This window comes from Streptomyces sp. AM25, from assembly GCF_058146165.1.
Genome location: NZ_JBKIWN010000029.1, coordinates 1 through 57671 on the forward strand (window position 1 = coordinate 1; position 57671 = coordinate 57671).

46 protein-coding genes (1 of these 46 running past the window's edge) are annotated in these 57671 nt (G+C 73.4%); 17 read left to right on the plus strand and 29 right to left on the minus strand.

Features of this window, described 5'->3' with window-relative positions; genetic code table 11:
• The 6 genes from ACLHRZ_RS30040 to ACLHRZ_RS30065 all read right to left on the minus strand — a co-directional run.
• The coding region (locus tag ACLHRZ_RS30040) for an ABC transporter permease (RefSeq protein ID WP_490421712.1) at positions 1–898 on the minus strand (898 nt) is incomplete at its 3' end.
• Positions 899–977: 79 nt separating this feature from the next.
• Positions 978–1859 (minus strand): glycosyltransferase family 2 protein, encoded by an 882-nt coding sequence (locus ACLHRZ_RS30045; RefSeq protein ID WP_490421713.1) that lies wholly within the window; start codon positions 1857–1859, stop codon positions 978–980.
• A 14-nt stretch (positions 1860–1873) separates the two neighbouring features.
• Positions 1874–2653 (minus strand): CDP-alcohol phosphatidyltransferase family protein, encoded by a 780-nt coding sequence (locus ACLHRZ_RS30050; protein ID WP_490421714.1) that lies wholly within the window; start codon positions 2651–2653, stop codon positions 1874–1876.
• Positions 2631–3692: an iron-containing alcohol dehydrogenase family protein gene (locus ACLHRZ_RS30055; protein ID WP_490421715.1), complete on the minus strand. Its 1062-nt coding sequence runs from the start codon at positions 3690–3692 to the stop codon at positions 2631–2633. The genes ACLHRZ_RS30050 and ACLHRZ_RS30055 overlap by 23 nt, the downstream gene beginning before the upstream one ends.
• Entirely contained in the window at positions 3680–4432 is a 753-nt protein-coding gene (locus ACLHRZ_RS30060) for a phosphocholine cytidylyltransferase family protein (protein ID WP_490421716.1), read from the minus strand. The genes ACLHRZ_RS30055 and ACLHRZ_RS30060 overlap by 13 nt, the downstream gene beginning before the upstream one ends.
• Positions 4429–6210 carry a DUF5941 domain-containing protein gene (locus ACLHRZ_RS30065; RefSeq protein ID WP_490421768.1) on the minus strand — a complete coding sequence of 594 codons (1782 nt, stop codon included), beginning with the start codon at positions 6208–6210 and terminating at the stop codon, positions 4429–4431. The genes ACLHRZ_RS30060 and ACLHRZ_RS30065 overlap by 4 nt, the downstream gene beginning before the upstream one ends.
• 226 nt (positions 6211–6436) lie before the next feature.
• Here ACLHRZ_RS30065 and galE point away from each other — a divergent pair, with 226 nt between their 5' ends.
• The 3 genes from galE to idi all read left to right on the plus strand — a co-directional run bounded on the left by galE (position 6437) and on the right by idi (position 9317).
• A complete protein-coding gene (galE, locus tag ACLHRZ_RS30070) occupies positions 6437–7423 on the plus strand; it encodes a UDP-glucose 4-epimerase GalE (protein WP_490421717.1) in 987 nt (328 codons plus the stop codon).
• Positions 7424–7571: 148 nt separating this feature from the next.
• Positions 7572–8516, plus strand: a complete 945-nt coding sequence (locus ACLHRZ_RS30075) for a cation diffusion facilitator family transporter (RefSeq protein ID WP_490421718.1) — start codon at positions 7572–7574, stop codon at positions 8514–8516.
• Positions 8517–8735: 219 nt separating this feature from the next.
• The gene (gene idi, locus ACLHRZ_RS30080) at positions 8736–9317 is read left to right on the plus strand and encodes an isopentenyl-diphosphate Delta-isomerase (protein WP_490421719.1); all 582 of its coding nucleotides are present in this window, start codon (positions 8736–8738) and stop codon (positions 9315–9317) included.
• Here the strand turns inward: idi and ACLHRZ_RS30085 are convergent.
• Positions 9292–9786: an ATP-binding protein gene (locus ACLHRZ_RS30085; protein ID WP_490421720.1), complete on the minus strand. Its 495-nt coding sequence runs from the start codon at positions 9784–9786 to the stop codon at positions 9292–9294. The two genes, idi and ACLHRZ_RS30085, sit on opposite strands and share 26 nt — an antisense overlap.
• A 151-nt stretch (positions 9787–9937) precedes the next feature.
• Positions 9938–10501 (minus strand): HdeD family acid-resistance protein, encoded by a 564-nt coding sequence (locus ACLHRZ_RS30090; protein WP_490421721.1) that lies wholly within the window; start codon positions 10499–10501, stop codon positions 9938–9940.
• A gap of 67 nt (positions 10502–10568) precedes the next feature.
• Here ACLHRZ_RS30090 and ACLHRZ_RS30095 point away from each other — a divergent pair, with 67 nt between their 5' ends.
• Positions 10569–11321, plus strand: a complete 753-nt coding sequence (locus tag ACLHRZ_RS30095) for an enoyl-CoA hydratase/isomerase family protein (RefSeq protein ID WP_490421722.1) — start codon at positions 10569–10571, stop codon at positions 11319–11321.
• Between the two features lie 55 nt (positions 11322–11376).
• Here ACLHRZ_RS30095 and ACLHRZ_RS30100 read toward each other — a convergent pair whose 3' ends face one another.
• Both ACLHRZ_RS30100 and ACLHRZ_RS30105 read right to left on the minus strand, forming a co-directional pair.
• Entirely contained in the window at positions 11377–12003 is a 627-nt protein-coding gene (locus ACLHRZ_RS30100) for a DJ-1/PfpI family protein (RefSeq protein WP_490421723.1), read from the minus strand.
• 10 nt (positions 12004–12013) lie between these two features.
• The gene (locus tag ACLHRZ_RS30105; protein WP_490421724.1) at positions 12014–12985 is read right to left on the minus strand and encodes a GlxA family transcriptional regulator; all 972 of its coding nucleotides are present in this window, start codon (positions 12983–12985) and stop codon (positions 12014–12016) included.
• Positions 12986–13118: 133 nt separating this feature from the next.
• Here ACLHRZ_RS30105 and ACLHRZ_RS30110 point away from each other — a divergent pair, with 133 nt between their 5' ends.
• The gene (locus ACLHRZ_RS30110) at positions 13119–13991 is read left to right on the plus strand and encodes an SCO6745 family protein (RefSeq protein ID WP_490421725.1); all 873 of its coding nucleotides are present in this window, start codon (positions 13119–13121) and stop codon (positions 13989–13991) included.
• An 85-nt stretch (positions 13992–14076) separates the two neighbouring features.
• A complete protein-coding gene (locus ACLHRZ_RS30115; protein ID WP_490421726.1) occupies positions 14077–16404 on the plus strand; it encodes a Tex family protein in 2328 nt (775 codons plus the stop codon).
• Positions 16405–16472: 68 nt separating this feature from the next.
• Here the strand turns inward: ACLHRZ_RS30115 and ACLHRZ_RS30120 are convergent, their stop codons facing one another.
• From ACLHRZ_RS30120 to ACLHRZ_RS30135, 4 genes are all read right to left on the minus strand, one after another.
• Positions 16473–17900, minus strand: coding sequence for a M1 family metallopeptidase (locus ACLHRZ_RS30120; RefSeq protein WP_490421727.1), 1428 nt, complete (start codon positions 17898–17900; stop codon positions 16473–16475).
• Positions 17901–17916: 16 nt separating this feature from the next.
• Positions 17917–21903 (minus strand): Pls/PosA family non-ribosomal peptide synthetase, encoded by a 3987-nt coding sequence (locus tag ACLHRZ_RS30125; protein WP_490421728.1) that lies wholly within the window; start codon positions 21901–21903, stop codon positions 17917–17919.
• Between the two features lie 304 nt (positions 21904–22207).
• Positions 22208–23845 carry an ABC-F family ATP-binding cassette domain-containing protein gene (locus ACLHRZ_RS30130; protein WP_490421729.1) on the minus strand — a complete coding sequence of 546 codons (1638 nt, stop codon included), beginning with the start codon at positions 23843–23845 and terminating at the stop codon, positions 22208–22210.
• 105 nt (positions 23846–23950) lie between these two features.
• Positions 23951–24964 (minus strand): oxidoreductase, encoded by a 1014-nt coding sequence (locus ACLHRZ_RS30135; RefSeq protein ID WP_490421730.1) that lies wholly within the window; start codon positions 24962–24964, stop codon positions 23951–23953.
• 69 nt (positions 24965–25033) lie between these two features.
• Here ACLHRZ_RS30135 and ACLHRZ_RS30140 point away from each other — a divergent pair, with 69 nt between their 5' ends.
• Complete coding sequence (locus ACLHRZ_RS30140) at positions 25034–25993, plus strand: FAD-dependent oxidoreductase (protein ID WP_490421731.1); 960 nt, start codon at positions 25034–25036, stop codon at positions 25991–25993.
• A gap of 3 nt (positions 25994–25996) precedes the next feature.
• On the opposite strand, the gene ACLHRZ_RS30145 is transcribed toward ACLHRZ_RS30140, so the two are convergent.
• A complete protein-coding gene (locus ACLHRZ_RS30145; protein WP_490421732.1) occupies positions 25997–27850 on the minus strand; it encodes a Xaa-Pro dipeptidyl-peptidase in 1854 nt (617 codons plus the stop codon).
• A gap of 186 nt (positions 27851–28036) precedes the next feature.
• On the opposite strand from ACLHRZ_RS30145, the gene ACLHRZ_RS30150 reads away from it, so the two are divergent.
• Together ACLHRZ_RS30150 and ACLHRZ_RS30155 are read left to right on the plus strand one after the other, a co-directional pair.
• Complete coding sequence (locus ACLHRZ_RS30150) at positions 28037–29551, plus strand: M1 family metallopeptidase (protein WP_490421733.1); 1515 nt, start codon at positions 28037–28039, stop codon at positions 29549–29551.
• An 85-nt stretch (positions 29552–29636) separates the two neighbouring features.
• Positions 29637–30311, plus strand: a complete 675-nt coding sequence (locus ACLHRZ_RS30155) for a MerR family transcriptional regulator (protein ID WP_490421734.1) — start codon at positions 29637–29639, stop codon at positions 30309–30311.
• Positions 30312–30324: 13 nt separating this feature from the next.
• Here the strand turns inward: ACLHRZ_RS30155 and ACLHRZ_RS30160 are convergent, their stop codons facing one another.
• The 7 genes from ACLHRZ_RS30160 to ACLHRZ_RS30190 form a co-directional block, all read right to left on the minus strand.
• The gene (locus ACLHRZ_RS30160) at positions 30325–32487 is read right to left on the minus strand and encodes a 3-hydroxyacyl-CoA dehydrogenase NAD-binding domain-containing protein (RefSeq protein WP_490421735.1); all 2163 of its coding nucleotides are present in this window, start codon (positions 32485–32487) and stop codon (positions 30325–30327) included.
• A 281-nt stretch (positions 32488–32768) separates the two neighbouring features.
• A complete protein-coding gene (locus ACLHRZ_RS30165; protein WP_490421736.1) occupies positions 32769–33983 on the minus strand; it encodes an acetyl-CoA C-acetyltransferase in 1215 nt (404 codons plus the stop codon).
• A gap of 44 nt (positions 33984–34027) precedes the next feature.
• Complete coding sequence (locus ACLHRZ_RS30170; RefSeq protein ID WP_490421737.1) at positions 34028–35170, minus strand: acyl-CoA dehydrogenase family protein; 1143 nt, start codon at positions 35168–35170, stop codon at positions 34028–34030.
• Positions 35160–36305 (minus strand): CaiB/BaiF CoA transferase family protein, encoded by a 1146-nt coding sequence (locus tag ACLHRZ_RS30175; RefSeq protein WP_490421738.1) that lies wholly within the window; start codon positions 36303–36305, stop codon positions 35160–35162. Before ACLHRZ_RS30175 ends, ACLHRZ_RS30170 begins: the two co-directional genes overlap by 11 nt.
• Before the next feature lie 108 nt (positions 36306–36413).
• Entirely contained in the window at positions 36414–36803 is a 390-nt protein-coding gene (locus ACLHRZ_RS30180; protein WP_490421739.1) for an MmcQ/YjbR family DNA-binding protein, read from the minus strand.
• Positions 36804–36847: 44 nt separating this feature from the next.
• A complete protein-coding gene (locus tag ACLHRZ_RS30185) occupies positions 36848–37777 on the minus strand; it encodes a dihydrodipicolinate synthase family protein (protein ID WP_490421740.1) in 930 nt (309 codons plus the stop codon).
• A gap of 124 nt (positions 37778–37901) precedes the next feature.
• A complete protein-coding gene (locus ACLHRZ_RS30190) occupies positions 37902–38594 on the minus strand; it encodes an endonuclease V (RefSeq protein WP_490421741.1) in 693 nt (230 codons plus the stop codon).
• 52 nt (positions 38595–38646) lie between these two features.
• On the opposite strand from ACLHRZ_RS30190, the gene ACLHRZ_RS30195 reads away from it, so the two are divergent.
• Entirely contained in the window at positions 38647–38946 is a 300-nt protein-coding gene (locus tag ACLHRZ_RS30195; RefSeq protein ID WP_490421742.1) for a YciI family protein, read from the plus strand.
• Here the strand turns inward: ACLHRZ_RS30195 and ACLHRZ_RS30200 are convergent.
• Entirely contained in the window at positions 38935–40011 is a 1077-nt protein-coding gene (locus ACLHRZ_RS30200) for a WD40/YVTN/BNR-like repeat-containing protein (protein WP_490421743.1), read from the minus strand. The genes ACLHRZ_RS30195 and ACLHRZ_RS30200 overlap by 12 nt on opposite strands.
• Before the next feature lie 132 nt (positions 40012–40143).
• Between ACLHRZ_RS30200 and ACLHRZ_RS30205 the strand changes: the two genes are divergently transcribed.
• Together ACLHRZ_RS30205 and ssgD are read left to right on the plus strand one after the other, a co-directional pair.
• Positions 40144–41319 carry a sensor histidine kinase gene (locus ACLHRZ_RS30205; protein WP_490421744.1) on the plus strand — a complete coding sequence of 392 codons (1176 nt, stop codon included), beginning with the start codon at positions 40144–40146 and terminating at the stop codon, positions 41317–41319.
• 107 nt (positions 41320–41426) lie between these two features.
• Complete coding sequence (gene ssgD, locus ACLHRZ_RS30210; protein WP_490421745.1) at positions 41427–41840, plus strand: spore wall synthesis regulator SsgD; 414 nt, start codon at positions 41427–41429, stop codon at positions 41838–41840.
• Positions 41841–41878: 38 nt separating this feature from the next.
• Here ssgD and ACLHRZ_RS30215 read toward each other — a convergent pair whose 3' ends face one another.
• From ACLHRZ_RS30215 to ACLHRZ_RS30225, 3 genes are all read right to left on the minus strand, one after another.
• Positions 41879–43300 carry a hypothetical protein gene (locus ACLHRZ_RS30215; RefSeq protein WP_490421746.1) on the minus strand — a complete coding sequence of 474 codons (1422 nt, stop codon included), beginning with the start codon at positions 43298–43300 and terminating at the stop codon, positions 41879–41881.
• Positions 43301–43325: 25 nt separating this feature from the next.
• Positions 43326–43817 carry an inorganic diphosphatase gene (locus tag ACLHRZ_RS30220; RefSeq protein WP_490421747.1) on the minus strand — a complete coding sequence of 164 codons (492 nt, stop codon included), beginning with the start codon at positions 43815–43817 and terminating at the stop codon, positions 43326–43328.
• A gap of 106 nt (positions 43818–43923) precedes the next feature.
• Positions 43924–44850 carry a DMT family transporter gene (locus ACLHRZ_RS30225; RefSeq protein ID WP_490421748.1) on the minus strand — a complete coding sequence of 309 codons (927 nt, stop codon included), beginning with the start codon at positions 44848–44850 and terminating at the stop codon, positions 43924–43926.
• A gap of 322 nt (positions 44851–45172) precedes the next feature.
• On the opposite strand from ACLHRZ_RS30225, the gene ACLHRZ_RS30230 reads away from it, so the two are divergent.
• From ACLHRZ_RS30230 to ACLHRZ_RS30245, 4 genes are read left to right on the plus strand one after another with little or no spacing between them, the layout of a single operon-like run.
• Positions 45173–46699 (plus strand): flavin monoamine oxidase family protein, encoded by a 1527-nt coding sequence (locus ACLHRZ_RS30230; protein ID WP_490421749.1) that lies wholly within the window; start codon positions 45173–45175, stop codon positions 46697–46699.
• Positions 46699–49989 carry a ferritin-like domain-containing protein gene (locus tag ACLHRZ_RS30235; RefSeq protein WP_490421750.1) on the plus strand — a complete coding sequence of 1097 codons (3291 nt, stop codon included), beginning with the start codon at positions 46699–46701 and terminating at the stop codon, positions 49987–49989. The genes ACLHRZ_RS30230 and ACLHRZ_RS30235 overlap by 1 nt, the downstream gene beginning before the upstream one ends.
• Positions 49990–49992: 3 nt before the next feature.
• Positions 49993–51600, plus strand: coding sequence for an FAD-dependent monooxygenase (locus ACLHRZ_RS30240; RefSeq protein WP_490421751.1), 1608 nt, complete (start codon positions 49993–49995; stop codon positions 51598–51600).
• Positions 51597–52793 carry a cytochrome P450 gene (locus ACLHRZ_RS30245; RefSeq protein WP_490421752.1) on the plus strand — a complete coding sequence of 399 codons (1197 nt, stop codon included), beginning with the start codon at positions 51597–51599 and terminating at the stop codon, positions 52791–52793. The genes ACLHRZ_RS30240 and ACLHRZ_RS30245 overlap by 4 nt, the downstream gene beginning before the upstream one ends.
• A 96-nt stretch (positions 52794–52889) precedes the next feature.
• On the opposite strand, the gene ACLHRZ_RS30250 is transcribed toward ACLHRZ_RS30245, so the two are convergent.
• On the minus strand, positions 52890–53573 hold the full coding sequence (locus tag ACLHRZ_RS30250; RefSeq protein ID WP_490421753.1) for a response regulator: 684 nt from the start codon (positions 53571–53573) through the stop codon (positions 52890–52892).
• A complete protein-coding gene (locus ACLHRZ_RS30255; RefSeq protein WP_490421754.1) occupies positions 53570–54721 on the minus strand; it encodes a sensor histidine kinase in 1152 nt (383 codons plus the stop codon). Before ACLHRZ_RS30255 ends, ACLHRZ_RS30250 begins: the two co-directional genes overlap by 4 nt.
• Before the next feature lie 219 nt (positions 54722–54940).
• Here ACLHRZ_RS30255 and ACLHRZ_RS30260 point away from each other — a divergent pair, with 219 nt between their 5' ends.
• Entirely contained in the window at positions 54941–57145 is a 2205-nt protein-coding gene (locus ACLHRZ_RS30260) for an MMPL family transporter (protein WP_490421755.1), read from the plus strand.
• On the opposite strand, the gene ACLHRZ_RS30265 is transcribed toward ACLHRZ_RS30260, so the two are convergent.
• On the minus strand, positions 57142–57671 hold the final stretch of the coding sequence (locus ACLHRZ_RS30265) for an FAD-dependent monooxygenase (protein WP_490421756.1). The gene runs 1033 nt beyond the window's last position; only the last 530 of its 1563 coding nucleotides appear in the window; its start codon lies off the right edge, out of view — the gene reads right to left on this strand; its stop codon occupies positions 57142–57144. The genes ACLHRZ_RS30260 and ACLHRZ_RS30265 overlap by 4 nt on opposite strands.

The window sequence follows — 57671 nt, forward strand, 5'->3', positions numbered from 1 at the left end:
ACACGAAACCACCGATGCCGAGCACCAGGGCCCACCCGATCGCCAGCGGCCACACATGGTGCGGCAACGGCGACGTCTTCATGTGGCCCATGAGCGAGTGACGCATCAAGTCGATGTAGACCGCGGCCGGGTTCGCGCTCATCACGTCGATCACCCACGGAGCCGCGTGCGCCCTCTTGAGGTTGTAGACCAACGGGTACATCACGCCGGACGCGTACAGCCACGTCCGCATGATGAACGGCAGCAGCTGCGCCAGGTCCGGCGTCTTGCTGCCCATCCGCGCCAGGACCAGCGCGAGGCCCGTGTTGAAGACGAACTGCAGCAGGAGCACCGGCGCCACCAGGACCCACGAGACGCGGGGCATGTGGCCGCAGCCCACCAGCACCAGGATGAGCACGAGCATCGAGTACAGCAGCTGCTGGAGCTGCTGCAGCGCGAAGGAGACCGGCAGCGCCGCCCGCGGGAAGTGCAGCGCCCGCACGAGGCCCAGGTTGCCCGAGATCGCACGCACGCCCGCCATCGCCGAGCTCTGCGTGAAGGTGAAGACGAACACACCCGTCACCAGGAACGGGATGAACGTGTTCGTCGACATCCCCCTCTTGGTGTTCATCAGGATGCCGAAGATGAAGTAGTAGACCAGGGCGTTCAGCAGGGGCGTCGCCACCTGCCAGACCTGGCCCAGCTTCGCCTGGCTGTACTGGGCGGTCAGCTTGGCGCTGGAGAAGGCGGCGATGAAGTGCCGCCGCCCCCACAACTGCCGCACGTACGCGGCGAGTCCGGGCCGGGCGCCGCTCACCGCGAGGCCGTACTTGCCGGCCAGTTCCTCGGCGGTCAGACCGTTGTCGGGGGCAGGCGGGGCACTCATGGCGACCGCGCCGTCGTGCGTTGTCTCGCTCACAGTCGGCACTCTCGTCCTCTGGATGCGCTTGCCGGAGTGACACCCCGGACCGCGCCCGGCGCTCTCGGACACGAGCCTGTCAGATCACAGGCGGACGGCCCAGTCGGGTCAGGCGCCACACGGTACGCCACTTCATGGGGCGCCGCGGGCCGCACGGCGTCGTCCAGCCCTCGCGGAAACCGCCGAACCACGCGCGCAGCGCCGGGAGCGACGGACGGCGCGCGAGGGTGAGCAGCAGCCACACGCCCACGTAGACGGGGACCAGGGGCGCGGGAAGGTTGCGGCGGGCGAGCCACACGCGGTTGCGGGCCACCATGCGGTGGTAGACCGCGTGCCGGCTGGGGGCCGTGGTCGGGTGGTGGAGCACCATGTCCGACCGATAGTCGATCATCCAGCCCGCGTCCAGCGCCCGCCAGGCGAGGTCGGTCTCCTCGTGGGCGTAGAAGAACTCGTCCGGCAGCCCGCCGACATCGGCGAACACCCGGGTGCGCGCGGCGTTGGCGCCGCCGAGGAAGGTGGTCACACGCGAGGAGCGCATCGGGTCGGAGGCCCGCAGCCGCGGCACGTGGCGGCGCTGGGTCTCGCCGGTGTCGGGGTCGGCGATGCGGAAGCTGATGATGCCGAGCTTCGGGTCGGCCGTGAAGGCGGCACGGCAGAGTTCGGCCGTGTCCTGGCCGGGCAGCAGTCCGTCGTCGTCGAGGAAGAGCAAGACGTCCACGTCCCGCCCGGCGGGCCCGAAGGCCTCGATGCCGACGTTGCGACCGGCCGGGATGCCCACGTTCTCGGGCAGTTCGACGGTGCGGACCGTCAGCCCGGGGACGGCCAGCGGGGGCAGCGGGGACCCGTTGCCCACCACGACGACCTCGACGGGGGCGCCGTCCTGCTTGGCGACGGACTCCAGCAGGGCCCGCAGCTCCTCGGGGCGGTTGCCCATGGTCAGCACGACGGCGCCGAGCTTCATGGTGTTCTCGCTCCTCATTTCAGCCTGCTGGACGCCAGGATCGACACGAGGTGCAGCAGGGTCTGCAGTATCGCGATGCCTGCCAGGACGGCGGTGCCGAGGCGGGTGAAGAACAGGTCGCCCCGGGTCGCGTCCACGATCGCGAGGACCAGGATCAGCAGGGACGCCTCGATCCCCAGGATCAGGCGGTGGAACTTCAGCGCCGCGGCAGCCTTGCGGGCCAGCGCCACGCCGGACGAACGCGGCTCGGCGGCGGACTCCTTGACCGGCGGCAGGCCGGCCTGGTGGCGGGCGACGCCGACGAGGTCGGTCTCGGACTTGACCAGGATGGCGCCGAGCGCGGCGAGCGTGCCGAGGAAGGCCCACAGCCAGTCGATCCGGCCGCCGCCCCAGAGGTCGGCGGCCCGCAGGCCCAGGCCGACCAGGACCGCGGCGTCGCACAGATAGGCGGCGACCCGGTCCAGGTAGACCCCGGAGATCGAGTACTGCTTCTTCCAGCGGGCGATCTCGCCGTCGACGCAGTCCAGCAGCAGGTAGAGCTGGACCATGACCACGCCGAGCACGGCGCCCGCGATCCCCGGCACCAGCAGGGCCGGGGCCGCGAGGACGCCCGCGACGGTCATCAGATACGTGAGCTGGTTGGGCGTGACCCTGGTGTTCACCAGGTACCGGTCCACCCGCAGCGAGATCTCCCGCATGTAGAGGCGGCCGGCCCAGTGCTCACCGCTGCGCCGGTCCTTCACACCCACGGGGTGGACGACCGGGCGCAGTTCAGCGACTGACGGTTTGTGCATAGTCGGCGAACGCGTCCCTGATCTGGTCGGTGGAGAGGTCGAGGTGCTCCAGGATGGTGTACCGCCCGGGGCGGGTCTGGGGCGCGTACTCCACCGCTCTGACGAACTCGTCGTCGGTGAAGCCGATGTCGCCCGGCAGCACGGGCAGTCGGTGCCGCCGCAGCACCTCGACCATCAGCGCGGATTCCTCGCGGGCACCGCGCAGGTGCATCGCGAAGGCGGCACCGAGGCCGCACTGCTCGCCGTGGCTGGCGGCGCGCTTGGGGTAGAGGAGGTCGAAGGCGTGGTTGATCTCGTGGCAGGCGCCGGAGGCCGGGCGGCTGTCGCCGGCCACGGACATCGAGATGCCGGTGAGCACCAGCCCCTCGGCCAGCACCTGCAGGAAGCCGTCGTCGCCCACGTCACCGGGGTGCCGGAGCACGGCCTCGCCGGCCTGGCGGGCCATGGCGGCGGCCAGTCCGTCGATCGCCTCGCCGGTCTCGCGGTTGGAGAGCTCCCAGTCCGCGACGGAGGAGATGTTGGAGATCGCGTCGCCGATGCCGGAGCGGACGTAGCGCACCGGGGCCTGACGGACGATGTCCAGGTCGATGACGACGGCGATCGGGTTGGGCACGCCGTAGGAGCCGCGGCCCGCGTCGTTGTCGAGGGTGGCGACGGGCGAACACAGGCCGTCGTGCGAGAGGTTGGTGGCCACGGCCACCAGCGGCAGGCCGATCCGCGCCGCGGCGTACTTGGCGCAGTCGATGATCTTGCCGCCGCCGAGGCCCACGACCGCGTCGTAGCGGCCGGACTTCATCGCGTCGCCGAGCCGGATCGCGTCGTCCAGCGTGCCGCCGCCGACCTCGTACCAGGAGGCGCCGGGCAGCGCGGGGGCGAGCCGCTCGCGCAGCGCCGCCCCCGAGCCGCCGCTGATGGCGACGGCCAGCTTGCCGGAGCTGGAGATGCGCTGGTCGGCGAGGACGTCGGCCAGATCGTTCAGCGCCCCGGCGCGGATGTCGACGACGACCGGCGAGGGGATGAGCCTCGTCAGTACTGGCACGCGATCTCCCGGCCCTTGGCGAGGTCGTCGTGGTTGTCGATCTCGACCCACTTCACATCGCCGATGGGGGCCGTGTCGACCTTGAAGCCGCGGTTGACGAGCTCCTGGTAGCCGTCCTCGTAGTAGAGGTCGGGGTCGCGCTCGAAGGTGGTCTTCAGCGCGTCGGCCAGCTCGGCGGCGGCCTCGGGCTCGATCAGGGTGACGCCGATGTACTCGCCGGTCGCGTCGGCCGGGTCCATCAGCTTGGTGATCTTCTGGACGCCCTTCTCGGCGTCCACGACGACCTTCATCTCCTCGTCGGCGAGGTTCTTCACCGTGTCGAGGGCGAGGATGATCTTCTGGCCGTCGCCGCGGGCGGCGAGCAGCGTCTTCTCGACGGAGACCGGGTGGACGGTGTCGCCGTTGGCCAGGATCACGCCGCGGCCGAGGACGTCACGGGCGCACCACAGGGAGTAGGCGTTGTTCCACTCCTCGGCCTTGTCGTTGTCGATGAGGGTCAGCTCGACGCCGTACTTGGCCTCGAGCGCCTCCTTGCGCTCGTACACGGCCTCCTTGCGGTAGCCGACGACGATCGCGACCTCGGTCAGGCCGACCTCGGCGAAGTTGGCCAGCGTCAGGTCGAGGACGGTCGTCGCCCCTTCCTCCCCTTCAGGGCCGACCGGCACCAGGGCCTTCGGAAGGGTGTCGGTGTAGGGGCGCAGACGCCGTCCGGCGCCGGCAGCCAGCACGAGGCCGATCATGCGGGTTCTCCTGTTTCGTCGTGGACTGCGGGTGCCCCGGAGGACACCCAGAACCGGATGCTCTCGCCGAGCACCACAAGCGCGATGGCGACGGCGAGGACCGTCAGCGCGATGGCAAAGCCCTGGCCGTGCCAGAGGGCGGCTGCGACGGTGACCGCCAGGACCCGCCCCTCGTGCCCGCCGACCGCCCGCACCAGCCAGTGCGGGGGCGCCCCGGTGCCGCCGCGGATGCGGTACACCGTGTCGTAGTGATGGTAGGCGACCGCGGCCACCAGGCCGAATGCCGCCGGGAGGGCGCCGGGGGCGCCGGACTTCGCCGCGAGGACGAGGACGATGCCGTACTCGGCGGCGCGCAGGATCGGCGGCACGAGCCAGTCGAGCGGGCCCTTGAGGGGGCGCGCGACGGCGACGCCGGCGAAGATCCCGTAGATCACGGCCTGCACCACGGCGCTCCAGGTGCCGCCGTTGCCGGCGAAGAGCGGGCCGACGAGCAGGCAGGCGGTGGCCAGCAGCGCCCAGAAGGGGGCGTTGTAGGTGCCGCCGGGGACCGTGCGGCCCAGGGTGCGGCTCGCGGCCTCGGCCAGCGGGCCGGAGTCGGCCAGGTCCGCCAGTGCCTGCGCGGCGCGGTCGGTGCGGCGGGCCTTCCGCGTGAGCGAGCGCAGGATGCGGCCCGCGGTGGTGTAGCAGGCGGCCACGGCGCAGCCGATCAGCAGTACGGTGAAGACGATGCGCGGGGTGGTGAGTGCAGTCAGCACCGCGATCAGCGCCCAGCGCTCGCCGATCGGCAGGACGATCATGCGGCGGGCCCAGACCGTCCAGCCGACGCTGTCGAGCCGGTCGGAGAGGGCGGCGGTGGGGCTGGTGTTGGCCGTCGCGTCGTGGTTCGCCTCGGTGAAGGAGAAGTCGACGACATGGCGGCAGGTCTGCAGCACCATGGCGCCCAGTGCGAGGGCCCACACGTCGTCGTGGCCGCCGCCGTGGGCGGCGCCGATCGCCAGGCCCGCGTAGTAGGCGTACTCCTTGGCGCGGTCGAAGGTCGCGTCGAGCCAGGCGCCGAGCGTGGAGTACTGCAGGGAGTAGCGGGCGAGCTGGCCGTCGGTGCAGTCCAGGACGAACGAGGCGATCAGCAGCACGCCCGCCGCGACGAAGCCCGGCCGGGTGCCGGTCGCGGCGCATGCGGCCGCGATCAGGGCGGTGAGCAGCGAGGCGGTGGTCACCTGGTTGGGGGTGAGACCGCGCCGGGCGCACCAGCGGGCGATGTAGCGGGAGTACGGGCTGATGCAGAAGGTGGTGAAGAAGCCGTCGCGGGACTTCACGGCGCTGCGCAGCCGGACGGCCTCGTCGTCGACGCCGGCGACCTCGGCCAGGGCCTTGGCCCGGGTCTCGTCGTCGGCCGGGACGGTGGCGACGAGCACGCCCAGCTCGGGGCGGTGCACCGGGACGCCTTCGGCTTCGAGACGGGGGGTGACGGCGCCCACGGCCTCGCCCTCCGCCACGGCGCGCGTCAGGGCGGCACGTGCCTCGGACTGCACCGACACCGCGCCGTCCACGGCGGCCGCCGGGAAGCGCGGATCGGTGAGTGCCAGCCGCAGGGCGTGGACGTGGCCGACGAAGGCGGGGTCGACGAGGGCGACCCGCTCCGCCGGGGGCACGGCCGCGAGCCCGTCGCGCAGCGCGGCCGCGTCCGCCGCCACGCGCACGTCGAAGCCGAGCGAGCGCAGGTCGTCCTCGAGGGACGAGCCCGCGGGCGGCGGACCGGTGAGGATGGCGGTCGACAGACGAACTCACTCCTTGGAAGCCGACGTGGCCGGCCGGGACGGCCGGCGTGGCGCGCAGGCCCGGCTGCGGGGCGGCGCGCGGCACGTCGGCAGAGGCTATCGGATCACCGGAAGTCGCCGTTCACCGCACGTGCACCGGGCGGCCTTCCTCGGTTGACAGGACGCGCGGGCGGGCCCGGGGGTTCCGCGGCGGGCCCGGCCCCCCGGCTGGATTAGGGTGCCGTGCATGACGTGGCTGATCACAGGCGGAGCCGGATATATCGGGGCGCACGTAGCGCGGGCGATGGTGGAGGCCGGGGAGAAGGTGGCCGTCCTGGACGACCTGTCCTCGGGCCGGGCCGTCCGGCTGCCCGAGGGCGTCCCGCTGGTGCAGGGCTCGGTCTCGGACCGGGAGCTGCTGGACCGCGCCCTCGCCGACCTGGACGTGGCGGGTGTGGTGCACCTCGCGGCGAAGAAGCAGGTCGGGGAGTCGGTCGAGAAGCCGCTGCTCTACTACCGGGAGAACGTGCACGGCCTGACCGTGCTGCTGGAGGCGGTGGTGGCCGCCGGGGTCGGCAGCTTCGTCTTCTCGTCCTCCGCGGCCGTGTACGGCATGCCGGATGTGGACCTCGTCACGGAGCGGACGCCGTGCCTGCCGATCAACCCCTACGGCGAGACCAAGCTCGCGGGCGAGTGGCTGGTGCGGGCGACGGGGGCCGCGTACGGGATCTCCACGGCCTGCCTGCGCTACTTCAACGTCGCGGGCGCGGCCCGGCCGGAGCTGGCCGACACCGGGATCTTCAACATCATCCCGATGATGTTCGACCGGATCACCCGCGGAGAGCGGCCGAAGATCTTCGGTGCCGACTACGACACCCCGGACGGCACCTGCGTCCGCGACTACATCCACATCGAGGACCTGGCCACCGCCCACCTGGCCGCCGCCCGCCGGCTCGCCGGGCGCACCGGCGGCGGGGACCTCACGCTCAACGTCGGCACCGGGCAGGGGGTGTCCGTGCGCGAGATGGCGGACCTGATCGGGGAGATCACCGGCCGTACGGACCTGCCGCCCGAGGTCGCGCCGCGCCGGCCGGGCGACCCGGCGCGGGTCGTGGCGTCGAACGCGACGATCGCCGAGGAGCTCGGCTGGACCGCCCGGCACGACCTCCGCAGCATGGTCTCCTCGGCCTGGGAGGGGTGGTGCCTGCACCACCCCGAGGCACGTCCTCGCTGATCACAGCGTTGGAGCATCGCCGCAGGTCAGAGGCAATGACAACGGTGTTCAATGCCGCGTTGCCAATACCCCCCACCCGTAGTTCACTGGGGTCTCGGCCGGCCCCCGCCGGCCGTTTCGGCGAGCGCTCGGGAGAGGCGGCGTTTCGATGGGTGCAGGGCATGACCACGGCCACTCGCACGGGGGACCCCCGCCGACGAGCGGCACCGCTGCCGCCGCCTACAAGGGCCGGCTGCGGATCGCTCTGGGCATCACCCTGACGGTGCTGGTCGCGGAGATCGTCGGCAGCGCCCTGACCGGGTCGCTGGCGCTGCTCGCGGACGCGGGCCACATGGCGACGGACGCGGTCGGGGTGGGCATGGCGCTGGTGGCGATCCACTTCGCCAACCGGCCGGCCGGCGGGCGGCGCACGTACGGCTATGCGCGGGCGGAGATCCTGGCGGCGCTGCTGAACTGCCTGCTGCTGCTCGGCGTCGGCGGCTTCATCCTCATCGAGGCCGTGCAGCGGCTGATGGAGCCCACCGAGGTGCCGGGCGGGACGACCGTGCTCTTCGGCCTGGTGGGCGTCGTCGCCAACCTGATCTCGCTGGCCCTGCTGATGCGCGGCCAGAAGGAGAGCCTCAATGTGCGCGGGGCGTTCCTGGAGGTCCTCTCGGACGCGCTCGGTTCGCTGGCCGTGGTGATCTCGGCCCTGGTCATCATGGCCACCGGCTGGACGCAGGCGGACCCGGTCGCCTCGCTGCTGATCGGCCTGATGATCGTGCCGCGGACGGTCAAGCTGCTGCGGGAGGCGCTGGACGTGCTCCTGGAGGCCGCGCCGAAGAACGTCGACATGGCCGAGGTGCGGGCGCACATCATGGCCCTGCCGGGCGTGGAGGACCTGCACGACCTGCACGTGTGGACGATCACCTCGGGCATGCCGGTGCTCTCCGCGCACGTGGTCGTGGACCCGCAGGCGCTGGACTCGGCCGGGCACGAGAAGATGCTGCACGACCTGCAGGGCTGCCTGGGCGAGCATTTCGACGTCGAGCACTGCACCTTCCAGCTGGAGCCCAGCGGGCACGCGGAGCACGAGGCCAGGCTGTGTCACTAGGCGCTCCGCGGGAAGTGCAGTGCGTCGGCTGCGGGCGCGTCGTGGCCGGTCGCGCCCACGCGGCGGAGCCGCATGAGTAACGGCCCCGCGCCCCTTCGGGGCGCGACCACGCACCGCACTTCACCAAGCCCGCTCAGGCCCGTGCCAACCCGTCGGACAGGCCCCGGCGCCGTTCCTGAGGCAGACTTCAGGGACGACGACCGAGAACGAGGGACGGCCATGCCGATGACGTCAGCCGCGGCTTCCGGGAGCAGCGACGAACCGATCATGCTGGAGCTGGTCGACGAGAGCGGCAGGACGATCGGCACCGCCGAGAAGCTCTCCGCCCACGTCGCACCCGGCAGGCTGCACCGCGCCTTCTCGGTCTTCCTCTTCGACGACAACGGCCGGCTGCTGCTGCAGCGCCGGGCGCTGGGCAAGTACCACTCCCCCGGCGTCTGGTCGAACACCTGCTGCGGGCACCCGTACCCGGCGGAGCCGCCGTTCGTCGCGGCGGCCCGGCGCACGGCCGAGGAGCTGGGCGTCGCGCCTGCGCTGCTGCGCGAAGCGGGAACGGTCCGCTACAACCACCCGGACCCGGCCTCGGGCCTGGTCGAGCAGGAGTACAACCACCTCTTCGCCGGGACCGTGCGGGACACCCCTCGCCCGGATCCGGCGGAGATCGTGGAGACGGCGTTCGTGACCCCCGCCGAACTGGACGCGCTGCGGGAGAAGGCCGAATTCTCCGCGTGGTTCATGACGGTGCTGGACGCCGTCCGGCCGGTGGTCCGGGAGCTCACCGGCCCCGCTGCGGGCTGGTGAGCGGCAGGGCGGCCCAGACCACCTTGCCGCCCCCGGCGGTGTGCTCCACGTCGTGGCAGCCGCCGGCCTCCTCGACGACGGCCTGCACGAGCAGCAGGCCACGGCCGCCGGTGCACTCGTCGTCGACCTCCATCGGCCGGGGCCGGTACGGGTGGCTGTCCTCGACGGCCACCCGTACCCAGGCCGGGCCGATGGAGACCTCGACGCCCACCTCCGGCGAGAGCAGGGCCGCGTGCTGGACGGCGTTGGTGACCAGCTCGGACACGATCAGCAGCAGGCCGTGCAGCAGGTCCGGGCGGATCGGCACGCCCTGACGCGCGATCAGCTCGCGGACGGCGTGCCGGGCGCCCGGGACGGAGCAGTCGAGCGACGGGACGGTCAGCCGCCAGCTGCCCTCGTAGCCGCCCGGTCTGCGGGGCTGGGCCACCGCCCGACCGGGCCCCTTGGGGGCGCTTCCGAGGATCTCCATGTCCGATACCAACCCCTCGCCGTGGCTCGACCGCACACGTCGAGTGTTGGGAATTCAACCGTCCGTACCGGGACGCTGAACGGAAGTCAGCCCCTATCGACGGTATTTGACCGGGTGCGTATGCCGCGGTCACACACACGACTGTTCCTGGCTAGTCCAGTTCACTCTTCACGGAGCGCACGGCCCGCCGGCCGCCGACGCCGAGGGCGATCAGCCCGAGCCCGTCGAAGAGCAGGGCCAGCGAGATGAACGTACCGATCACATAGAGGCTGCTGTGCGGCCAGTTCCCGAGCACCAGGATGCCCAGCAGCAGGTCGAAGGCGCCCTGCAGCAGCGTCCAGGCGCACTGCGGACCGCGCACCACCAGGCTGCCCACCAGGCGGAACACCCCGCCGGTGAGGAACAGCAGCGCCGCGAACATCGTCAGCGCCTCGGCCGCGCCCACGGGCATCTTGATGACCACGACACCGGCCGCGATGTTCAGCGCGGCGACCACCGCGCCCAGCCAGAAGTAGTTGCTCGCCCGCGACTGGACGGCGTGCAGCAGGCCCACGACGCCGCCGATCAGCAGCAGCCAGCCGAAGAGAAGCATCGTGGTGAGGGTCGCGAAGCCGGCGTAGGCGAGGCCCACCACCCCCGCGAGCACCAGGATCCCGCCGAGCAGGGCCAGCACCCCGAAACCGCGGCTCAGCCGCGTCGTGCGTCCCCTGGGCATGAGCGCCTCCTCACAGCGCCCCCTGATTTTGATCATAGGGGCGCCGGCGCCGGATAGCATCCGGCACATGGAGCCCGCAGCACTGCACCTGGACGTCATCGGTGCCACCGCGACCGTCCGCATCGACCACCCGGCCAAGCGGAACGCCATGACCACGGAGATGTGGCAGGCACTGCCGGGCCTGCTGAAGCAGTGCGCCGCCGATCCTGCCGTGCGCGTGCTGGTACTGACCGGCCAGAACGGAACGTTCTGCGCCGGGGCGGACATCTCCACGCTCACCGTCGACCACGGCGCGGGCGCGCAGGGCCTGGCGGTGGCGGCCGAGGAGGCCCTGGCCGCCTTCCCCAAGCCCACGATCGCCGCCGTGCGCGGCCACTGCGTGGGCGGCGGCTGCCAGCTCGCCGCCGCGTGCGACCTGCGGTTCGCCGCGGAGGGGGCGATGTTCGGGGTGACCCCGGCGCGGCTGGGGATCGCCTACCCGGCGGTCACCACGCGGCGGCTGGCGGAGCTCGTCGGGCCGGCGGCGGCCAAGTACCTGCTGTTCTCCGGGGAATTGATCGACACCGAACGGGCGCTGCGGATGGGCCTGGTGGACGAGGTGTGGCCGGAGGAGCAGTTGGGGCCGCGGGTGGCGGAGTTCGCGGAGGTGCTGGCGGGACGGTCGTTGCTGACCCAGGCGGCGGCGAAGGCTGCGCTGGCGACGGACGGGGACGGCGCCGAATGGTCCCTGGAGGCCCGCAGAAGCGGGGAGACGGCGGAGGGCGTGGCGGCGTTCCTGGAACGCCGCACCCCGAAATTCGGCTGGACGAGCGCCCCGTAAGGGGCGCGGGGAACTGCGCGACAAGCCACAACGAACCCGCGCCCGAAGAACAACGCTAAACCTCGGCCGCCGCCAACATCTCCGCAACCAGGTCAGCCGGAGCCGCCGCAGGCGACCCCGCATCGTACGGCGGCCGCGGATCGTACTCCATCATCAGCTGAACGGTCTGCGCCGCCCGGTCCCCGGCCAGCCGGCCCGCCAGGGTCAGGCCCATGTCGATGCCCGCCGAGACCCCGGCCGCCGTCACGTACTTGCCGTCCATGACGACCCGTTCGCGCGTCGGCTCCGCGCCGTACCCGGTCAGGTGCTCCAGTGCCGTCCAGTGCGACGTCGCCCGGCGCCCGGTGAGCAGTCCGGCACTGCCGAGGATCAGGGAACCGGTGCACACGGACGTCGTCCAGGTCGTGTGCCGGTCCGCCTCCCGGAGCCACTCGTGCAGCGGGCCCGGTTGCAGCGGCAGCTTGTGGACGGGGCCGCCGGGGACCACGACGACGTCGGGGCGGGGCACCTCGTCGAGCGCGGCGTCGGCGACGAGCGTGAGCGTGCCCGACTCGTTGCCGACCGGACCGCGCCGCTCCGCCACGAACACGGCCTCGGCGCCGGGCAGATGGGCGAGCGCGTCGTACGGCCCGACGGCGTCGAGCGCGGTGAAGTCCGGGTAGAGCAGGATGGCGAGCTGCATGAGAAGCCTTTCAGTCCTTCGTTCCGTTGGTGACGAACCGGCGCCGGTATTCGGCGGGCGCCGTGCCCAGATCCCGCACGAAGGCGCGGCGCATGGCCTCCGGGGTGCCGTAGCCGCAGGCGCGGGAGACCTCCTCCACGCCGTCGGCGGTGTCCTCCAGCAGCCGCCGGGCGGCCTCCATGCGCGCCCTCGCGGCGTAGCGGCCGGGCGGCATGCCGACCTCGTCCCGGAAGGCCCGGGCGAAGTGCCGGGGCGAGAGGTTCGCGCGGGCGGCGAGGGCCTCGACGGAGAGGTCGGCGCCGGGGTGTTCGGCGATCCAGTGCTGGAGGTCGCGCAGCGGCGGGCGCCGCGCGGTCTGGGCGGCGAGCTGGGCGCTGAACTGCCGCTGGTTTCCCGGGCGGCGCAGGAAGACCACCAGGTGCCGGGCCACGGCGAGCGCCGCCGCCCGGCCCAGCTGCTCCTCGACGACGTCGAGGGCGAGGTCGATGCCCGCGGTGACGCCCGCCGAGGTGGAGATGTGACCGTCCCTCACGAAGATGGGGTCGGGTTCCAGCAGCACCGCGGGGTACCGCTCGGCGAAGGCCTCGCAGTACGCCCAGTGCGTGGTGGCCCGGCGGCCGTCCAGCAGTCCGGCCGCGGCGAGCAGGAATGCGCCCGTGCAGACCGACAACAGCCGCTCGGCACGGGCTCCGTGGTCGCGCAGCCAGGCGGTCAGCCGGGGATCGGCCCCGCCGGTGCACTCGCCGCCGGGCACCAGGACGATGTCCGGGACACCGGCGTCCGCGAGTGCGGAGTCGGGGGCGAGCCGCAGACCGCTCCCGGTGCGGACGGGCTCGCCGTCGGCGGTGGCGGTGCGCACTTCGTAGGCACCGTGGCTCCCGCCCCGCGCCCCGGCCCCGTTGAACACTTCGAGGGGGCCGGTGACATCGAGGCTCTGGACGCCCTCGTAGAGGACGATCAGGACGGTGCGGCGGGTGGTCATGCCTCTCATGCTGGCCGGGCACCGTGGCGCCCGCAACGCCGGATTCCCCACCTTTCCTGCCACCGCCCGCACGGATGCGGAAGTGCCCGCCCCGGCCTTCCCGTTGTACCAACCAGTCGGTAACGTGCAGTACATGACCAATGCATCGGATGTGTCCGAAGACGCCGCAAGGCGCTGCAACACCGTCGTCAACCCCTTCCATGCGGCCCACTACTTCGCCCCGGACGCCACCGGGGAACTGACGGCGCTCGGCCTCGAGGAAGGCCGTGCCGCCTACTTCGCCGGGCGCAGCGCCGCCTTCGGCCGTGTCGGCGCGGGGGCCGTCACGGCCACGTTCCACAGCTTCAAGCACGAGCTGATCGCGCAGCACGTGCCGCACGTCTGGGACGTCGCCTCGCCCCAGCAGGTGCTGGACGCCCGGCTGCGGGGCGCCGACGCCTATCTGCGGCGGCTGCTCGGCGAGGAGGCCGTCGCCTCCGCCGGGATGGCCGAGGCCGCCGGGCTCGCGCTGCGCGCCACGGAGGCGTGCCAGCGGGCGGTCCGCCCGCTGTACGCGGCCCACGCCGACCTGCCCGTGCCCGACGCGCCGCACCTCGCCCTGTGGCACGCCAGCACGCTGCTGCGCGAGCACCGCGGCGACGGCCACCTGATCGCCCTCGGCCACTCCGGGCTCGACCCCGTCGAGGCGCTCGTCACGCACAGCGCCACCGGCAAGGGCATGGCGCGCAACTGGCTGATCACCATGCGCGGCTGGACCGAGGAGGAGCTGGACGCGGCCAAGGACCGGCTGCGCGAGCGCGGACTGCTGGACGCGGACGGGGGGTTGACGGCGAAGGGCGACGCGCTGCGCGAGGACATCGAGCGCGAGACGGACCGCCTGGACCGGGCCCCGTACCTGCACCTGGGCGCGACCGGCGTCGAGCGGCTGATCGAGCTGATGACGGGCTTCACCACGGCCCTGGTCAAGGGGGGCGCCTTCCCGGCGGATCTGCGCGGAAGGGCCTGAGGCACCCGGTCTCCCCGCGCCCCTTCGGGGCGCGGCACGGTTCCTGCCACAATGACAGGTCACGGCTTCCGGGAGAAAGCAGAGCGTGATCGTGATCGAAGGCAGGATCGCCGAGGAACTCGGTGTGCGGGAAGGGCAGGTCAAGGCTGCCGTCGAGCTGCTCGACGGCGGCGCGACCGTGCCCTTCGTCGCCCGCTACCGCAAGGAGGCGACCGGGGCGCTGGACGACGCGCAGCTGCGCACCCTCGAGGAGCGGCTGCGCTACCTGCGGGAGCTGGAGGAGCGGCGGGCCTCGATCCTGGAGTCCGTGCGGTCCCAGGGCAAGCTGGACGCGCAGCTGGAGGCGCGGATCCGCGAGGCCGACTCCAAGGCCCGGCTGGAGGACATCTACCTGCCCTTCAAGCCCAAGCGGCGCACCAAGGCGCAGATCGCGCGGGAGGCCGGGCTGGAGCCGCTCGCCGACGGGCTGCTGAGCGACCCCGGCGTCGAGCCGGCGGCCGCCGCGGCGGCCTTCGTCGACGCGGACAAGGGCGTTGCGGACACGGCCGCCGCGCTGGAGGGCGCGCGGGCCGTTCTGACCGAGCGGTTCGGCGAGGACGCGGACCTCATCGGCGAGCTGCGCGAGCGCATGTGGACGCGGGGCCGCCTGGCGGCGAAGGTGCGCGACGGCAAGGACGAGGCGGGCGCGAAGTTCGCCGACTACTTCTCCTTCGCCGAACCCTTCACCGCCCTGCCCTCGCACCGCGTGCTGGCCATGCTGCGCGGCGAGAAGGAGGAGGTCCTCGACCTCACGCTGGAGCCGGACGAGCCGTCCGCCGCCGCCGAGGCCGGACCGACGGCGTACGAGCAGGCGATCGCCCGGCGCTTCGGCATCGCCGACCGCGGCCGCCCCGCCGACAAGTGGCTCGGCGACACCGTGCGCTGGGCCTGGCGCACGCGCATCCTCGTCCACCTCGGCATCGACCTGCGGCTGCGGCTGCGCCAGGCCGCGGAGGACGAGGCGGTGCGCGTCTTCGCCGCCAACCTGCGGGACCTGCTGCTCGCCGCCCCCGCCGGCACGCGCGCCACGATGGGCCTCGACCCGGGCTTCCGCACGGGCGTGAAGGTGGCCGTCGTGGACGCGACGGGCAAGGTGGCCGCCACCGAGACCGTCTACCCGCACGTCCCGCAGAGCAAGTGGGACGCCTCGCTGGCCACCCTGGCCCGGCTCGCCCGCGAGCACGACGTCGAGCTCGTCGCCATCGGCAACGGCACGGCCTCCCGCGAGACGGACCGGCTGGCCGCCGATCTCCTCGCGCGGCACCCGGAGTTGAAGCTGACGAAGGTGACGGTCTCGGAGGCCGGCGCCTCCGTGTACTCCGCCTCCGCCTTCGCCTCGCAGGAACTGCCCGGCCTCGACGTGTCGCTGCGCGGCGCCGTCTCGATCGCGCGCCGGCTGCAGGACCCGCTCGCCGAACTCGTCAAGATCGACCCCAAGTCGATCGGTGTCGGCCAGTACCAGCACGACCTGTCCGAGGTGAAGCTGTCGCGCTCGCTCGACGCGGTCGTCGAGGACTGCGTCAACGGTGTCGGCGTCGACGTCAACACCGCGTCCACGCCGCTGCTTTCGCGGGTGTCGGGCATCAGCGCGGGCCTCGCGGAGAACATCGTGGCGCACCGGGACGCCAACGGGCCGTTCCACAGCCGCCGGGCGCTGAAGGACGTGTCGCGCCTCGGCCCCAAGGCGTACGAGCAGTGCGCGGGCTTCCTCCGCATCCGCGGCGGCGACGACCCGCTGGACGCGTCCAGTGTCCACCCCGAGTCGTACCCCGTGGTGCGGGCGATGGTGAAGACGGCGGGCGGCGAGGTCTCCTCGCTCATCGGCAACACCGGGGTGCTGCGCTCGCTGCGGCCGCAGGACTTCGTCAGCGATGCGGTGGGGCTGCCGACGGTCACGGACATCCTGCGCGAACTGGAGAAGCCGGGCCGCGACCCGCGGCCGGCGTTCAGGACCGCCACGTTCAAGGAGGGCGTCGAGAAGATCGGCGACCTGCAGCCGGGGATGGTGCTGGAGGGCGTCGTCACCAACGTGGCCGCGTTCGGCGCGTTCGTGGACGTCGGGGTGCACCAGGACGGCCTGGTGCACGTGTCCGCGATGTCGAAGACGTTCGTCAAGGACCCGCGGGACGTGGTGAAGCCGGGGGACATCGTGCGGGTGAAGGTGCTGGAGGTGGATGTTCCGCGCAAGCGGATCTCGCTGACGCTCAGGTTGGAGGACTCGGCGGCGCCGGCCCCCGCCGGGGGTTCGGAGCGGCGCTCCGCGCCGCGCCAGCGCAAGGGCGGCGCCCCACGCGGCGGCAAGCTCGCCGCCCCCGCGGACGGCGCGATGGCGGATGCGCTGCGCCGCGCGGGCTTGTTGGGCCCGAAGGGCTGACCGCCCTGCGCCCCGTAGGGGCGCGGGGCTGTGCTCGATATGCGGCTCCGCCGCGTGGGGCGCCCCCGTTACGGGGCCGCCGGCAACGGCGGCAACGCCTTCTCGTACAGCCACGGGTGCAGCAGGTCGCCCAGCGGGCGACCTGCGACCCGCTCCGCGTGGCGGAGAAACATCTCCGTGTCGGTGCTGCCGCCCCGATGCACTTCGTGCCATGACCGCAGCACCGTGAAGAAGCACTCGTCCCCGACCGCCAGCCGCAGCGCGTGCAGGGTGCATGCGCCCCGGACGTAGATGCGGTCGTCGAAGAGGTGCCGGTGCCCGGGGTCCGCGATGCGCAGCGTCTGGCGGCGCCCCGCGAGGTCGGCCCAGGCCTCACGCGCGAGCGTGTCCGCGTCGTCCTCGTCGATGTGCTCCGACCACAGCCACTCCGCGTATGTGGCGAAGCCCTCGTTGAGCCAGATGTGCTGCCAGTCGGACAGGCCGACGCTGTTGCCGAACCACTGGTGGGCGATCTCGTGCGCCACGAGCGTCTCCGAACCCCGTTGCCCGTCCATGTGGTTGCTGCCGAAGACGGAGAGCGTCTGGTTCTCCACCGGCTCGGCGAGCTCCGCGTCGACGACGACGGCGCCGTACGCCTCGAAGGGGTACGGACCGAAGAACTCCGTGAACGCCCGCAGCATTTCCGGCTGGCGTGCCAGGTCGTGCCGGGCCTCCTCGGCGAGGTCGGCCGGGTACGCGTTGCGCACCGGGACCGGTGCGTGCCCGTCGGGGACCGTGGCGTGGATGAAGCGCCCGGTGTAGACGGCGGCGAGGTAGGGGGCCATCGGCCCGGGGTGGTGGTAGGTCCAGCGCGCGGTGCCGTCGTCCAGTTCCCGGTGGTCCTGCAACGTGCCGTTGGCCAGGACGTGGTGGCCCTGGGGCACGGTCACCGTGAAGGTGTAGGCGGCCTTGTCGTCGGGCCGGTCGTTGCAGGGGAACCACGACGGCGCGCCGACCGGCTGGGAGGCGACGAGCGTGCCGTCGTGGTCGTCCCCGGTGCGGTCCCAGCCGATGGGGCCGAAGGAGGTGTGCACCGGGGCGGGCCGCCCGCTGTAGCGGACGTCGAGGACGAAGGGCTGGGCGGGGGCCAGCCCGCGCGGCGCGGTGACCAGGATCTTGCCGTCGCGGCGGTGGAAGGCCACCGCCTCCCCGTCCAGTTCGACGGAGCCCACCTTCAGCTTCGCCAGGTCGAGCGCGATCCGGCCGGTGTGCTCGACGGCGACCGCCTCGATGCGGGCGTGCCCGTCGAGCCAGGCCCGCTCGGGGTCGTAGGCCAGCCGCAAGTCGTAGGCGAGGGTGCGGTGGCCGTCGGAGCCGTGCCGCGGGAAGTAGCGCTCCGCGCTCGGGAGCCGCGCGGGGCCGCCGGTGTCGGCGGCCGCCGCAGCGGTGAGCGGGAGGGCCGCCGCAGCCGTGAGCACGGTGCGGCGGCTGCAGGGGAACCGCTCCCTGAGCGTCATCGCGGTGCGCCGCCCGTCATGCCGCGTACTCCGGGGTGGCGGCGGCACCGGCCGCGACGGGCACCTGCGGCTCGCCCGCGATGGGGTTGCCGGTCCAGCGCGTCCCGGCGGGCACGCTCTCGCCGCGCATCACGAGCGAGGACGGGCCGACGGAGGTGTGCGCGCCGACGGAGCTGCCGGGCAGCACGATGCCGTGCGGGCCCAGCGAGGAGCCCTCGGCGAGGTGAACGGCGTCCATGCGCATGATCCGGTCGTGGAAGAGGTGGGTCTGCAGGACGCAGCCCCGGTTGACGCTGACCCCGTCCCCGAGGGTGATGAGGTCGGTCTCGGGCAGCCAGTGCGTGTCGCACCAGACGCCCCGTCCGATGCGGACGCCCAGGCTGCGCAGCCACCAGTTGAGCACCGGGGTGCCGGTGAAGGGGCCCACGAAGAAGGGCACGGCGAGGGACTCCACGAAGACGTCGTACAGCTCGTTGCGCCAGACGAAGGAGCTCCACAGCGGCTGCTCGCCGGCCTTGAAGCGGCCCATGAGCAGCCACTTGGCGGCCGTCGCGGTGAGCGCGGCGGCGAGGCCCGCGGCCAGCAGCAGCGGCGCGCCGACGAGCGCGGCGAGTGCGGGGCCGCCCTGGTCGAAGGCGTCCTGCTCGACGAGGAACACGCCCAGGCCGATCGCGAAGCCGACCATCAGCGGCAGCAGGCGGCAGATCTCGACGGCGGCGCGGGCCAGCACGAGCCGGCGCGGCGGGTCGAAGGTGCGGCCGGCGTCGCCCTGGGTGGCCACGCGCGGCAGCGGCATCGCGGGGCGGCCGAGCCAGGAGCTGCCGGGCTCGCTGTGCTCGGGGGCGTCGGAGAGGACGCCGATCAGGCCGTTGTCGGGCACGGTGCGGCCGGGGCCGACGATGCCGGAGTTGCCGACGAAGGCGCGCCGCCCGACGTGGGCGGGGCCCAGCCGCAGCCAACCGCCGCGGAGTTCGTAGGGGGCGACGAGGGTGTCGTCGGCGAGGAAGGCGCCGTCGCCGACGGTGAGCAGCGAGGGCAGCGGCAGGACGGTGGAGACCTCCGCGCGCCGGCCCACGCGGGCGCCGAGCAGGCGCAGCCACACGGGGGTGCCGAGGCTGGCGTAGAGCGGGAAGAAGGTGGCCCGGGCGTCGGTCAGCAGCCGGTTGACGAGCCAGGCGCGCCAGGCGACCCCGCCGCAGGCCGGGTGGACGCCGGGGACGATGCCCCGGCCCAGGATCCGCACCAGGGCGGCGACGAGCAGCAGGCCGCACACGGTGGTGACGAGGGTGGCCGGCGCCACCGCGGCGAGCAGCAGCAGTCCGGCCGAGGACAGCGTCGAGGCGCCCTTGACCAGGAAGTACGTGCCCACGAGGGCGGGTGCGGAGGCGACGAGCGCCACCAGCGGCAGACCGAGCAGGGTCAGCGCGTAGGCGAGGTCCCAGCGGCGGGAGCGGCTGCGGCGCGGGGCGGGCCAGGCGAGCGGGTCGCCGAGCCCACCGGCGGAGCGGAGTCCGCCGTGGCTGCCGGGGACGCGACGCGCCGGGGAGCCCTCCCAGGTCTCCCCCGCCGGGACGTGGCCGTCCAGGCAGGCGCCCGCGGCGAGTTCGGCGCCGCGGCCGAGGGAGGCGCCGGGCATCAGCATGGTGCGGTGGCCGACGCGGGCCTCGGCGTCGATGCCGACGGTGCCGATGTGCAGGTCCTCGCCGTCGAGCCACCAGCCGGAGATGTCGGCCTCGGGTTCGACGCTGCACCGGTCGCCGAAGGAGGCGAGGCCGGTGACGGGCGGCATGGTGTGGAGGTTGACGTGCCGGCCGGTCGAGCAGCCGAGGGCGCGGGCGTAGCGGGCGGCCCACGGGGTGCCGAGGAGGGCGGGGACGCCGAAGGAGGAGACGATCCGCTCGGCGGTCCACAGCTTCAGGTGGACGCGGCCGCCGCGCGGGTGGACGCCGGGGGTGATGCCACGGGTCAGCAGCCGGGCCGCGGCGGCGCCGACGGCGAGCCGGGCGGGGGCGCTGAACAGGACGAACCAGCCGACGATCACCATCCACCAGGCGGTGTGCGGCGCCCACGCCCGGGGGGCGAGGAGGCCGAGCACGTTGTCCGCGAGGGCGAGGCCGACCACGCCGCGCAGGCCCTGGACGCCGAAGAGGGCGCACTGCACCGCGATCTGCGCGGCGCCGGTGCGGCGGCGCACGGGCCGGACCCGGCGGAGCGGGAGGTCGCTCTGCGGGGCCTGCGGGGCGAGCGAGTCGATGTACCCGGCCATGTCGCGCAGGACGGTGTGCTGGTAGAGGCCCGCGACGGAGACGCCGGGGTGGGTCTCGCGCAGGGTGGAGGCCATGCGGGCGGCGGTCAGGCTGGTGCCGCCCATGGCCACGAAGTCGGAGTCGGCGGTGGGGCGGAAGCCGACGAGCTTCTCCCACAGGTCGGCGAGCCGGGCCGCGGTGCCGTACAGCTCGCGGTCGGCGTCCGGGCCGTCGGCGGTGTCGGCGGTGGTCAGCGGCCACGGGAGGGCGTTGCGGTCGACCTTGCCGGAGGTGCGGGTGGGCAGGTCCTCGATCTCGGCCAGGACGGGCACCAGGGCGGCGGGCAGCCGGTCCTGCAGCAGCTTGCGGGCGTCCTGCCCGTCGTAGCCGGCTCCGGTCACCACATAGCCGACGAGGATCTGGCCGCCGGCCGGGGTGGTGCGGACGGCCGCCGCGGCGCCGAGCACGCCGGGCAGGGCGCTGAGGGCTGCATCGATCTCGCCGAGCTCGATGCGGCGTCCGCCGAGCTTGATCTGGTCGTCGGCGCGGCCGGCGAAGACCAGGCCCTCGGGGTCGGCGCGCACGAGGTCGCCGGTGCGGTAGGCGCGGTCGGAGGCCAGGGCCGCCGAGGGGCGGAACTTGTCGGCGTCCTTGACGGGGTCGAGGTAACGGGCCACGCCGGCACCGGAGATGACGAGTTCGCCCTCGGCGCCGAAGGGGACCGGCTCGCCGGACTCGTCCACGACGGCGAGCTCCCAGCCGTCGAGCGGCAGGCCGATGCGCACGGTCCGGCCGGGGAACATCTGGGCGGCGCAGGCGACGACGGTGGTCTCGGTGGGCCCGTAGGTGTTCCACATCTCGCGGCCGGGCACGGCGAAGCGGTCGACGAGCTCGGCGGGGCAGGCCTCGCCGCCGACGATCAGCAGCCGCACCCGGTCCAGGGACTCCGGGGGCCACAGCGCGGCGAGGGTGGGCACGGTGGAGACGACGGTGATGCCGCGGTCGACCAGCCAGGGGCCGAGCTCGTGGCCGGCCCGGACCAGCGAGCGGGGGGCGGGGACCAGGCAGGCGCCGTGCCGCCAGGCCAGCCACATCTCCTCGCAGGAGGCGTCGAAGGCGACGGACAGCCCGGCCAGCACCCGGTCGCCGGGGGCCAGCGGCTGCGGCCGGAGGAAGAGCCGGGCCTCGGCGTCGACGAAGGCGGCCGCGCTGCGGTGGCTGACGGCGACGCCCTTGGGGGCGCCGGTGGAGCCGGAGGTGAAGATGATCCAGGCGTCGTCGTCCGGGAGGACGGGGCGGCCGAGGGCGGCGCCGGTGGCGGGCGCGGGCCCCCGGGTGATGCGGCCGTCGGCGCCCAGGACCAGGCAGACGTTCGCCTCGCGGAAGACGGTGGTGGCGCGCTCGTCCGGGTCGTCGGCGTCGACGGGCACGTAGGCGGCGCCGCAGCGCAGCACGGCGAGCACGGCGAGGTACAGCTCGGCGGTGCCGGAGGGGATCCGGATGCCGATGCGGTCGCCCGGGCCGGCACCCGCGCTGCGGAGCAGCTCGGCACGCGCGGCGACCTCGGCGCACAGGGTGCGGTAGGTCAGCACGTCGGTGCCGGTGTCGACGGCCGGCGCGTCGGGGTGAGCGGCGGCGGTCGAGTCGAGCACGTCGAGGAGGGTGCGCTCGGGCGGCGGCGGTGCGCTGCCGTAGCGCGCCGTCCCCACGAGCGGACCTCGTGGGGCGGGCAGGTGGCCTGGAAGGGTCGGCGGCATGTGTGTGCCTCTTTTTCGACGTCAAAAGGTGGTGCTCACGCCCGGTGGACGCGTTCGACCCCTACAGACGAAGGCAGGTTGCCGCTGGTTCGGAAACCGGTGACCAACGTTCCGTAAATCGAACGGGTGCCGCACCATCCCATCAACGATTCAAATCGGCCTCAGGACGCGGTTTTGAAGGCGTCGTAACACCCCTGAAACACGGCCAAACGCGTCACCCTGCGTGACCGCGCCTTGGGGAAGACTTGGCCTGTACCTGGGGTTGTTTTCGGTCGCCGACTCACCCGTCCGGGCCGGTCCCGCCTCAGCGCTCGGTGATCCGGCCCCCGGCGACCTCGATCCGCCGGGTGGTGTGCACCGCGTCGAGCATCCGCCGGTCGTGGGTGACCAGGAGCAGCGTGCCCCGGTAGGAGGCCAGCGCCGACTCCAGCTGTTCGATCGCGGGCAGGTCGAGGTGGTTGGTGGGCTCGTCCAGGACGAGCAGGTTGACGCCGCGGGCCTGGAGCAGGGCCAGCGCGGCGCGGGTGCGCTCGCCGGGCGAGAGCGTGGCCGCCGGGCGCAGCACGTGCGCCGCCTTCAGGCCGAACTTCGCGAGCAGGGTACGGACGTCGGCGGGCGCCGTGTCGGGCACCGCCGCCCCGAAGGCGTCCAGCAGCGCCTCGTCCCCGAAGAACAGGGCCCGCGCCTGGTCCACCTCGCCCACGACCACGCCCGGGCCGAGTGCGGCGCTGCCCGCCTCCAGCGGCAGCCGGCCCAGCAGGGCCGCGAGCAGCGTGGACTTCCCCGAGCCGTTGGCGCCGGTGATCGCGACCCGGTCGGCCCAGTCGATCTGCAGGTCCACCGGGCCGAAGGCGAAGGCGCCACGCTTGGCCTCGGCCCCGCGCAGGGTGGCCACCACCGCGCCGGAGCGGGGCGCGGCGGCGATCTCCATACGCAGCTCCCACTCCTTGCGGGGCTCCTCGACGACGTCCAGCCGCTCGATGAGCCGCTCGGTCTGGCGGGCCTTGGCGGCCTGCTTCTCCGTGGACTCGGCACGGAGCTTGCGGCCGATCTTGTCGTTGTCGGTGGCCTTGCGGCGGGCGTTGCGGACGCCCTTCTCCATCCAGTTCCGCTGGGTGCGGGCCCGGGACTCCAGGCCGGCGCGGGTGTCCGCGTACTCCTCGTAGGCCTCGCGGGCGTGCCGGCGGGCGGTCGCGCGCTCCTCCAGGTAGACCTCGTAGCCGCCGCCGTAGAGGTTGACCTGCTGCTGGGCGAGGTCGAGTTCGAGCACCTGGTCCACGGTGCGGGCGAGGAACTCGCGGTCGTGGCTGACGAGCACCGTGCCGGCGCGGAGTCCGGTGACGAACTCCTCCAGGCGGGCCAGGCCGTCCAGGTCGAGGTCGTTGGTGGGCTCGTCGAGCAGGAAGACGTCGTACCGGCTGAGGAGCAGCGAGGCGAGGCCGGCCCGGGCGGCCTGGCCGCCGGAGAGGGCCGTCATCGGCCGGTCCAGCCCGACGGTGAGGCCGAGCGAGGCGACGACCTCCTCGGCGCGCTCCTCCAGGTCGGCGCCGCCGAGGCCGAGCCAGCGCTCGAGGGCCGTGGCGTAGGCGTCGTCCGCACCCGGCGCGCCGTCGACCAGCTCCTGTGTGGCGGCGTCGAGCGCGGCCTGGGCCGCGGTGACGCCGGTGCGGCGGGCGAGGAAGGCGCCGACCGTCTCGCCCTCGCGCCGCTCGGGCTCCTGAGGCAGGTGCCCCACGGTCGCCGAGGCCGGGCCCGTGTGCACGGTGCCCTCGTCGGGGGTGCCGAGGCCGGCGAGCAGGCGCAGCAGGGTGGACTTGCCCGCGCCGTTGGCCCCGACCAGGCCGATGACGTCGCCGGGGGCGACGACCAGGTCGAGCCCCGAGAACAGGGTGCGGTCGCCGTGTCCGGCGGCGAGGTCCTTGGCGACGAGCGTTGCAGTCATGACAGCGCAGACTCTATCCGCTCACAGGATTCGCACAGTAATGGGTTTCCCATACTTTTCCCGCTGTTTTCCCCAGGCGTTCGCCCTCAGGACGCCCCGGGGCCCTCAGGACGTGAGCCGGGCGACCAGCACGTCCCCCGTGGTGCGGGCGACGACGAAGGCGCCCGCACGCAGCCGGGCGTCCAGCGGAACGGTGTGCTCCCCCGGCTCCAGCCGCCCCTCGAACACCTCGACGGTGCGGGTGCGGCGGAAACGGTCCTGCCGGTAGCCGGTGAGCCGGACCCGGCAGGCGGCGGCCACCCCGAGGTGCGCCTCGCCCGCGCCCGCGGTCAGCCCCGTGAGCCGGCGCAGGGCGTGCGGTGCGCGCTGGAGGGCCTGTTCGACCTGGGCGACGAGCAGCGGGACGGCCGGGGCCGGGGCCTCTATGAAGACCGCGTCCGAACCGGCGGCCGCGAAGGCGGCCCGCACGGCGGACCGTTCGCCCTCCCCCACGTCCCGCTCGAACGCGACGGCGCCGTACGTGCGTATCTCCTCCGCGTGCGCCCCCGCCGCGTCCCGGGTGATCTCGGCTCCTATGCCGATCGACCGCAGGGCCGCCGCGAGCCGGGCGAACAGGGCGACGCGCGGGCCCACCAGCAGGACCCGGCGGGCCCCGCACGCCCCGTCGGCGAGCAGCCGCTCCAGGACGGCCCGGTACTCGGCGGAGCGGAAGCGGAACGGGCCCACCCCGCCGTAGCCGTCGCGCACCGGGTCGGGCGCCGGGGCCGTCTGCCAGACGAAGTCCCGCCACACGACGTCCGCGCCGTCCCGCTCGATCACGGCCGTGACCACCCCGCACTCCAGCCCCTCGCACTCCGGGCAGGCGTAGATCACGTGCCGCCCGCCGGGCAGCGGCGGCAGGCCCTCCAGCAGCAGGGCGCGCACCTGCGAGGTGAACACCGTGGGCCCGAGGTCGGCGGCGAGCGGCGAGACGCCGTCGACGTCGGCGAGCCGGGCCAGCAGCGGCCTGCCGTCCACGACGAAGTCCAGGAATTCCCGGTGCACTTCGTACGCCCCGCCGCCGAGGAGCGCGCCGGCGTGCGTCGCCGGGGCCAGGCCGAAGGTCGCGTACGCCGTCATGCCCGGAGTATTCCCCTCTGTGTGCCACTTCGAGCCCGGAGGCGGGGAATTCGCCGGTACCGTCGGCCCATGGCGAGCGATGTGATCGTGGTCGGTGCCGGGATAGCCGGACTGACCAGTGCGGTCGTGCTGGCGGAGCGCGGGCTCCGGGTCGCGGTGTGGAGCCGGGAGGCCCCGGCGGAGACCACGTCGGCGGTGGCGGGCGCGCTGTGGTGGCCGTACCGGATCGACCCCGAAGCGGCCGTCGCCGCCTGGTCGTTGCGCTCGCTGACGGTCCTGGCCGCGCTCGCCGCCGAGCCGGAGGAGACCGGGGTGCGCATGGTCGCCGGCACGTACGCGGGGGCCGGCCCCGCGGAGCTCGGCCCGTGGGCGGCCGGGGTGCCCGGGCTGCGGGCCGCCATGCGGGGCGAACTGCCGCCGGGATACGGGCGCGCGGTCCGGGTGCACGTACCACTGCTGGACATGCCGGCCCATCTCGCCCATCTGCAACGGCGGTTGACCGCAGCCGGCGGCTCGGTCGCGGCCGGCCGCCCGGTGGCCTCGCTCGCCGAGGCGGCGCGCCGCGCGCCGGCCGTGGTCAACTGCACCGGGCTCGGGGCGCGTCACCTGGTGCCCGATCCCGGGGTGTACCCCGTGCAGGGCCAGCTGGTCGTGGTGGAGAACCCGGGCGTGCACGAGTGGTTCGCGGAGGCCGACGGGCCCGGGGCGACGGACTCGGCGTACGTCTTCCCGCAGCCGTACGGGGTGGTGCTCGGGGGAACGGCGCGGAGCCATGTGTGGGACCGGTCGCCTGTGCCGTCGACGGCACAGGCGATCATCGCCCGGTGCGCGCGGGTCCACCCGGGCCTGGGACAGGCGCGGGTCCTGTCCCACCGGGTGGGCCTGCGGCCCGCCCGCGCCCGGGTCCGTCTGGAGGCGGAAGCCCTGCCGGGCGGGGGGATGCTGGTGCACAACTACGGGCACGGCGGTGCGGGGGTGACGGTGGCATGGGGGTGCGCGGAGGGAGTGGCGGAGCTGGTGGGGTGCTGAGGCCTACCGCAACCCGCCCACCACCGGCACCCTTGCCCCCGACCCCCGCAGGTCCACCGTCAACCGCGGCGTCGTGGAGGCCGGTTCGACGAGCCCCGCGTCCGTCCCCGCCACGATCAGCGCCAGCCGGTGCCCCGCCGGCACCACATGGTCGGTGGCCGCCAACGCCACCGTCAGGCTGTACGGGCGGCCCGGGACCAGTTCCCGCCCCTGGCCCAGGTCGGCCCAGCCCCGGCTGAACACCGTGAAGCCCACCCGCTCCGTGTCCGGCGCCGTCCGCAGGAAGCACCCGGTGTCACCCGCGTTGCCGCTGCCCCAGCAGTCCCGGTCGGCGAGCGTGACGATCCCCTCCCCGCTCCCCGCATAGTTGCGGATGACGGCAGGCCCCACGTCCACCAGCACCGCCGACAAGTGCGCCGACTCCGTCGACGGCGTCACCGTCAGACGTACCGCCGACGAACCCGCCACCCGCAGGTCGTGCGTCAGCGGCCGCGTGACGAATCCGGCCTTCTCCGGCGTGGGCTGATCGGCCTGCGCCGCCCAGTCCAGTTCGCCCCGCTTCGGGTCGTCCGTGAACTCCGCGGTCGCACCCCGCGGCGCCGGCCGCACGCCGAGCGCCTGCCCCGCCTCCGGGTACAGGGACACCGTCCCCGTGCCGCGCGGCGGCCACACCCGGTCCGTCGTCCACCGGCCGGGCGCGCGCTCGATGTCGGCCATGGGCTCGCGCTGGACGCCGTTGTCGTAGCCCAGCAGGTAGTGGTCGAACCAGCGGTGCAGCGTGCCGACCCACTCCGCGCGGCGGAAGTCGAACGGGTCCACGTGCCCCGCGGTCGACAGCCACACCTTGCGCTCCACGCCGTGCGCGGCGAGCGCGTCCCACCACTGACCGAAGTGCTTGGTGCGGACGTTGAGGTCCTGCAGGCCGTGGACGGCGAAGACGCTGGCCCGTACCCTGCCCGCGTCCCGCACGTAGTCGCGCGCGCTCCACAGCGCGGTCCAGGCGCCGTTGCGCGGTGCGCCTTCGACGAGCCTGCGCTGGACGGCCGCACAGCGGCCCCGCGCGGCGGAGCTCTCGACGGTGTCGGACAGTTGATCGGGCCCGCCGTCGTAGAGGGCGGCGCCCTGGGAGAAGTAGTAGTCGTACCAGGAGCTGATGCCACCGATCGGGACGATGGTCCGCAGTCCCCGAACACCCGTCGCAGCGACGGCGTTGGCGATCGTGCCGTCATAGCTCTTGCCGATCATGCCGACGGCCCCGGTGGTCCAGCCGGCGCGGACCGCGTGGCCGCCGGTGCGCGAGGACCAGCCGTGCGCACGGCCGTTGAGCCAGTCGACGACGGCCTTGGCGGACTGGACGTCGGAGCGGCCCCCGACGTCCGTGCAGCCGTCGGAGCGGTTGGTTCCGGCGAGGTCGACGAGGGCGACGGCATAGCCGCGCGGGACGAAGTAGTTGTCGTAGTAGAGCGGGAACTGCACCGGGTTGCCCTGCGCGTCGTACGTCTTGAGCTGGCTCTCGTTGCCGCGCCCGCAGCAGGAGTAGTACGGGCTGGCATCCATGATCACAGGAACGCGCCGGCCCTGTTCGACCGCCTCCCGGGGGCGGATGATGTCGACGGCGACCCGGTCGGTGCGGCCGTCGCCGTCACCGTCGATCCCCGTGTCCACCCATACGGATTCGCGCACGGCGCGGTCGTACGAGTAGACCGGTCTGCTTTCTCCCGGCGGTTTTCCGCCATGCTGTGCCGTCGCGGCGTGCGCGGTGCCGGGGAGGACGCCGAGGACGGCGGCCAGGGCGGCGAGTAACGCCACGAACAGGGCGGTCCAGGGTATGCGGGTGACCCGCTGTTGTATGGGCACCGCCGGACCGTAGCGCGAGTCAACTCCGGTGCAGAAGGGGGGCGACGGTGGCCGGAAGTGGTCCGGGGGACGCTGATGTCAGGCGTATGTCGATCGCATGTCGCAATCCGCCATGGACATACCCTGGGCCCCGGTGAGTACATAGGCTGCGATCAGCCCTTCGCCCCCTACGAGTTGGAGTGACTCGTGCGTCACAGACTCATCGTCCCCGGCGCGGCCGCGGCGTTCCTCATGCTGGCCGTCCCGGCGTCCGCCGCCGAGCCCACGCCCGGCGCACCGGGCATCGGGGACCCGTACTACCCGGACGCCGGGAACGGCGGGTACACCGTCTCCCACTACGACCTGCGGCTGGCGTACCAGCCGAAGACCGACCGGCTGGACGGCACGGCGACTCTGATCACCACCGCCACCCAGGACCTCTCGCGCTTCAACCTGGACTTCCTGCTGGACGTCAAGGACGTGCTGGTCGACGGCAAGAAGGCATTCTTCACCAAGACCGGCACCCACGAGCTGGAGATCACCCCGGCGGCGCCGCTGCTGAAGGGCAGGCAGGTCAGCGTCGTCGTCCGCTACAGCGGCATCCCCTCGCAGGTGAAGGTCGACGGCGCCGGCTCCTGGCAGCGCACGCCGGACGGCGGCGTGATCGCCAACGAGCCGGAGGCCGCGGCCTGGTGGTTCCCCGGCAACGACCACCCGCGCGACAAGGCGACGTTCGACGTCTCGGTGTCCGTGCCGGACGACGTCCAGGCCATCAGCAACGGCGTGCTGGCCTCGAAGTCCTCCAAGCTCGGCTGGACGCGCTACAACTGGCGCTCCACCAAGCCGCAGGCCACGTACCTGGCCACGCTGGCGGTCGGCAAGTTCGACATCACCACCGGCACCACCTCGAACGGCCTGCCGATCGTCAACGCCTACAGCAAGGACCTGGGCGACAACCTCGACTCGGCCAAGGCGAGCGTCGAGCGCACGAACGAGATCCTGGACTGGGAGTCCTCGCTCTTCGGCCCGTACCCCTTCACCGCGGCCGGCGGCTACGTGCCCAACGTGCCGACGCACTACGCGCTGGAGACCCAGACCCGGCCGTTCTACAGCCCCGCGCAGTTCGCCGACGGGGCCAACGCCTCGGTGGTGGTGCACGAGCTGGCGCACCAGTGGTACGGCGACAGCGTGTCGGTGAAGAACTGGCGTGACATCTGGGTCAACGAGGGCTTCGCCTCCTACGCCCAGTGGCTGTGGTCGGAGAAGGAGAACGAGGGCACCGCCCAGCAGCTCGCGGACTACATCTACACGAGCGTCCCGGAGGACAACGCCTTCTGGCAGGTCAAGCCGGGCGACCCGGGCCCGGAGAACCAGTTCCACCCCGCCGTCTACAACCGTGGGGCCGTCGCGATCCAGGCCCTGCGCAACACCGTCGGCGACAAGACCTTCTTCGAGATCCTCAAGAAGTGGCCGACCGCGAACAAGTACGGCAACGGTTCGGTCCAGGACTTCCAGGCGTTCGCCGAGAAGGTCTCCGGCAAGAACCTGCAGAAGCTGTTCGACACCTGGCTGTTCACCACGTCCAAGCCCTCGGCCGCGGACGCCGCCTCGTACGGCATCGGCAAGACCCCTGCGGGTGCGTCCCTGCGGGCGGCCGGCAAGCCGGCGGCGCCGAAGTCGTGGAAGCAGATCCAGTCCGCCCAGCTCGGCCACCAGCGCTGACCAGCCGAGCACTGATCAGCCGCACCTCATTGCTGTGACACCACCGGTTTCACACCGGTGGTGTCACAGCAATACTGACAAGGTGATGCTCACCATCGACGAACTGGCCGCCCGCGCCGGGATGACCGTGCGCACCGTCCGCTTCTACGGCACCCGCGGGCTGCTGCCCCCGCCCGAGATCGGCCCGCGCCGGGTCGGCCGCTACGGCCCCGGGCATCTCGCCCGGCTCGCCCTGATAGAGGAGCTGCAGCGCCAGGGCCTCACGCTCGCCGCCATCGAGCGCTACGTGCAGGGCCTGCCCGCGGACCTCAGCGCCCGCGACCTGGCCGTCCACCGCGCGGTGGTGGCCTCCTGGACGCCGGACGCGGCGGAGGAGACCACGCGCGAGGAGCTCGAACGCCGCGCGGGCCGGGCCCTGACCGAGGAGGACGTCGACCGGCTCGCGGCCATGGACGTCCTCGAACGGGCGGACGGGGACGGCGTGTTCCGGGTGGACCGCGGGCTGCTGGGCCTGGGCGTGCAGCTGCTGGACGTCCCGGTCCCCCTGGAGACCCTCCTCAAGGCCCGCACGGTGCTGGTGGAGCACGCGCGCGCGACCGCCCGGGAGCTCACCCGTCTCTTCCACGACGAGGTGTGGGACCCGGAGCGGGTCGACGCGATGAAGTCGCTGTCCGCCCATATGCAGCCGATGGTGGTGCAGGCCCTGGTGACGGCCTTCCAGCGGTCGCTCAAGGAGGAGCTGCGGGCGGTCAGTCGGTGAGCCCGCAGGTGAGTCAGTCGGTGAAGGTCTCCCCCTTCTCCGCCTTCGCCAGCAGCAGGGCGGGCGGGGCGAAGCGGTCGCCGTAGGCGGCCTGGAGCTCCCGGGCCCGGGTGACGAAGCCGGGCAGGCCGCCCTCGTAGCCGTTGATGTACTGCAGGACGCCGCCGGTCCAGCCGGGGAAGCCGATGCCGAGGATGGAGCCGATGTTGGCGTCGGCGACGGAGGTGAGGACGCCCTCCTCCAGGCAGCGGACGGAGTCCAGCGCCTCGGAGAACAGCATCCGCTCCTTCAGGTCCTCGAACGGCACGTCCGCGCCGTCCCGCCCGAAGTGCTCGGCCAGGCCCGGCCAGAGCCCCGCCCGCTTGCCGTCCACGTAGTCGTAGAAGCCCGCGCCGCCGCTGCGTCCGGGGCGGCCGAACTCCTCGACCATGCGGTCGATGACGGCGTCCGCGGGGTGCGGGGTCCAGGTGCCGCCGCTCTCCTCGACCGCCTTGCGCGTCTCCTCGCGGATCTTCCGCGGCAGCGTGAGGGTCAGCTCGTCCATCAGCGAGAGCACCTTGGCCGGGTAGCCGGCCTGGGCGGCGGCCTGTTCCACGGAGGCGGCCGGGACGCCCTCGCCGATCATGGCCACGCCCTCGTTGATGAAGCGGCCGATCACGCGCGAGGTGAAGAAGCCACGCGAGTCGTTGACGACCACCGGCGTCTTGCGGATCTGCCGGACGAGGTCGAAGGCGCGGGCCAGGGCCTCGTCACCGGTGCGCTCGCCCTTGATGATCTCCACCAGCGGCATCTTGTCGACGGGCGAGAAGAAGTGCAGGCCGACGAAGTCCGCGGGCCGCTCGACGCCTTCGGCGAGCAGGGTGATGGGAAGGGTGGAGGTGTTGGAGCACAACAGGGCGTCCGGGGCCACGACGTGCTGGATCTCCTGGAACACCTTGTGCTTGAGCGCGGGGTCCTCGAACACGGCCTCGATGACGGCGTCGCAGCCGGCCAGCTCCGCCACGTCGGCGGTGGGGGTGATGCGGGCGAGCACGGCGTCGCGCTCGGCCTCGGTGGTGCGGCCCTTGGCGACGGCCCTGTCCAACAGTCCCTCGGAACAGGCCTTTCCGTGCCGGGCGTTCTCCAGGGTGACGTCCTTGAGGACGACCTCGATGCCGGCCCGGGCGCACGCGTAGGCGATGCCGGCCCCCATCATGCCCGCCCCGAGCACGGCCGCCTTCCGCACGGTGCGCGGCTCGGTGCCCTGCGGGCGGCTGCGGCCGGCGTTGACGGCCTGCAGGTCGAAGAAGAAGGCCTGGATCATGTTCTTGGAGGTCTGGCCGGCGACCAGCTCCGTGAAGTACCGGGTCTCGATGACCTGCGCGGTCTCGAAGTCGACCTGGGCGCCCTCGACGGCGGCCGCCAGGATGTTGCGCGGGGCGGGGTAGGGCGCGCCGCCGGTCTGCTTGGCGAGCGTGGCCGGGAAGGCGGGCAGGGCCCCGGCGAGGGCGGGGTCGGCCGGGGCGCCGCCGGGGATCCGGTAGCCCTCGGAGTCCCAGGGCTGGCGGGCGTCCGGGTGGTCGTCGATGAAGGCGTGGGCCTTCGCGAGCATCTCCTCGGCGGTGTCGGCCACTTCGTGGACGAGCCCGGCCTCCAGGGCGCGCCGCGGGCCGTACTGCGTGCCCTGCAGCAGCACCTTGAGCAGCGCGTCGGTGATGCCGAGGAGCCGGACGGTGCGGACGACACCGCCGCCTCCGGGGAGCAGACCGAGGGTGACCTCGGGGAGGCCGATCTTCGAGCCGGGGGCGTCGAGGGCGATGCGGTGGTGGCAGGCGAGGGCGATCTCGTAACCGCCGCCCAGCGCGGCCCCGTTGAGGGCGGCCACGACGGGCACGCCGAGGGTCTCGATGCGGCGCAGGTCGCGCTTGACGCGCAGGCCGGCGTCGAAGGCCTGCTGTGCGCGGTCGGGGGTGACGGAGATGAGCTCGCGCAGGTCGCCGCCGGCGAAGAAGGTCTTCTTGGCCGAGGTGACGACGACGCCGCGGATCCCGTCCTTCTCGGCCTCCAGGCGGTCGGCGACCGCGGCGAGGGACTGCTGGAAGGCGGCGTTCATGGTGTTGGCGGACTGACCGGGGTCGTCGAGGACGAGGGTGACAATGCCGTCGTCGCTGCGCTCCCAGCGGATGGTGCTGCTCATGTCGGGTCTCCTGGAAGGGTGTTCGGGGCGGACGGAAGGGCTGGGGTCGGGGGCGCCCCGTAGGGGCGCGGGGAACTGCGCGAGCAACCCCCGCCGGCCCGCAGCCGACACACCGCCCCGGGGTCCGGGGCGAAGCCCCTGGGGGTACCTCCTGGGGGCACCTCCTGGGGGCACCCCCAGCGGTAGCTGGGGGAGGTAGCTGGGGGCCCTCGACTGCGGGCGCGTCGTGGCCGGTCGCGCAGTTCCCCGCGCCCCTGCGGGGCGCCGTGGTGCCGGCGCGCCTAAACGCGCTCCACGACGGTGGCGATCCCCATCCCGCCCCCCACGCACAGCGTGACGAGCCCGTAGCGCCCGCCGCGCCGCTCCAGTTCGTCCACGACCGTGCCGACGAGCATGGCTCCGGTGGCCCCCAGCGGGTGGCCGAGGGCGATGGCGCCGCCGTTGACGTTGACCTTCTCCGGGTCGACGCCCGTCTCCTCGACGAACCGCAGCACCACGGCCGCGAACGCCTCGTTGATCTCGACGAGGTCGATGTCGTCCATCGTCAGCCCGGCCTTGGCCAGCGCCTTGCGGGTGGCGGGGGCCGGGCCCGTGAGCATGATGGTCGGCTCCGAGCCGGAGACGGCCGCCGAGACGATGCGCGCCCGCGGCGCGAGCCCGTACCGCTCGCCCACCGCACGGCTGCCGATGGCGACGAGGGCCGCCCCGTCCACGATCCCGGAGGAGTTGCCCGCGTGGTGCACGTGATCGATCTTCTCCACCCAGTGGTACTTCTGCAGCGCCACCGCGTCGAAGCCGCCCGCCTCACCCATCGCCGCGAACGACGGCTTGAGCTTCGCCAGCGTCTCGACGGTCGTGCCGGGCCGCAGGTGCTCGTCCCGGTCGAGGACGACGAGCCCGGTGCGGTCGCGCACCGGCACCACCGAGCGCTCGAACCGGCCGTCCTTCCAGGCCACGGCGGCCAGCTCCTGCGAGCGGGCCGCGAAGGCGTCGACGTCGCGGCGGGAGTGGCCGCCCAGCGTGGCGATGAGGTCGGCGCCGATGCCCTGGGGGACGAAGCCGACGGTGTGGTTGGTCATCGGGTCGCCGAACCATGCGCCGCCGTCGGAGCCGATCGGCACCCGGGACATCGACTCGACGCCGCCCGCCAGGACGAGGTCCTCCCACCCCGAACGCACCTTGGCCGCCGCCAGGTTGACGGCCTCCAGGCCCGAGGCACAGAAGCGGTTCTCCTGCACGCCGGCCACCGTGTCCGGCAGTCCGGCGGCGATGGCGGCGATGCGGGCGATGTCGGAGCCCTGGTCGCCGAGCGGGCTGACGACGCCGAGCACGATGTCGTCGATCGCCGCCGGGTCCAGGCCGGGCAGGCGGTCCCGGAGTGCGTGGATGAGGCCCACGACGAGGTCGATCGGCTTGGTGCCGTGCAGGGCCCCGTCGGCCTTGCCGCGTCCGCGCGGGGTGCGGATCGCTTCGTAGACGTACGCTTCGGTGCTCAAGGGTCGGCTGCCTTTCGGAAGCTGTTTCGGAAGGGTCGTGGGGGTCACGCGAGCAGGGAACGGCCGATGATCTCCTTCATGATCTCGGTCGCCCCGCCGAAGATGGTCGTGACACGGCCGTCGGTGAAGGCCCTGGCGACCCGGTACTCGGTCATGTAGCCGTAGCCTCCGTGCAGTTGCAGGCACCGGTCGGCGACGCGCTTCTGCAGTTCGGTGGCCCACCACTTGGCCATCGCCGCGTGCACGGCGTCGAGTTCGCCGCGCTGGTGGGCGTCGATGCAGCGGTCGACGAAGGTGCGGGTGACGGCGCACTCCGTGGCCATCTCGGCGAGTTCGAAGCGGACGTGCTGCAGCCGGGCGAGCGGACGCCCGAACGCCTCGCGCTCCTTGACGTACCCCGTGGTGGTCTCCAGCAGGTACTCGGCCGCGGCGATGGCGCCGACCGCTATGCACAGGCGTTCCTGCGGGAGGTTCTGCATCAGGTGCACGAAGGCGCCGTGGAGCTCGCCGAGCAGGTTCTCCTTGGGTACGCGGACGTCGTGGAAGAAGAGCTCGGCGGTGTCCTGGGCCTTGAGACCGATCTTGTCGAGGTTGCGGCCGCGCTCGAAGCCCGGCATGCCGCGCTCGACCACCAGCAGGCTCATGCCCTTCGCGCCGCCCTCCGGCTTCGTGCGGGCCACGACGATCACCAGGTCGGCCGTGATGCCGTTGGAGATGAACGTCTTGGAGCCGTTGAGCAGCCAGTGGTCGCCGCGGTCCTCGGCGGTGGTGCGCAGGGCCTGCAGGTCGGAGCCCGCGCCGGGCTCGGTCATGGCGACGGCGGTGACGGTCCCGCCCGTGCAGAAGCCCGGCAGCCAGCGGCGCTTCTGCTCCTCGGTGCCCAGGGCGATCAGGTACGGGCCGATGATGTCGTTGTGCAGCTCGACGCCGAAGCCCGCGGCGCCGGAGCGGGCGAACTCCTCGGTGAGCACGGCCCCGAAGCGGTGGTCCGTGCTGCCTCCGCCGCCGTACTCCGCGGGGACGGTGATGCCGAGCAGCCCCTGCCGGCCGGCCGCCAGCCAGGCCTCGCGGGAGACGACGCCGTCCTTCTCCCACTGCGCGTAGTGCGGCTCGACCTCCTTGGCCAGAAAGGCGCGGACGGTCGCGCGGAAGGCTTCGTGCTCGGCACCGTAGATCTCACGCTTCATCGTGCGGGCCCTTCTGGAGCTGTCGGAGTCCGGTGACGTCCCAGTCGCGGGCCACGTCCGCCGCGTCGGCCCCCGGCTGCGCGGGCGGGCGGCGCAGGGTGCCGGGGGTGGCGGAGAAGCGCGGGGCGGGGGCGGGCTGTCGGATGCCGCCGGGCGCGGCGAAGGTGCCGCGGGCGGCGAGGTGTGGGTGCTGCGGGGCCTCGCTCAGCGAGAGGACGGGCGCGACGCAGGCGTCCGTGCCGGCGAACACCTCGGTCCACTCGGCGCGGGTGCGCTGCCGGAAGCGCGCGGCGACGGCCGCGCGCAGCTCGCCCCAACGGGCCGTGTCGGTACGGGCGTCCGCCACGTCCTCGATGCCGAGGAGGCGGGCGAACTCGGCGTAGAAGCGCGGCTCCAGCGCACCGACGGCCATCCAGCCGCCGTCCGCGGTCCCGTACGTGCCGTAGAAGGGGGCGCCGCCGTCGAGGAGGTTGGCGCCGCGCCGGTCCTGCCAGCCGCCGGCCGCGGTCATGGCGTGCAGCATGGCGGTCAGGTGGGCGGTGCCGTCGACGATGGCGGCGTCGACGACCTGGCCGGTGCCGCCGGCGCGGGCGTGGTGGAGGGCGGCGAGGACGCCGACGACCAGGTAGAGGGAGCCGCCCGCGTAGTCGCCGAGGAGGTTGGCGGGGGCGTACGGCGGCCCGTCCGGCGGGCCGGTGAGGCCGAGGGCGCCGGTGACGGCGATGTAGCCGATGTCGTGCCCGGCGGTGGCCGCGAGCGGCCCGTCCTGGCCCCAGCCGGTCATCCGCCCGTACACCAGGCGGGGGTTGCGGGCGAGGGCCGCCTCGGGGCCGACGCCGAGCCGCTCGGCGACGCCGGGGCGGTAACCCTCGAGGAACACGTCGGCGCGCGCGGCGAGTTCGAGGACGGCCGCCCGGCCGGCGTCCGTCTTGAGGTCGACGAGGACCGAGCGCTTGTTGCGGTTGGTGATGTCGTACCGGGGGTCGACACCGAGCCCCGGGCCGCCGGGCCGGTCGACGCGGACGACGTCGGCGCCGAGGTCGGCGAGGAGCATCGCGGCGAACGGCGCGGGACCGATGCCCGCGAGCTCGACGACCCGCACGCCGGTGAGCGGCCCGTGCCCTGTCCCGTCCATGCGGCCCCCAACGCCCACTCCGTGTGACACATTCGCTGTAACACCCGCGATGTTAAGAACGTGTTCCACTCTCCACAAGCCCTCGCGGGCCGTGGAGTTGCCCCGCCGTCAGCGGGCGTCGAGCTCCGCGACGAGCCGTTTGGGCGCGATCGTGCGGTAACTCTCCTCCACCCAGTCGCAGAGCAGCTCCACGGGCGCGCTCTCGCCCGTCAGCGGGATCGACACCCAGCCGTGCCGCCCCAGCCCGTACCCGCTCGGCGCGGCGCCGGGGACGGCGAGGGCGTGGCCGTGCGCCTCCTCGTCCTTGAGCTTGACGCCGATGCCGGGGGTCTCGGTGTTCCCCTCCGACCCCAGGAAGACGAAGATCTTCTTGTTGACCTTGACCACCGCGTCCTCTTCCCACGGGAACTCCTCGACCGCGCCGGGGAGCCCCAGGGCGAACGCGCGCACGGCGGCGCGGGCCTTGAGGGGAGCGGTTCCTGCTGCTCTGCCTGCCATGTGCTCACGCTAACCCGCGCCACTGACAACGCAGCGGAACCGGATCACAGCAGTCCGGCCTCCTGCAGGATGCGCCGCACCGTCGCCACGGCACCGTCCGGAAGGGGCGTCAGCGGGGCCGCGGTGGCCGGGCAGTCGATGACGCCGAGCAGGTGCAGGGCGGCCTTGAAGCCGCCGAGCGCGGAGGACGCACCGCACATGGCGGCGGGATCCCCGGTGCCGGTGAGGGCGAACAGGGCGGTCAGCCGGTCCTGTTCGGCGGCGGCCTCCGCCCAGCGGCCTGCGCGGGCGTGCTCGTGGAGGCGTACGTACCCGGCGGGGTCGACGTTGCCGAGCCCTGGCACGATGCCGTGCGCACCGGCCAGCAGGGCGGCGTCCGCGGCCGGTTCGGAGCCGGTCAGCACGGAGAAGGTGCGGTGCAGGCCGCGCTCGCGCAGCGCGACGAGCAGCCGCCGCAGGGCGTTGAGGTCGCCGCTGCTGTCCTTGAGCCCGGCCAGGGTGCCGTCCTCCGCGAGGGCGAGCACGGTGCGGCCGTCGAGCTTGGTGCCGACGGAGGAGGGGATGTCGTACCCGACGACCGGCAGCCCGGCCCCCTCGCGGACGCGCCGGAAGTGGGCGGCGGTCTCGTCCGGATGCGGGGTGACGTAGAACGGCGCGGTGACGACGACGGCGTCCGCCCCGAGGGCCGCGGCGGTGCGGGCGTGGGCGAGGACGCGGGCGGTGCTCATGTCGATGACCCCGGCGAGGACGGGCACGCGACCGCCCACGGTCTCGACGACCGTCGCCAGGACGGTGCGCCGCTGCGCGTCGTCGAGCAGGGCGGCTTCGCCGCTGGACCCGAGCGCGAAGAGCGCTGCCGCGCCGGCGGAAAGGGTGTGCTCGACGAGGGCGGCAAGAGAGCGCCGGTCGACCTCGCCGGTCGGGGTGAGGGGGGAGCAGAGGGGCGGGATGACGCCGGTGAGGTTTGGGGTCACCTGGTGGTGCTTCCCGAAACCGGGGTGATTACGCGCCCCGTAAGGGGCGCGGGGCTGTGCTGAACATGCGGCTCCGCCGCGTGGGCGCGACCGGCCACAACCGGCCCGCAGCCGGAATGCGGCGCTACACCCCCCGAAGCGCCGCCCGGCACAACGCATCGGCCGCCCGCGTGGTCTCCGGCAACCGGAACCCCCGCGCCAGCCGCAACACCTGCGCGCACGCGCCGTCCAGACTCACCCGGTGCCCCACGGACACGAACACCGGCTTCACCCCCTCCCGGGTGCGCAGCGCCCGCCCCACCTCCTCCTCCCCGTCGAGCAGCGGCGCCGTGTCGCCCCGCAGGGGCCCCGGCTGCTCGTAGCGGAAGGTGAACGGGTTCTTGGCGACCCCGACCGTCGGCAGCCCGGTCAGCACCCCCAGGTGGCTCGCCAGGCCGAAGCGGCGCGGGTGCGCCAGCCCGTAGCCGTCGCAGACGACCAGGCCGGGTTCCACCGCGAGCCGGTCCAGCGCGGCCAGCACGGTGGGGATCTCACGGAACGCCAGCAGCCCGGGCACGTAGGGGAAGCTCACCCGGCCCACGGCCGTCGCCTGTCCCACGACCTCCAGCGTGGCCGCGTCCAGCGCCACGGCGGCCGCAGCGACGACGTCGCGCTCGTCGTCGTAGGCGACGTCCACGCCCACCGCGACCAGCGGCGCCTCCGGCGCGGGGCCGGGTTCGTCCAGGATCACGCGGCCGCGCAACTCGTCCTGGACGGCGGTCGCTTCCGCCTCGGTCGTGGGCCAGTCGGGCGGCACACCGCGGGACGTATCGGTCATGGCACTGGTCATAGTGGCTCCCACGCTACGGCACGGGCGTAGCCTGTCGATCATGTTCGTAATGGAGCTGACGTACATCGCGCCCATCGACCGCATCGAGGCCGCCCTGCCGGAGCATGTCGCCTGGCTGGACTCGCACTACGCGTCCGGCGTCTTCATCGCCTCCGGGCGCAAGGACCCGCGGGACGGTGGCATCATCCTCGCCCTCGGCGACGACCGGACGAAGATCGAGGAGATCGCCAAGAGCGACCCGTTCAGCGTCGCGGGGGTGTGCGAGTACACGATCACGAAGTTCATCGCGACGAAGACCGCCGCACCGCTGGAGCAGTACCGCGAGACGCTACCGTCCTGACCGTCCCAGCCGGGCGGTCCGGCCCTGCTCCCCCGCCGCCCAGCAGCCGCCGTCCGGGGCGCAGGCGACGGTGTCGTACGAGCCCGTGTCGAAGCCGTGCCAGCTGCGGCCGCCGTCCGTGGTGAGGTCGCTGCCCGTCGGGCCGACGGCCAGGGCCGTGGTGCGGCTGTGCGGCAGCCAGGCGACGCCGGAGCGGTAGGCGGCGGGCAGGAGCGCGGCCGTGGTCCAGGTGGCGCCGCCGTCGCGGCTGAGCGCGGCGGCGCGCGGGGACGGCTGTCCGGCGCGGTAGTCGCCGCCGACGGCCAGCCCGTGCATGCGGTCGCGGAAGGCGAGGGCGAAGACGCCGCGGGCGGGGTCGCCCGCCGGTACGGGCGTGGCGGAGGCCGTCCAGGTGCGGCCGCGGTCGGCGGAGTGGAGGACGCGGGAGACGGCGCCGCCGCCCGTGGCGATCCACGCGTCGTGGCCGCCCGAACTCACCACGCACTGGCCGCTCGCCGCGAAGGCGGCCTCGCCGGGCAGGGCCGGCGGCATTCCGCCGGAGGGCAGGACGTTCCAGCTGCGGCCCCCGTCGGCCGTGCTCAGCACGCGGAAGCGGCCGTCGACCGGGTCGCCGAGGGCGATGCCGTGACGGTGGTCGAAGAAGGCCAGGCAGTCGTAGAAGGCCTTCGGGTCGGTGTTGCGGAAGGCCTCCGTCCAGGTGCGGCCGGCATCGTCGGTGCGCAGGATGCGGGAGGCCTCGCCCTCGCCGATGGCCAGGACCACGGCGTGCCGGGCGTCGAAGGCCTCGACGTCGCGGAACTCCAGTGCGCCCGCCCCCGGCGGGGAGACGGTGCGCCAGCGGCGGCCGCCGTCGCGGGTGAGCAGCACGGTGCCCTTGGTGCCGGCGACCCACGCGGTGGACCGGCTCACGGCGGCGAGCCCGCGGAAGCGGGCGTCGGTGCCGGACGGCCTGACCTCCCAGGACCTGCCGGGGTGCGGGGCGGCCTGGGCCGGTGCCTGGAGAAGGAGTCCGCAGACGACTGCGGTCGATGCGGCAAGGCCGCGTCTCACCGTCCGACTTGTCATGGACGGGCAAGCTAGCGGAAGCCCGGCGGTGTCGTCCACGACACGGGATCGTCAAATATTCATCCTTTCGGCCAGTGGCATGTGGCTGGACGGTCGATCCGCGCGTGCGCGCGGCTGCCTAGCGTCGGAGGCATGATGCAGATGCCCCTTCCGGCGGTCGCCGGTGCGCGCCCCAGGACCGCCCGCGGACGAGGCTGGCTCGCGGCCGCCCTGTGCGGACTGTGGGTGTGCGAGGGCCGTCTGCTCGGCAAGACCACCGCCTACCCCTCGTACTCCGCCGCCGCGCACCACGCGCATCTGCTGGTGTGGGTCGCCGGGCTGCTGGTGGCGCTGTGCGTGCTGCCGTGGGCGCCGCTGACCGCGCGGGCCGCGGCGGCCGTCGGGGTGTCCTGGTCGGTGACCGGCCATCTGCTGGCTGCCGGGCAGCCGATCCCCGTCTGGAGCCTGACCGAGAGCGCGGCCCTGCTGGTACTGCTGTGCCTGGTCGCCTGGCGCACCGCGGTGCGGCCGGCCGTGCCGCTGGGGATCGCCCTGGCGGCCGGGGTCCTGGCCGCGCCGGTCCGGGACGCGGACGCGAACGGCACGACCGTCGTCGCCTACGCGCTCGTCGTGGCCGGCGTCGCCGCGCTCGGGCTGTGCCTGCGCTACCGGGATGCGGAGCGCGCCCAGGCGGTGGCCGCCGCGCGCGAGGCCGAACGGCTGGAGCTGGCGGGCGAGCTGCACGACTACGTCGCCCACCACGTGCAGGCGATGACCCTGCTGGCCAAGGCCACGGGGTCGCTGGCGCAGGACGAGCGGGTGGCCGCCTCGCTGCGCGACATCCAGGAGGCCGGCGACGTGGCCATGACGACGGCCCAGCGGCTGCTCAAGGTGCTGCACCAGGACCACCCGCGCCGGGAGCCGCTGCCGGGGCCGGACCGGATCGCCGAACCGGTCGAGGCCTTCCGCCGTGCGCATCCCGGCGCGCGCGTCACCTTCGACGTCGACCCGTGCTTCGGCGCCGGGCTGGCCCCCGAACTGGCCGCGTCGGTACGCCGGATCATGGACGAGGCGCTGGCCAACGTGGCCAAGCACAGCCCCGGCGCCTCGGCCGTGGACGTCACGCTGCAGCGCTCCGGGGAGCGGCTCTTCGTGTCCGTCCGCGACGACGGCGGCCGCGGGGCGCCCCTGCGGCCGCCCGAAGAGAGCGGCGGGCTGGGCCTGGTGGGCATCACCGAGCGTGCGGACGCGATCGGGGGCTCGTTGACGGCGGGGCCGGCGCCCGGGGGCGGCTGGGAGGTGCTGGCCGTCCTGCCGGTCCAGGCGTGACGCAGGTCACGCTCCATTCGTCGCACTGTCGTAATGGTTCCAACGTCTCACCCTTCGAGGAAGGCACGGACCGCACCACCCGGACATCAACCGCAAGGGAGCAGGCGTTGTCCACTGTCATCGACCAGGCTGTCCAGGCACGGCTCATCGCGTCGACTCCGCCGACCCGTACGGTCCGGGCCCGTCTGCGGTACGCCAGTGCCGACCCCTTCGCCGTCCACGTCGTGTTCCCGCCCGCGGCCTCGCTCGACGGGTCGGAGGTCTCGTGGACCTTCGCGCGCGAACTGCTCGCGCGGGGCCTGCTCACGCCGTCGGGCACGGGCGACGTCCGCGTCTGGCCCTGCGGGCCGCAGCGCACGGTGCTGGAGCTGCACGCGACGGAGGGCGTGGCGATGGTGCAGATCGACACGGCGGAGCTGCGCGGCTTCCTGGCGGGCTCGTACGCGGTGGTCCCTGCGGGGGCGGAGGGGGTCCACCTCGACGTGGAGGGCGACTTGGCGGCGCTGCTGCGGGAGGCGTAGCGCCCCGTAAGGGGCCGACGCACTGCCCGGGGCGCCCCCTACGGAACGCTGAGGTACACCGACCAGTCCGTCCCCGGCAGCGCGTGCACCCGCCACGCCCGTGCGAAAGCGGGCACATACGGATCCCCCGGGTCGTACAGCATCGCCACCGGCATCGTGGATGCGGCATCCACGATGCCCCGCACCGTCGTCGACCGATTGTTCCCCATCGTCTCCGCGGACGCGCACCCCGCCTCGTACGCGATCGGCTGCGCCCGCGGCCCCGTCACCACGCACGGCGCCCTCACCCCCAGCCGCCCCAACTCCTCGGCGGCGCGCCGGTACCGCACGGTCGTGTCCCGCGCATCAGCGGTGTTCAGCCGCAACTCCTTGAGCTGCACGGCACCGTGGGCGGCCAGCAGGACGCACACCACGCCGGTCACCGCGCGCCGCCCCCGGGCCACGCGCACCACGAGTCCCGCCACCGGCAGGGACAGCAGTGCGTACACCGGCAGCAGGAACCGCGGCGCCGAGTAATCGAGCAGCAGCAGGTACGGTGCCGCCAGGGCCACCGCGCAGGCGACGGGCAGCAGCGTCACCGCCCGCTCCCCCACCACGCACGCCACCGCACACGCCGCCGCGACCAGCACCGGCAGCAGCAGCCACCACAGCGCATGCGTCAGCGACGGTCCCGCGATGTGGCAAGGGCGGCACAGCTGCGGCCCGTTGAGGCTGCGGTAGCCGGCCCGCAGCCCCGCGCCGAGGTGGGCGCCCATGCCGCCCTCGGTGTCGCTGGAGAGGGACAGCCGGTTCCGGATGCCGCCGAAGCGGACGTACGCCTCCACCGCCCACTGCACCCCGCCCAGCGCGAGCCCGCCCAGCACGGCGGCCACGGTGCCGGGCCGGCGCCAGTCCCGCGCCGCGGCGCACACTCCGAGCAGGGGCAGGGCGAGCCAGACCGCGTCGGGCGCGCGGAAGAGCGCGGCCGCGGCGAGCGTGGCGGTGAGGCCGGCGAGGGCACGGCCGCGCCCTTCGCCGCGGGTGCGCAGGAACCATCCCGCCGCGGCGACGGCCGACAGCGCGATCCACAGGTTCGGCATCACTTCCGGCCCGCTGAGCACCGTGATCCACAAGCCGGCGAAGAGCAGTGCCGCGAGCGCGACGCGTGCCCGGCCCACGAGCGGCTCCCAGACCCTGAACGCGGCGTAGAGCGCGGCCGAGGACAGCAGCACCAGCGCCACGCGCAGCACGGGCACCGACGAGGTGAGGGCGATGACGGGGGCGACGAGGAAGCTCACGCCGCGCGAACGCGGCGCACTGAAGAACGCGGCCGGGTGGCGCGGGTCGACCTGGGACAGGTACACGGTCTCGTCCCAGCCGAGGTCCATGTGCGCGACCGCGTAGCAGAGTTGCACCACCGCGTACGCGACCGCGACGGCCAACAACGGCCCATCGGGCGCCCGCCGCCCCCTGGTTGTCATGCGCCTTCTTTTACCGCATCCGCGGCTACCGCGCCTGCGATCCCTTCGCCCGCTCCCGGGATGCGGTGATCTCCGCCTCCGCCGCGGCCCGGTCCGCCCAGCAGGCGCCGTCGACGGACTTGCCGGGTTCGAGCTCCTTGTAGACCTCGAAGAAGTGCTGGATCTCCAGCCTGTCGAACTCCGGCAGATGGCGCAGATCGCGCAGGTGCTCGTGCCGGGGGTCGCCGACGGGCACGCACAACACCTTGTCGTCCTCGCCCTGTTCGTCCCGCATGCGGAACATGCCGATGGCGCGGCACCGGATGAAGACGCCGGGGAAAGTGGGTTCGCCGGCGAGGACGAGTGCGTCCAGCGGCTCCCCGTCCGCGCCGAGCGTGCCGTCGACGTATCCGTAGTCGGCGGGGTAGCGGGTGGAGGTGAAGAGCATCCGGTCCAGCCGGATGCACCCCCGTTCGTGGTCCATCTCGTACTTGTTGCGGCTGCCTTGCGGAATCTCCACGACGACGTCGAACTCCACGGGCGCGCTCCTCGGTAGCGGTGGGCCGGCCGGACTCATGGTGGCGCGGCACGCCCGGGCGCGCCATGGTGCCTGCCGCGCGCCCCTGTTCCGCTCCTCTGCCTTCTCACTTCGCCTCGGCCCCGCACCGGTCGGGCATCCGTGCCCCGGGCACCCGGTGCGCCGCCACGACGATCTCCCGTGCCGCGGCGTCGGGTTCGCCGCCGTCGGCGGACCGGTAGGTCAGCACGACCACGCCGGCTGCCGCCACGACCCCGGCCGCCACGGCCAGCAGGCCGCCGGCGAGGCCGTACCGGAAGCCCTCCCCCAGCACCACGACACCGACGGCCGCGGCCACCACCGGGTTGACGATGGTCACGGTCGACAGCGGGGCCGCCAGTCCGGCGCCGCGGTAGGAGGCCTGGGACAGCAGCATCCCGGCGGTGGCGAGCACGGCGATCACGGCGAGGGCGGGCAGCAGCGTGCTCACGCGGTGCGCCTCGAAGTCCTCGTCGGCGGCCTTGGTGAAGACCGAGGCCATTCCGAAGGCCGCCCCCGCGGCCGCCGCCAGCACCACGCCCCGCACGACGGGTCTGCGCACGCAGCGCGCGAGCAGCACCAGCGCCGCCACGCCCGCGAGCACGGCGACGGTGAGGGCCGGGCGCTGGGCACCGCCCAGGGACTCGGCGCGCGGCGGGCCCGTCAGGCTCAGCAGCCCGGCGAGGCCGACGGTGGCCAGGAGCGCGCCGCGCCATCCGGCGGCCCCGACGGGGTGGCGGTCGAAGAGCGCCGCCATGGGCAGCGCGAAGACGATCGTCAGCGCGCCGAGCGGCTGCACCAGGCTGAGCGGCCCGAAGGCGAGCGCCACCACGTGCAACCCTGCGCCGGCGCACGTCAATGCGACCGCGCCCCACCAACCCGCGCGGCGCAGCGGCAGATACGCCCCGCCGTCGTCCTCCGCGGTGGCGGCGACCCGCTCCTGTGCGATGGCCGCGGCCGCGTAGCAGCCGGCGGAGACCAGGCAGAGCAGCACGGCGGCCGGCAGCGCACTCACCGTTCTCCTCTGCAAGCCGTCCCGAAGTCGTCCATGCCTCCACGATGCCCCGCGCCGGAGGCTCCCGTCGTCGTCCCTGAGTACGGATCTTTTCCTACTCCTCGGGGAGTACGGACCCGGTACCGCCTCGGGGTGCCGGGCCGCGCGCTCCGGCCCGCGACCACAACAAGCGTATGCCGTCTAAGCATTCGTCGACACCGCCGAAGAATCCTGTACCGGTTTGCGGGGTGTCCTGAAACTTTATTGCACTCGTCAGGCGTCTATGAAAACTCTATGAGGGCTCAAACGGGGAATTGATGCACATTTACGGGGGGAAAATTCCATGTCCGACTCCACGCGGATTTGGCATGCTCGCGACTTCGGCGGGCCGGCCGGCGGGGGTGGTCACGTCACGGTCATAGGCGCCGGAATAGCCGGCCTGGTGGCCGCCTACGAGCTGGAGCGGCTCGGGTACCGGGTGGACGTGCTGGAGGGCAACACGCGTATCGGCGGTCGCATCCACACCCACCGTTTCGGATCCGGCCCGGGTGCGCCGTCCGTGGAACTGGGCGCCATGCGTATTCCGACGCACCACCGGCGCACTCTCGAATACATTCGGCGGCTGCGACTGGGCAGCAAGCTGCGCGTGTTCACGACACTCCTGTCGGAGGAAAATGCATTTTTGCAGACGGCGGACGGGTTCGTCCGCATCAAGGACGCGCCGGGTCCGCTGCGCGAGGCGTTCCGGGCCGACCTGGACCGGCACTGCCCCGGCCGGCAGTACGCCGACGAGGTCGTCACGTTCGGCGCCTGGCTGACGGCCATCGTCGACGCGACCGCTCCGCCGGACCTGCGCGAGGCGCTCCGCGAGGACCTGCGCCGCCAGCTGCTGGACCTGGTGGCCCACGTGGACCTGACCCGTCACCTGCGCGGTGCCGCCCGGGACCGGGTCGACCTGCACTCGCTGTTCACCACCCACCCGGGCATCCGGGCGGGCTGCAGCGGGCGGCTCAACAGTTTCCTCGACGACATCCTGACCGAGACGTCTCCCGCGCTGCTGCGGCTGGAGGGCGGGATGGACCAGCTGCCGCGGCGGCTGGCGGGGCAGCTGCGCGCGCCGGTGTCCCTCGGGCACCGGGTCGTGGGCATCGACGTGCGCAGCGACGACGTGGTGCTGCGCATCCGCTCGGGGGCGCGCATCATCGTCCGGCGCAGCGACTTCGTCGTGTGCACGGTGCCGTTCCCGGCACTGCGGCGGATGCGGCTGACGGGGCTGGACCCCGACAAGACGGCGGTGCTGGAGGAGGTCGACTACTGCCCGGCCACCAAGGTGGCGTTCCACTGCCGCGAGCCGTTCTGGCGCGAGGGCGGGATACGCGGGGGCGCCTCCTTCACCGGCGGGCGGATCCGGCAGACCTACTACCCGCCCGTCGACGGCGACCCGGGCCGTGGGGCCGCGCTGCTGGCCAGCTACACCATCGGCGACGAGGCCGGGCGGCTGGGCCGGATGCCGGCCCGCCGGCGGCACCGGCTGGTGCTGCAGGAGCTGGGCGAGGTCCACCCGGAGCTGCTGGCGCCGGGCATGGTCCTGGACGCGGTGAGCGCGGCCTGGGCGGACTCGCCCTGGACGGGCGGGGGTTGCACCACCCGGTGGGGCAAGAGCGCACAGGAGTGCGAGGAGGAGCTCGCGCGCGCCTCCCGTCCCGTGAACCGGCTGTTCTTCGCCGGGGAGCACTGCTCGACGGCCCCGGCGTGGATCGAGGGGGCGGTCGAGTCGGCGCTGCGCGCCGTCGAGGACGTCGAGTCCTTCGCGCCCGGCCGCCGGGCCCCGGCGGTATCCGGCCACCACGACCCCGCCGGAGCGTTGTGATGAGCGTCTTCGACCTGCCGCGACTGCACTTCGCCGGCACCGCGACGACCAAGCTCCCGACCGGCCCGCGCAGCGGGCTGGTCGACCTGGCCGCCCAGCGCGCATTGGCGGACGGCGTGCCGTTCCCGGCCGACCGGCCCGCCGCCGAGTACCACGCGCACCTGCAGCGCCGCGGTCCCTGCTTCGGTCCGGACGGACGGCCGGATCCGCACGGGGAGTTCAGCGCCGCCAAGGGCTGGAACTTCGACGGAAACGGACACTTCTGGCTCGATGCGCGCATCGTGAGCGTAGAAAAGCGCCCCGGACACGCAGACACGGACGACCCGGTGGTGGGCCGGACGGTGGACGTCTGGGGCCACTACAACGAGTATCTGCGCACCACCGTCAACCGCGCCCGGATCTTCGACCTCGACCCGGCGTCCCGCTGGACCACGGCCCTGATGGTGGGGCGGTTCGGCTTCGGGCGCGTGGGACGTTCGCACGACGAGGGCAGCGGCTACATGCTCAGCGGCCCGGTCGGCGGCTTCCTGCCGCCGCGCTGGGTGGACTTCGCCCGGATCCTGGATCTGGGCGGGGCCTCCGGGCACCCGTGGGCGTCGCAGCTGCGCTACTGCGCGGTCCACCAGTTCGTGGTCACCGCGGACGGCGAGGGCGGCGGGCCCGAGTGGCTGCCCGACGCGGAGGCATCCCCGACGGTGCGCGCCCTGCGCCAGGCAGTGGCGGAGGGCGCGGACGGGCTCGTCGTGCAGTTCGCGCTGGACAACATGTCCACACCGCCGGCCCCGGACGCGCCGAGCCACTGGCGTGTCCGGGGCACCATCGCGCCCTGGCACGCGCACGAGCTGCGCACCCACCCGGCCGGGCGGATGCTGGTGCCCCGGCAGGAGCGCGTGCTGCACCACCTCACCGTCGATGTCACGGCCGGGCGGGCGCAGTTCAACCTGGTCTCCGCGGTGCCGGTCACCACCCGCGCCGCGGAGCCGGGCCCCGGCCCGCTGCACCGGCTCGGCCCGCCGCTGGACGCCGGGGACCTTCAGCTGCGGACCGCGGTGTCCGGGCATCTGGTCGCCCGGCTGCCGGCGGCCGTCTACCGCGCCGGCGACGGCACTTCGGGCATCGTCACCGTGCCCGCCGAGCCGGGCTGGGAGGAGGCGGAGCACCAGGCCCTGTGCCTGACCGGCTCCACCCCGGGCGGGCGGCGCGTGACGCTGCTGACGGAGAAGGAGACCATCGTCCACACCGACGACGCGCTCGTGGTCCTGCACCACCGGGACCGCGCGCGCGAGGACGACCACGCCGTACGCGTACCGCTGCGCTCCTACGTCCGCGGACGTCCCGCGGGCGTGGAACGGGTGCACGTCCGCCAGTACTTCAACCCCCGTGCCCTGCCCGCCGACAAGGCGGCGGGCTCCCCGCAGGCCCGCACCGGTGACGCGGTGGTCCTGGGCGTGGGCGACGGGGCCGGCGGCCTCGCGGAGGAGTGCGTCGTACGGACCGACGAGCACGGCGACGGGGCGCTCGTGCTGCGCGGCGAGCGGGCGGGCACCTGCCGCGTCCTGCTCTCCGCCGACCCGGACGACGTGCCGTGTCCCGGGCCCGGCGGCCCGGGCTCGGCGTGGGAGGCGTACGACGACGCGGACGCGCTCGGCTTCTGGGCGGGCGCCGGCTCGCTGGCCGTGCGCGTCCTGCCCGACGACTGGCACCTGGACGACATCCCGCGCCAGGACGTCGACTTCGCCGTGCTGCACGAGGAGATCTTCGCCTACTACGAGCAGATCTCCACCTTCATGCGCTCGGAGGTCTTCAGCCTGGCCGACCAGTGCAAGGTGGAGACGTACGCGGAACTCGCCTGGCAGATGTGCGACCCGCGCAACAAGCCGAAGACCTACTACATGCCGCCCACCCGCGACATGACCGACCCCAAGGCGCGCCTGCTGCTGGCGTATCTGCGCAACCAGCAGGCGCGGCTGCGCCCGCCGCTCACCGTCCCGGCGCTGACGGGCACCGGCCCGGCGATCAGCACCCGCGGCGAGCTGTGGACGGCGCTGAGGCAGGCGGCCGCGCTCGAACTGGCCGTGACCCTGGAGTACTTGTACGCGGCCTTCTCCGTACCGGCCTACGGGGCCGGGCAGGAATACGTGCGGCGCGGCCTGTGGACGCCGGAGCAGCTGGAGATCGCCTGCGGCCAGGGCGGGGCGACGCTGGACGACGGGATCCGCGGCAGCCTGCTGAACGTGGCCCGCGAGGAGATGATCCACTTCCTGCTGGTGAACAACATCATCACCGCCCTGGGCGAGCCGTTCCACGTGCCGGCGATCGATTTCGGCACGCTCAACGCCGAGTTGCCGGTGCCGCTGGACTTCGCTCTGGAGGGGCTGAGCATCGGCAGCGTGCAGCGCTACATCGCGATCGAGCAGCCGGCGGGCCTCGTCCCGGACGTCCGCCGGGAGAACGGCAACGGTCGCGGCCGCGTGGTGCCGCTGGGGTTCACGTGGAGTTCGGTGAGCGAGCTGTACGCGGGCATCCGGGAGGGCCTGCAGCGCGTGCCGGACCTGTTCCTGGTGGAGAAGGGGCGCGGCGGGGGCGAACACCACCTGTTCCTGCGGGAGTCCGTCAACGCCCGGCACCCGGACTACCAGTTGGAGGTGGACGACCTCACCAGCGCCCTGTTCGCCGTCGACCTGATCACCGAGCAGGGCGAGGGCGGGGCGGTGCCCGCGGGGGCCGCCGGGCCCGCGGAGGCGTCCCACTTCCACACCTTCCTGCGGATGGGTGAGGTGCTGACGAACGAGCGCGTGCCGGGCCCGCACGGCAGGCTGCTGCCGTGGAACCCGGCCTACCCGGTGCTGCGCAATCCCACCCTGGGCGCGGGCGACGCGGCCAGGGAGTCAATCACCGACCCCGAAGCGCGGGCGGTGGGACGGCTGTTCAACCGCTCGTACCACATGATGCTGCAGCTGATGGTGCAGCACTTCGGGGAGAGCCCGGACGGGAGCCTGCGGCGGTCGAGGCTGATGAACGCCTCCATCGACGTGATGACCGGCATGATGCGCCCCCTCGCGGAGCTGCTGGTCACCATGGAGTCGGGGCGGCGCGGCCGTACCGCGGGCCCCACCTTCGAGCTCGACGCCGTACCGGCCTGCATCCCCCGCCCGGACGTGGCGCGCCGTTCGCTGGCGCTGCGCTTCGAGCATCTGTCGGCGGCCGCCCGCAAGTGCGCTCCGGTGCCCGCGCAGGTCGCCGAACTGAGCGCCTTCTTCGCCGACTTCTTCCGCCGTGAGGGGACCTGAGGCATGACGCAGCAGACGACACCGACGATGCTTCACACCGACGTCCTCATCGTGGGCGCGGGCCCGGTCGGCATGGCCCTGGCCCTGGACCTGCGGTACCGCGGCATACGGTTCGTATTACTGGACGCCTCGGACGGCACGGTCGTCCACCCGAAGGTGGGCACGGTGGGCCCGCGGTCCATGGAGCTCTTCCGCCGCTGGGGGGTCGCCGGGCGGATCCGCGACGCCGGCTGGCCCGACGACCATCCGCTGGACGTCGCCTGGGTGACCGCGGTCGGCGGCCACGAGATCCACCGGATCCCCTTCGGCACCGACCGCACCCGCCCGCCCCTGCCGTACACTCCCGAGCCGGAACAGGTCTGCCCGCAGCACTGGCTCTCCCCGCTCCTGGCACGGGAGGTGGGCGTGCACCCGGAGGGGCCGCTGCGCCGCGAGTGCCGGGTGGACGGCTTCCGCCAGGACGCCGACGGCGTCACGGCGTGGGCCACCGATCTGCGCACCCGCGAGCGGCTGACCGTCCGGGCGCGCTATCTGGTCGCCTGCGACGGCGCCTCCTCCCCCATGCGCAAGGCCGCCGGGGTCCCGGCGCCGTCCCGGCACGCGACCCGGGTCTTCCGCAACATCCTCTTCCGGGCGCCGCAGTTGCACCGCCAACTGGGCTCCCGCAACGCCCTGGTGCACTTCCTCGCCCAGCCGCCCGACCTGCGCTTCCCGCTGCGCTCCATGGACGGGCGCGAGCTGTACCGCCTGACGGTCGCGGCGAGCGGGCACACCGGCAAGCGCGACCTCGACGAGGACGCCCTGGCCGTGGTCCGGTCGGCCATCGCCTTCGACACCCCGCTCCAGATCGTCTCCGACAACGTCTGGTACCTCACCCACCGCGTCGCCCGGCGCTTCCGCAGCGGCCGGGTGCTGATGGCCGGCGACGCGGCGCACACGCTCTCGCCCTCGGGCGGCTTCGGCATGAACACCGGCATCTGCGACGCCGCGGACCTGGGCTGGAAACTGGCCGCCGACCTGACGGGCTGGGCGGGCCCGGCGCTGCTCGACTCCTACGACACCGAGCGGCGCCCGGTGGCCGAACGCAGCCTGGAGGAGGCCAATATGAACCTGATGCGGACGATGGTCCGCGAGCTGCCGAAGGAGATCCTCCTCAACTCGCAGGACGGCGCCCGGGCCCGCGCCGAACTGGCGGAGGAGCTCGACCGGGGCGAGGTGCGGCGCGAGTTCGAGGCACCGGACGTGCACTTCGGCTTCCGCTACACCTCGGACCTCGTCGCCGACGAGGGGCCCGGCGACTGGCAGACCGACGCCGTGCCCGGCGGCAGGGCCCCGCACGCCTGGCTGGATGCGGACACGTCGACCCTGGACCTGTTCGGCCGGGGCTTCCGGCTGCTGTCGTTCACGGACGAACCCGCCGATGCGTTGGCCACGGCCTTCGCGGACCGGCGGGTTCCGCTGGAGACGACCCGCTGCCACGACGACGCCGTCGCCGCGCTCTACGGCAGGCCCCACGTTCTCGTCCGCCCGGACGGACACGTGGCCTGGCGCGGCACCCGGCTCCCCGCCGATCCGGGCCGGCTGGCCGACACGGTGCGAGGTGCGCGATGACGGTGCAGGCCCCCGGACCGTTCCGCACGGCGGACGTCCCCCTCCCGGACCCGTACCCCCTCTACCGGCACTACCGCGAACACGACCCGGTGCACCGGGCGGACGACACCTGGTACCTCTTCCGACACGACGACGTGGCCCACGTGCTGACCGGCCGGGGATACGGGCGCGGGGCGCTCCCCTCCCGCATCCCCGGCACCTGCCCGCACTTGAAGCGCACCGCCTCGCACTGGATGGTCTTCATGGACCCGCCGGAGCACACCCGGGTACGGGCCCTGGTGGCGAAGGCCTTCACCCCGCGCATCGTGGAGGGCCTGCGCCCGCGCATCCGCGAACTGGCGGCCGGCCTGGTCGCCGAACTGGGCGCGGAGCAGGAGGCCGACCTGGTCGACCGTTTCGCGGCTCCGCTCCCCATCCTCGTCATCAGCGAACTGCTGGGCGTGCCACGGTCGGACCGCCCCTGGTTCCGCGCCCGCGCGGTGGACCTGCAGCAGGCCACCAGCTCGCGGGTGGCCCGCAGGCCGGATGCCTTCGCGGTCGCGGACGCGGCGGCGCGGGAGCTGGACGGGTACTTCCGCGAGGAGTTGGCGAGGCGCCGGGCGAAGGAGCCCGGTACGGACCTGATCGCGGCCATGCTCGGGGCCGCGGAACCGGGCGACGACGACACGCTCGTGGGCACGTGCATCCACCTCCTGACGGCGGGCCACGAGACGACGACGAACCTGCTGGGCAAGGGCCTGCTGGCCCTGCTGGCCCACCCGGACCAGCTCGCCCTGCTACGGGAACGGCCGGAGCTGCTCCCGGCGGCGGTGGAGGAACTGGTGCGCTACGACTCGCCGGTGCAGATGATCAGCCGGTGGGCGCACCGGGACGACGCGATCGGAGGCCGGGTGATCAAGGAAGGCGAAAAGGTCACCATGGTCCTGGGCTCGGCCAACCGCGACCCGGCCCACTTCACCGACCCGGACCGCCTGGACATCCGCCGGGACGCGCGTCGCCACGCGGGCTTCGGCATGGGCATCCACTACTGCGTGGGGGCCCCACTGGCCCGAGCGGAGGCGGAGTCGGGGCTGGGGGAACTGCTGCGGAGCCTGCCACGGCTGGGGCTGGCGGACGAACCGGTGCAGTACGCGGAGGATTTGGTGTTCCACGGACCGGAGAGGCTGGTGGTGCGGCCGGGGGGCGCCGTGTAGAGGTGGCGCCCCGAAAGGGGCGCGGGGCTGTGTTCAATATGCGGCTCCGCCGCGTGGGCGCGACCAGCCCGGAATGACCCGCACCCGGCGTACTGGCTAGGCCGCGCCGACCGCCACCACCCCCGTCTCGTACGCGGCAATCACCGCCTGCACCCGGTCACGAACGCCGAGCTTCGCGAAAACACCGGTGATGTGGTTCTTCACGGTCGAGACACTGATCTCCATCGCCTCGGCAATCTCCCCGTTGTCGAGGCCGAGGGCGATCAGTCGCCACACCTCCCGTTCACGCGGAGTGAGCCGGCCGGCCTGCACAGCAGGCAGCAGCGGCCGCTGCGGCGTCCTGACATAGGCGGAGATGAGCCGCGTGAGCAGCCGCGGCGCCACCGCGGCCTCCCCGGTGTGGACCACGCGAACCGCCGCGACCAGGTCCTCGGGCGAGATGTCCTTGGGCAGGAATCCGCAGGCACCTGCACGCAGTGCGGCCACCACGTACTCGTCCATGTCGAAGGTGCTCAGCGCGAGCACCCGGCAGTCCGGGAGCTCCTCGGCGAGCCGGGCGGTCGCGGCGACCCCGTCCAGCACCGGCATACGGATGTCCATGACGACGACGTCGGGCTTCAGCCGGTGCGCGAGTTCCACCGCCTCGGCGCCGTCCGCGGCCTCGCCGACGACGGCGAAGGCCGGGTCGGGCATGAGGATGAGGGCCAGACCACGGCGCACGAGCGGCTGGTCGTCGGCGATCAGGACCCTGATCGCCGACGTGGCCGTCGTCCGGGTCATCGCAGCACCGCCTCGTCCGCCGCCAGCGGCAGCCGGGCCGCGACCCGGAACCCGCCCTCGTCCACGGGCCCGGCCTCCAGGATGCCGCCGTGCAGGACGACGCGTTCGCGCATCCCGATCAGCCCGTACCCCGCGCCGGATGCGGACCCGGCGTCGTCGCCGTACCCCGTGCCGTCGTCCGACACCTCGATCTCCACCTCGTCCGTCCGGTAGGTCAGCCGCACCGTCGCCCGTGCCCCTCCCGCGTGCTTGCGCGCGTTCGTCAACGCCTCCTGGACGATGCGGTACACGGCCAGGCCCAGGCTCGGCGGCAGCGGGCGCCGCGTCCCCTGCACGTCGAGGGAGGCGGGCAGGCCGGCCAGGGTCGACTCGGCGACGACCCGTTCCAGGTCCCCGATCCCGGGCTGGGGCGCGGTCGGTTCGTCCTCCGCCTCGTCCCCGGCCCGGAGCACGTCCAGAAGCTGCCGCATCTCGCGCAGGGCCATCCGTCCGGATCCTTCGAGGGCGAGCAGCGCCTCCCTGGCCGCCTCCGGGTTCCCGGCGAGGTTGGCCCGGGCCCCTCCGGCCATCAGCTGCATGGTGGTGAGGTGGTGCGCGACGATGTCGTGCAACTCGCGGGCGATGCGCCGCCGTTCGTCGGCGACGGCACGGTCGGCGAGCAGCCGGCGGTTGGCCCGGATGTCCCGGTGCCAGCGGTTCATCACGAGCGCGGTGGTGACGACGAGCAGCCCGGCGGCCGTGTTGCCGATGACGTCGATGAGCCGCGGCGGCCATGCCGTCTGTCCGACCAGCGGCATCGTCACGCTCAGGACGGCCGACGGCGCCGTCACGGCCGCGCCCCGGGACCGTACGACGGTGTAGAGGGCGACGGCGACGGTGGCGTTGAAGTGCTGGTCCACCGGCCCGCTGAGGTTCACCGCAAGACCGGCCAGCAGGACGACGGCGAGCACCGTCAGCGGGGCCCGGCGCCTGGCCGGCAGCGGCAGCGCCGAGACCACGACGAGCAGGCACCTGGCCGCCGGGACGTGGCCCAGGGATTCCTGGCTGGTGAGGACGAAGCCCATCAGGTCGACGACCGCGGCCCCGACCGCGACCAGCGCGTCGTTGCGCGTCCACGGCGGCACGTCGCCCTGCAACTGATCCCCCATGTCCCGGAAGTCCCGATGATCCATTCTCGCAGAGCGCCCGGGTCCCCGGACCGGGTCCCGTTCTGGGACCAGGGTCCTGGTCGGCGGCCGGGACGGTCCCCCGCTCCCAGGGGCTTTCTCGTCATCCGCTCGGAGGTTTCGCGCCGAATGCACTGATGAGCTGGACTCCGGCCGGGAGAACCCGGCGTCGCCGTCTCACCGCCACTGCCGGAGGCCTTCGTGATCCGCGCCCTGACCGGGTTCTCCACCCGCAAACCCTGGAGGGTCATCGCCCTGTGGGCGGTACTGGGCATCCTCCTGTCCCTGCTCGGCCAGGTGCTGGTCCACCGCGTCACCCAGACCGGGAGCGGCGGCTTCCTGCCCGCGACGTACGACTCGGCCGCCGCCCTGAAGGTCGCCGAGGAACGGTTCGGGGCGAAGCCCGACGCCGACACGGTGACCGTACTGGTCGCCCGCGGCGACGGCCGGGCGCTCACCGATGCCGACCACCGCCGCGTCGCCGACGTCGCACGGGAACTGGGCAGCCACCGCATCCGGATGCCGAAGACCAAGGACCAGCCGCCGATCCTGGCCCAGGACCACTCCCAGACCCCGAAGGTCTCCCTCGCTCCTGCCGCCCCCGACGGCAGCTTCGCGCTGCTCTCCGCCCAGTTGGACGGCAACTCTGCGGACCCCGGCATGCACGCCCTCTACCGGGCCTTCCGCGACCGGGCGGAGGACGCGTTCGCCGAGGCCGGGATGCGGACCGGCTTCACCGGCGGACTGGCCGACGTCGTCGACACCGCCGACGCCGAGAAGACCACGCAGATGGTCGTCGGCTTCCTCATGGCCGGCCTGATCGTGCTGATCAACGTCCTGGTGTTCCGCAGCGTGCTCGCCGCGTTCGTACCGCTGCTCGCGGTCTCCCTCGTCGGCGGCGCCGCGGCGGGCGCGGTCGTCGGCACCGCGCTGCTGACCGGCATCGAGCTGGACATGTCCACCCCCAGCATGATCAGCGTGGTCCTGATCGGGATCGGCGTCGACTACTTCCTCTTCCTCCTCTTCCGGTTCCGCGAGCGGCTGCGGGCCCGTCCCGGCCTGCCCCCGCGGGCCGTGGCCGCCGAGGTCGGCGCCCGCGTCGGCACCGCCATCGCCTCGGCCGCGCTCACCATCGTGGCCGCCTTCGCCACCCTGGGCGTCGCGGCCTTCGGGCAGTTCCGCGTCCTCGGTCCCGCCATCGCCGTGTCGGTGCTCGTCATGCTGCTGGCAAGCCTCACCCTGATGCCCGCGCTGCTCGCGGTCTGCGGGCGGCGGATGTTCTGGCCCTCGCGCGCTCTCGGGCGCGAGCCGCGCCGGGGCACGGCCGCCAAGGCCGGCGATCTGGTGGCCCGCCGCCCCGTCGCCCTCGCCCTGGCCTGCGTCGCCCTGCTCGGTGCGCTGGCGGCCGGACTGTCCGGTATCCGGATGGACTTCGGCCAGACCGGTGCCGGGCGCGACACCCCGGCCGCCGCGACCGCAGCGGAGATCTCCCGCACCCTGCCCGCGGGGATCTCCGACCCGGCGGGCGTCTACATCACGGCCGAGGACGGACGTCCTCTCACCGCCGGGGCGCTCGGCGACCTGCCCGCCGCCCTCGCCCGCACCGAGGGTGTGGGCAAGGTGGGTGCACCTGTCCTGAACGGGGACCGCACCGCGGCCCGCATCGACCTCTATCTCACCCCCGACTCCCGAACCCAGCAGGCCCGCGACCTCGTCTCGGGGCCCGTCCGCGGCGCCGTGGCCGCCCACACCCCGAAGGGCCTGGAGGCCCATGTCGGCGGCACGGCAGCGGTCTTCGTGGACATCTCCACCGCCGTCGGCCGCGATCTCAGGACCGTCTTCCCGGTCGCCGTCGCGCTGATCGTCCTCATCCTGATCGTCCTGCTGCGCAGCCTGCTCGCACCGGCCGTCCTCATCGTCTCCGTCGGCCTGTGCTTCGCCGCCGCTCTCGGCGCCTCCGCCCTCGTCTTCCCAAGCGTCGACTTCGTCCTTCCGTTGGTGCTGTTCCTCTTCGTCGTCGCCCTCGGCACCGACTACAACATCCTGATCAGCGACCGTATCCGCGAGGAAATGGCGAGCCCGGGCCCGGCCCGTGCGGCCGTGGCCCGCGCAGTCCGCCACACCGCACCGGCCATCGCCACCGCAGGCATCGTCCTGGCTGCGTCCTTCGGCAGCCTTGCCGTCAACGCGACGCCTTCCACGCAACAGATCGGCTTCGCGACGGCGCTGGGCATCCTGCTCTCGGCATGCGTCCTGTCCATCGTGCTGGTGCCGGCAGTCATGGCGGTCCTCGGCCGCAGCACATGGTGGCCGGTCCGCCCGACCGCGCCCCGAAGGGGCGCGGAGAACTGCGCGACCGGCCAAGAACGGCCCGTACCCGAACCGCATCTCCAGCGGCGCGCTTAGCGCAGCGCCTTCGCGGCGAACCACCGCTGCAGATACGCATCCAGCGCATCCGCCCGATCGGCGATCAGCCCCACATGCCGGTCGGGCCGCACGAGAATGATCCCCGCCCTGGGCAGCCGCCCGGGCAACCCGCTCTGCAGCCGCGGCCGGAACACCTCGACCGGCACGGCGCACCGCGCGAGGACGTCCCCCAACTCGCCCTCGTCCACGTCCGCACCGGGCGCGACGAGCAGCGTCCACCGCTCGTACGAGAGGAGATCGTGCAGCCGCCGCGGCTCCCCCGCCACCGTGACGGGAAGATCCGGCAGCCGGTCGCCCGCCCGCAGCCCCCCGCGCGCGGCGTGGTGTTCGGCAAGTACGCCTTCGCGGTGATGCATCGTGAGGTCGCTGAGGATGGTGCGGATGCGCGACGGGAACCACGTGCTGCCGAGCAGCCGGGGCCCGAGCGTCCGCATCCCCAGCAGGGTCACCGCCGTGGGCGGCAGCTCGAGCACGTCGTGCTGCATCTCCCGCATCACCTTCTGCG

Excerpts from the sequence above, each read along its gene's own strand:
- ACLHRZ_RS30060 (WP_490421716.1), bottom strand. The coding sequence starts at position 4,432 with ATGATCGGCCTCGTGCTGGCTGCCGGCGCCGGACGGCGTCTGCGCCCC.
- ACLHRZ_RS30135 (WP_490421730.1), bottom strand. The coding sequence starts at position 24,964 with ATGACGGCGTACGCGACCTTCGGCCTGGCCCCGGCGACGCACGCCGGC.
- ACLHRZ_RS30215 (WP_490421746.1), bottom strand. The coding sequence starts at position 43,300 with ATGACAACCAGGGGGCGGCGGGCGCCCGATGGGCCGTTGTTGGCCGTC.
- ACLHRZ_RS30140 (WP_490421731.1), top strand. The coding sequence starts at position 25,034 with ATGGCGAGCGATGTGATCGTGGTCGGTGCCGGGATAGCCGGACTGACC.
- ACLHRZ_RS30160 (WP_490421735.1), bottom strand. The coding sequence starts at position 32,487 with ATGAGCAGCACCATCCGCTGGGAGCGCAGCGACGACGGCATTGTCACC.
- ACLHRZ_RS30125 (WP_490421728.1), bottom strand. The coding sequence starts at position 21,903 with ATGCCGCCGACCCTTCCAGGCCACCTGCCCGCCCCACGAGGTCCGCTC.
- ACLHRZ_RS30170 (WP_490421737.1), bottom strand. The coding sequence starts at position 35,170 with ATGAAGCGTGAGATCTACGGTGCCGAGCACGAAGCCTTCCGCGCGACC.
- ACLHRZ_RS30085 (WP_490421720.1), bottom strand. The coding sequence starts at position 9,786 with ATGGAGATCCTCGGAAGCGCCCCCAAGGGGCCCGGTCGGGCGGTGGCC.
- ACLHRZ_RS30200 (WP_490421743.1), bottom strand. The coding sequence starts at position 40,011 with ATGACAAGTCGGACGGTGAGACGCGGCCTTGCCGCATCGACCGCAGTC.
- ACLHRZ_RS30045 (WP_490421713.1), bottom strand. The coding sequence starts at position 1,859 with ATGAAGCTCGGCGCCGTCGTGCTGACCATGGGCAACCGCCCCGAGGAG.
- ACLHRZ_RS30110 (WP_490421725.1), top strand. The coding sequence starts at position 13,119 with ATGACCAATGCATCGGATGTGTCCGAAGACGCCGCAAGGCGCTGCAAC.
- ACLHRZ_RS30255 (WP_490421754.1), bottom strand. The coding sequence starts at position 54,721 with ATGGGGGATCAGTTGCAGGGCGACGTGCCGCCGTGGACGCGCAACGAC.
- ACLHRZ_RS30155 (WP_490421734.1), top strand. The coding sequence starts at position 29,637 with ATGCTCACCATCGACGAACTGGCCGCCCGCGCCGGGATGACCGTGCGC.
- ACLHRZ_RS30120 (WP_490421727.1), bottom strand. The coding sequence starts at position 17,900 with ATGACGCTCAGGGAGCGGTTCCCCTGCAGCCGCCGCACCGTGCTCACG.
- ACLHRZ_RS30130 (WP_490421729.1), bottom strand. The coding sequence starts at position 23,845 with ATGACTGCAACGCTCGTCGCCAAGGACCTCGCCGCCGGACACGGCGAC.
- ACLHRZ_RS30195 (WP_490421742.1), top strand. The coding sequence starts at position 38,647 with ATGTTCGTAATGGAGCTGACGTACATCGCGCCCATCGACCGCATCGAG.
- ACLHRZ_RS30240 (WP_490421751.1), top strand. The coding sequence starts at position 49,993 with ATGACGCAGCAGACGACACCGACGATGCTTCACACCGACGTCCTCATC.
- galE (WP_490421717.1), top strand. The coding sequence starts at position 6,437 with ATGACGTGGCTGATCACAGGCGGAGCCGGATATATCGGGGCGCACGTA.
- ACLHRZ_RS30245 (WP_490421752.1), top strand. The coding sequence starts at position 51,597 with ATGACGGTGCAGGCCCCCGGACCGTTCCGCACGGCGGACGTCCCCCTC.
- ACLHRZ_RS30235 (WP_490421750.1), top strand. The coding sequence starts at position 46,699 with ATGAGCGTCTTCGACCTGCCGCGACTGCACTTCGCCGGCACCGCGACG.
- ACLHRZ_RS30105 (WP_490421724.1), bottom strand. The coding sequence starts at position 12,985 with ATGACCACCCGCCGCACCGTCCTGATCGTCCTCTACGAGGGCGTCCAG.
- ACLHRZ_RS30100 (WP_490421723.1), bottom strand. The coding sequence starts at position 12,003 with ATGCAGCTCGCCATCCTGCTCTACCCGGACTTCACCGCGCTCGACGCC.
- ACLHRZ_RS30075 (WP_490421718.1), top strand. The coding sequence starts at position 7,572 with ATGGGTGCAGGGCATGACCACGGCCACTCGCACGGGGGACCCCCGCCG.
- ACLHRZ_RS30175 (WP_490421738.1), bottom strand. The coding sequence starts at position 36,305 with ATGGACGGGACAGGGCACGGGCCGCTCACCGGCGTGCGGGTCGTCGAG.
- ACLHRZ_RS30250 (WP_490421753.1), bottom strand. The coding sequence starts at position 53,573 with ATGACCCGGACGACGGCCACGTCGGCGATCAGGGTCCTGATCGCCGAC.
- ACLHRZ_RS30230 (WP_490421749.1), top strand. The coding sequence starts at position 45,173 with ATGTCCGACTCCACGCGGATTTGGCATGCTCGCGACTTCGGCGGGCCG.
- idi (WP_490421719.1), top strand. The coding sequence starts at position 8,736 with ATGCCGATGACGTCAGCCGCGGCTTCCGGGAGCAGCGACGAACCGATC.
- ACLHRZ_RS30180 (WP_490421739.1), bottom strand. The coding sequence starts at position 36,803 with ATGGCAGGCAGAGCAGCAGGAACCGCTCCCCTCAAGGCCCGCGCCGCC.
- ACLHRZ_RS30205 (WP_490421744.1), top strand. The coding sequence starts at position 40,144 with ATGATGCAGATGCCCCTTCCGGCGGTCGCCGGTGCGCGCCCCAGGACC.
- ACLHRZ_RS30095 (WP_490421722.1), top strand. The coding sequence starts at position 10,569 with ATGGAGCCCGCAGCACTGCACCTGGACGTCATCGGTGCCACCGCGACC.
- ACLHRZ_RS30190 (WP_490421741.1), bottom strand. The coding sequence starts at position 38,594 with ATGACCGATACGTCCCGCGGTGTGCCGCCCGACTGGCCCACGACCGAG.
- ACLHRZ_RS30090 (WP_490421721.1), bottom strand. The coding sequence starts at position 10,501 with ATGCCCAGGGGACGCACGACGCGGCTGAGCCGCGGTTTCGGGGTGCTG.
- ACLHRZ_RS30050 (WP_490421714.1), bottom strand. The coding sequence starts at position 2,653 with ATGCACAAACCGTCAGTCGCTGAACTGCGCCCGGTCGTCCACCCCGTG.